47 protein-coding genes and 1 tRNA gene (2 of these 48 running past the window's edge) are annotated in these 57,671 nt (G+C 49.0%); 22 read left to right on the top strand and 26 right to left on the bottom strand.

The window, feature by feature from the left end; genetic code table 11:
* Together B3A20_RS09490 and B3A20_RS09485 are read right to left on the bottom strand one after the other, a co-directional pair.
* Positions 1 to 303, bottom strand: the start of a protein-coding gene (locus B3A20_RS09490) for a PD-(D/E)XK nuclease family transposase (RefSeq protein ID WP_290764001.1). 717 nt of this gene lie to the left of the window's left edge; the window shows 303 of its 1,020 coding nt (coding positions 1-303); it begins with the start codon at positions 301 to 303; its stop codon lies off the left edge, out of view.
* A gap of 260 nt (positions 304 to 563) precedes the next feature.
* Positions 564 to 1,151 (bottom strand): fibrobacter succinogenes major paralogous domain-containing protein, encoded by a 588-nt coding sequence (locus B3A20_RS09485; protein WP_290764000.1) that lies wholly within the window; start codon positions 1,149 to 1,151, stop codon positions 564 to 566.
* A gap of 391 nt (positions 1,152 to 1,542) precedes the next feature.
* On the opposite strand from B3A20_RS09485, the gene B3A20_RS09480 reads away from it, so the two are divergent.
* The 3 genes from B3A20_RS09480 to B3A20_RS09470 all read left to right on the top strand — a co-directional run bounded on the left by B3A20_RS09480 (position 1,543) and on the right by B3A20_RS09470 (position 7,196).
* Positions 1,543 to 4,158 (top strand): ABC transporter, encoded by a 2,616-nt coding sequence (locus B3A20_RS09480; RefSeq protein ID WP_290763996.1) that lies wholly within the window; start codon positions 1,543 to 1,545, stop codon positions 4,156 to 4,158.
* A gap of 69 nt (positions 4,159 to 4,227) precedes the next feature.
* Positions 4,228 to 5,466, top strand: a complete 1,239-nt coding sequence (locus B3A20_RS09475) for a glycoside hydrolase family 18 protein (RefSeq protein WP_290763994.1) — start codon at positions 4,228 to 4,230, stop codon at positions 5,464 to 5,466.
* A gap of 86 nt (positions 5,467 to 5,552) precedes the next feature.
* Positions 5,553 to 7,196 carry a glycosyl hydrolase family 8 gene (locus B3A20_RS09470; protein WP_290763992.1) on the top strand — a complete coding sequence of 548 codons (1,644 nt, stop codon included), beginning with the start codon at positions 5,553 to 5,555 and terminating at the stop codon, positions 7,194 to 7,196.
* Between the two features lie 81 nt (positions 7,197 to 7,277).
* Here the strand turns inward: B3A20_RS09470 and B3A20_RS09465 are convergent, their stop codons facing one another.
* Positions 7,278 to 8,741, bottom strand: a complete 1,464-nt coding sequence (locus B3A20_RS09465) for a glycosyl hydrolase 53 family protein (protein ID WP_290763990.1) — start codon at positions 8,739 to 8,741, stop codon at positions 7,278 to 7,280.
* 159 nt (positions 8,742 to 8,900) lie between these two features.
* Between B3A20_RS09465 and B3A20_RS09460 the strand changes: the two genes are divergently transcribed.
* The 5 genes from B3A20_RS09460 (at position 8,901) to gatA (ending at position 14,123) form a co-directional block, all read left to right on the top strand.
* Entirely contained in the window at positions 8,901 to 10,343 is a 1,443-nt protein-coding gene (locus tag B3A20_RS09460) for a class I SAM-dependent methyltransferase (protein WP_290763987.1), read from the top strand.
* A 15-nt stretch (positions 10,344 to 10,358) separates the two neighbouring features.
* On the top strand, positions 10,359 to 11,036 hold the full coding sequence (ung, locus tag B3A20_RS09455; RefSeq protein ID WP_290763984.1) for a uracil-DNA glycosylase: 678 nt from the start codon (positions 10,359 to 10,361) through the stop codon (positions 11,034 to 11,036).
* A gap of 120 nt (positions 11,037 to 11,156) precedes the next feature.
* A complete protein-coding gene (locus B3A20_RS09450; protein WP_290763982.1) occupies positions 11,157 to 12,293 on the top strand; it encodes a cation diffusion facilitator family transporter in 1,137 nt (378 codons plus the stop codon).
* An 85-nt stretch (positions 12,294 to 12,378) separates the two neighbouring features.
* Positions 12,379 to 12,705 (top strand): DUF4321 domain-containing protein, encoded by a 327-nt coding sequence (locus tag B3A20_RS09445; protein ID WP_290763979.1) that lies wholly within the window; start codon positions 12,379 to 12,381, stop codon positions 12,703 to 12,705.
* Positions 12,705 to 14,123, top strand: coding sequence for an Asp-tRNA(Asn)/Glu-tRNA(Gln) amidotransferase subunit GatA (gene gatA, locus B3A20_RS09440; protein ID WP_290763977.1), 1,419 nt, complete (start codon positions 12,705 to 12,707; stop codon positions 14,121 to 14,123). The genes B3A20_RS09445 and gatA overlap by 1 nt, the downstream gene beginning before the upstream one ends.
* Positions 14,124 to 14,337: 214 nt before the next feature.
* Here gatA and B3A20_RS09435 read toward each other — a convergent pair whose 3' ends face one another.
* The 11 genes from B3A20_RS09435 to ispE form a co-directional block, all read right to left on the bottom strand.
* Positions 14,338 to 15,423 (bottom strand): expansin-like protein, encoded by a 1,086-nt coding sequence (locus tag B3A20_RS09435; protein WP_290763975.1) that lies wholly within the window; start codon positions 15,421 to 15,423, stop codon positions 14,338 to 14,340.
* A gap of 175 nt (positions 15,424 to 15,598) precedes the next feature.
* Positions 15,599 to 17,056: an IMP dehydrogenase gene (gene guaB / locus B3A20_RS09430; protein WP_290763972.1), complete on the bottom strand. Its 1,458-nt coding sequence runs from the start codon at positions 17,054 to 17,056 to the stop codon at positions 15,599 to 15,601.
* A gap of 333 nt (positions 17,057 to 17,389) precedes the next feature.
* Positions 17,390 to 18,331 (bottom strand): toll/interleukin-1 receptor domain-containing protein, encoded by a 942-nt coding sequence (locus tag B3A20_RS09425; RefSeq protein WP_290763970.1) that lies wholly within the window; start codon positions 18,329 to 18,331, stop codon positions 17,390 to 17,392.
* Between the two features lie 251 nt (positions 18,332 to 18,582).
* Positions 18,583 to 19,686, bottom strand: a complete 1,104-nt coding sequence (locus B3A20_RS09420; protein ID WP_290763966.1) for a glycoside hydrolase family 11 protein — start codon at positions 19,684 to 19,686, stop codon at positions 18,583 to 18,585.
* A 43-nt stretch (positions 19,687 to 19,729) separates the two neighbouring features.
* Complete coding sequence (locus tag B3A20_RS09415; RefSeq protein ID WP_290763963.1) at positions 19,730 to 21,493, bottom strand: hypothetical protein; 1,764 nt, start codon at positions 21,491 to 21,493, stop codon at positions 19,730 to 19,732.
* A gap of 160 nt (positions 21,494 to 21,653) precedes the next feature.
* Complete coding sequence (gene pth / locus B3A20_RS09410; RefSeq protein ID WP_290763959.1) at positions 21,654 to 22,208, bottom strand: aminoacyl-tRNA hydrolase; 555 nt, start codon at positions 22,206 to 22,208, stop codon at positions 21,654 to 21,656.
* Positions 22,209 to 22,327: 119 nt separating this feature from the next.
* Entirely contained in the window at positions 22,328 to 22,543 is a 216-nt protein-coding gene (locus tag B3A20_RS09405; RefSeq protein WP_290763956.1) for a BrnA antitoxin family protein, read from the bottom strand.
* A complete protein-coding gene (locus B3A20_RS09400) occupies positions 22,540 to 22,854 on the bottom strand; it encodes a BrnT family toxin (protein ID WP_290763953.1) in 315 nt (104 codons plus the stop codon). Before B3A20_RS09400 ends, B3A20_RS09405 begins: the two co-directional genes overlap by 4 nt.
* 253 nt (positions 22,855 to 23,107) lie before the next feature.
* Positions 23,108 to 23,731: a 50S ribosomal protein L25 gene (locus B3A20_RS09395; RefSeq protein WP_290763950.1), complete on the bottom strand. Its 624-nt coding sequence runs from the start codon at positions 23,729 to 23,731 to the stop codon at positions 23,108 to 23,110.
* Positions 23,732 to 23,761: 30 nt separating this feature from the next.
* Positions 23,762 to 23,833, bottom strand: a tRNA-Gln gene (locus B3A20_RS09390).
* Positions 23,834 to 24,064: 231 nt separating this feature from the next.
* The gene (gene ispE / locus B3A20_RS09385; RefSeq protein WP_290763947.1) at positions 24,065 to 24,973 is read right to left on the bottom strand and encodes a 4-(cytidine 5'-diphospho)-2-C-methyl-D-erythritol kinase; all 909 of its coding nucleotides are present in this window, start codon (positions 24,971 to 24,973) and stop codon (positions 24,065 to 24,067) included.
* A gap of 174 nt (positions 24,974 to 25,147) precedes the next feature.
* Between ispE and B3A20_RS09380 the strand changes: the two genes are divergently transcribed.
* The 5 genes from B3A20_RS09380 to B3A20_RS09360 all read left to right on the top strand — a co-directional run bounded on the left by B3A20_RS09380 (position 25,148) and on the right by B3A20_RS09360 (position 31,440).
* A complete protein-coding gene (locus B3A20_RS09380; protein WP_290763945.1) occupies positions 25,148 to 25,936 on the top strand; it encodes an outer membrane lipoprotein-sorting protein in 789 nt (262 codons plus the stop codon).
* Between the two features lie 7 nt (positions 25,937 to 25,943).
* Positions 25,944 to 28,373 carry an efflux RND transporter permease subunit gene (locus tag B3A20_RS09375; protein ID WP_290763943.1) on the top strand — a complete coding sequence of 810 codons (2,430 nt, stop codon included), beginning with the start codon at positions 25,944 to 25,946 and terminating at the stop codon, positions 28,371 to 28,373.
* 23 nt (positions 28,374 to 28,396) lie between these two features.
* A complete protein-coding gene (locus B3A20_RS09370) occupies positions 28,397 to 29,791 on the top strand; it encodes a DUF1302 family protein (RefSeq protein ID WP_290763941.1) in 1,395 nt (464 codons plus the stop codon).
* A 33-nt stretch (positions 29,792 to 29,824) separates the two neighbouring features.
* Positions 29,825 to 30,811, top strand: a complete 987-nt coding sequence (locus B3A20_RS09365) for a hypothetical protein (RefSeq protein ID WP_290763938.1) — start codon at positions 29,825 to 29,827, stop codon at positions 30,809 to 30,811.
* A 308-nt stretch (positions 30,812 to 31,119) separates the two neighbouring features.
* Positions 31,120 to 31,440 carry a hypothetical protein gene (locus B3A20_RS09360; protein WP_290763935.1) on the top strand — a complete coding sequence of 107 codons (321 nt, stop codon included), beginning with the start codon at positions 31,120 to 31,122 and terminating at the stop codon, positions 31,438 to 31,440.
* A 3-nt stretch (positions 31,441 to 31,443) separates the two neighbouring features.
* On the opposite strand, the gene B3A20_RS09355 is transcribed toward B3A20_RS09360, so the two are convergent.
* Positions 31,444 to 34,596, bottom strand: a complete 3,153-nt coding sequence (locus B3A20_RS09355) for an FtsK/SpoIIIE family DNA translocase (protein WP_296013785.1) — start codon at positions 34,594 to 34,596, stop codon at positions 31,444 to 31,446.
* Between the two features lie 102 nt (positions 34,597 to 34,698).
* On the opposite strand from B3A20_RS09355, the gene B3A20_RS09350 reads away from it, so the two are divergent.
* The gene (locus B3A20_RS09350; RefSeq protein WP_290763931.1) at positions 34,699 to 37,728 is read left to right on the top strand and encodes a CHASE2 domain-containing protein; all 3,030 of its coding nucleotides are present in this window, start codon (positions 34,699 to 34,701) and stop codon (positions 37,726 to 37,728) included.
* Positions 37,729 to 37,856: 128 nt separating this feature from the next.
* On the opposite strand, the gene panC is transcribed toward B3A20_RS09350, so the two are convergent.
* From panC to folK, 3 genes are read right to left on the bottom strand one after another with little or no spacing between them, the layout of a single operon-like run.
* Positions 37,857 to 38,708 (bottom strand): pantoate--beta-alanine ligase, encoded by an 852-nt coding sequence (gene panC, locus B3A20_RS09345; RefSeq protein WP_290763929.1) that lies wholly within the window; start codon positions 38,706 to 38,708, stop codon positions 37,857 to 37,859.
* Positions 38,709 to 38,710: 2 nt separating this feature from the next.
* The gene (locus B3A20_RS09340) at positions 38,711 to 39,361 is read right to left on the bottom strand and encodes a deoxynucleoside kinase (protein WP_290763926.1); all 651 of its coding nucleotides are present in this window, start codon (positions 39,359 to 39,361) and stop codon (positions 38,711 to 38,713) included.
* On the bottom strand, positions 39,361 to 39,870 hold the full coding sequence (gene folK / locus B3A20_RS09335; protein ID WP_290763924.1) for a 2-amino-4-hydroxy-6-hydroxymethyldihydropteridine diphosphokinase: 510 nt from the start codon (positions 39,868 to 39,870) through the stop codon (positions 39,361 to 39,363). Before folK ends, B3A20_RS09340 begins: the two co-directional genes overlap by 1 nt.
* Positions 39,871 to 40,190: 320 nt before the next feature.
* On the opposite strand from folK, the gene rho reads away from it, so the two are divergent.
* The 3 genes from rho (at position 40,191) to B3A20_RS09320 (ending at position 44,652) form a co-directional block, all read left to right on the top strand.
* Positions 40,191 to 42,257 carry a transcription termination factor Rho gene (gene rho, locus B3A20_RS09330; protein WP_349680073.1) on the top strand — a complete coding sequence of 689 codons (2,067 nt, stop codon included), beginning with the start codon at positions 40,191 to 40,193 and terminating at the stop codon, positions 42,255 to 42,257.
* 214 nt (positions 42,258 to 42,471) lie between these two features.
* Positions 42,472 to 43,278: a pyrroline-5-carboxylate reductase gene (gene proC / locus B3A20_RS09325; protein WP_014547045.1), complete on the top strand. Its 807-nt coding sequence runs from the start codon at positions 42,472 to 42,474 to the stop codon at positions 43,276 to 43,278.
* Between the two features lie 3 nt (positions 43,279 to 43,281).
* Complete coding sequence (locus B3A20_RS09320) at positions 43,282 to 44,652, top strand: sigma-54 interaction domain-containing protein (RefSeq protein WP_290763920.1); 1,371 nt, start codon at positions 43,282 to 43,284, stop codon at positions 44,650 to 44,652.
* Here the strand turns inward: B3A20_RS09320 and B3A20_RS09315 are convergent.
* The 4 genes from B3A20_RS09315 to B3A20_RS09300 all read right to left on the bottom strand — a co-directional run bounded on the left by B3A20_RS09315 (position 44,633) and on the right by B3A20_RS09300 (position 47,981).
* Positions 44,633 to 45,586, bottom strand: a complete 954-nt coding sequence (locus B3A20_RS09315; RefSeq protein ID WP_290763917.1) for a TraB/GumN family protein — start codon at positions 45,584 to 45,586, stop codon at positions 44,633 to 44,635. The two genes, B3A20_RS09320 and B3A20_RS09315, sit on opposite strands and share 20 nt — an antisense overlap.
* The gene (locus B3A20_RS09310) at positions 45,571 to 46,323 is read right to left on the bottom strand and encodes an ABC transporter ATP-binding protein (protein ID WP_290763913.1); all 753 of its coding nucleotides are present in this window, start codon (positions 46,321 to 46,323) and stop codon (positions 45,571 to 45,573) included. The genes B3A20_RS09315 and B3A20_RS09310 overlap by 16 nt, the downstream gene beginning before the upstream one ends.
* 9 nt (positions 46,324 to 46,332) lie before the next feature.
* Positions 46,333 to 47,304, bottom strand: coding sequence for a FecCD family ABC transporter permease (locus B3A20_RS09305; RefSeq protein WP_290763910.1), 972 nt, complete (start codon positions 47,302 to 47,304; stop codon positions 46,333 to 46,335).
* A gap of 104 nt (positions 47,305 to 47,408) precedes the next feature.
* Positions 47,409 to 47,981, bottom strand: coding sequence for a hypothetical protein (locus B3A20_RS09300; protein WP_290763908.1), 573 nt, complete (start codon positions 47,979 to 47,981; stop codon positions 47,409 to 47,411).
* 96 nt (positions 47,982 to 48,077) lie between these two features.
* Here B3A20_RS09300 and nspC point away from each other — a divergent pair, with 96 nt between their 5' ends.
* Together nspC and tsaE are read left to right on the top strand one after the other, a co-directional pair.
* Positions 48,078 to 49,205, top strand: a complete 1,128-nt coding sequence (gene nspC / locus B3A20_RS09295; RefSeq protein WP_290763905.1) for a carboxynorspermidine decarboxylase — start codon at positions 48,078 to 48,080, stop codon at positions 49,203 to 49,205.
* A 116-nt stretch (positions 49,206 to 49,321) separates the two neighbouring features.
* Complete coding sequence (tsaE, locus tag B3A20_RS09290; protein ID WP_290763901.1) at positions 49,322 to 49,738, top strand: tRNA (adenosine(37)-N6)-threonylcarbamoyltransferase complex ATPase subunit type 1 TsaE; 417 nt, start codon at positions 49,322 to 49,324, stop codon at positions 49,736 to 49,738.
* A 158-nt stretch (positions 49,739 to 49,896) separates the two neighbouring features.
* Here tsaE and B3A20_RS09285 read toward each other — a convergent pair whose 3' ends face one another.
* Genes B3A20_RS09285 through B3A20_RS09275 form a run of 3 tightly spaced genes read right to left on the bottom strand, consistent with a single transcriptional unit; the run spans position 49,897 to position 52,246 of the window.
* Positions 49,897 to 50,586, bottom strand: coding sequence for a hypothetical protein (locus B3A20_RS09285; RefSeq protein ID WP_290763899.1), 690 nt, complete (start codon positions 50,584 to 50,586; stop codon positions 49,897 to 49,899).
* 9 nt (positions 50,587 to 50,595) lie between these two features.
* Entirely contained in the window at positions 50,596 to 51,042 is a 447-nt protein-coding gene (locus B3A20_RS09280; protein WP_290763897.1) for a SufE family protein, read from the bottom strand.
* A gap of 7 nt (positions 51,043 to 51,049) precedes the next feature.
* The gene (locus B3A20_RS09275; protein WP_349680072.1) at positions 51,050 to 52,246 is read right to left on the bottom strand and encodes an NAD(P)/FAD-dependent oxidoreductase; all 1,197 of its coding nucleotides are present in this window, start codon (positions 52,244 to 52,246) and stop codon (positions 51,050 to 51,052) included.
* Positions 52,247 to 52,370: 124 nt separating this feature from the next.
* On the opposite strand from B3A20_RS09275, the gene B3A20_RS09270 reads away from it, so the two are divergent.
* Positions 52,371 to 53,684, top strand: a complete 1,314-nt coding sequence (locus tag B3A20_RS09270; RefSeq protein WP_290763891.1) for a pentapeptide repeat-containing protein — start codon at positions 52,371 to 52,373, stop codon at positions 53,682 to 53,684.
* Between the two features lie 138 nt (positions 53,685 to 53,822).
* Here B3A20_RS09270 and radA read toward each other — a convergent pair whose 3' ends face one another.
* On the bottom strand, positions 53,823 to 55,214 hold the full coding sequence (gene radA, locus B3A20_RS09265) for a DNA repair protein RadA (RefSeq protein ID WP_290763887.1): 1,392 nt from the start codon (positions 55,212 to 55,214) through the stop codon (positions 53,823 to 53,825).
* Positions 55,215 to 55,365: 151 nt separating this feature from the next.
* Here radA and B3A20_RS09260 point away from each other — a divergent pair, with 151 nt between their 5' ends.
* Both B3A20_RS09260 and B3A20_RS09255 read left to right on the top strand, forming a co-directional pair.
* Positions 55,366 to 56,766 carry a GGDEF domain-containing protein gene (locus B3A20_RS09260; protein ID WP_290763884.1) on the top strand — a complete coding sequence of 467 codons (1,401 nt, stop codon included), beginning with the start codon at positions 55,366 to 55,368 and terminating at the stop codon, positions 56,764 to 56,766.
* Positions 56,767 to 56,870: 104 nt separating this feature from the next.
* Positions 56,871 to 57,671: the beginning of a sodium-dependent transporter gene (locus B3A20_RS09255; protein WP_290763881.1), read on the top strand. The gene runs 885 nt beyond the window's last position; only the first 801 of its 1,686 coding nucleotides appear in the window; it begins with the start codon at positions 56,871 to 56,873; its stop codon lies off the right edge, out of view.

Raw genomic sequence — 57,671 nt, 5'->3', positions numbered from 1 at the left:
TACGGTCCGGTCGATAAAGAATCCATGGTCTGCCTTTTGCATTTCGATGTTGAGAAACCGATTGGAACCGGTCGTAGCAAAAGCGTCTAGGGAAATTTTCCGTTCTTTGGGAACCATGAAACGGATCGCTTCGTCGAATGAGTATTTTAAATCTTTTATTCGGTCATCTCCTTTGAGGTGAAGAATTCCGTCAACAAAGTCCTTGATAGCGTCCTTGCTGGCGAACAAGTTCTTGAAACCTGTATCGGTTCTCGGGTCGATGTATGTTTTGCCTTTCAAAGTTTCTGGAATAGATTGATTCATAAATGTCCCTCCGGTAAGTTTAGAGGCTTAATCTACAACAGAAATTTTTAGAAAAGCGATACTTTGCAAATTTTGCAATCAATTGGTTGCAAAAGCCTTTATTTTGTCAACAGTTGTTTGCAAAGAAAAAACGCTACGGTCTAGGTCCACCTACTACCGCCATCGACGATTGTAGGCCTAGGGGACTCCTACGGAGTCCCTCGCTGTTCGGCTCACCTATACGGAAATGCAAGCATTTCCGTGCAGGATTCGCCTCACTGCTAGTCCTTTAGACAACGAACACTAAACCCGTTGACCATATTGTAGTTGCCTAGGTACGCACTGCCAGTGATGTTGTACAAGCTCATGTTGTACGCGAAGATGCTATCGGCCTCAGTAGAACTCCAGAAGTACGCGCAGCCGCCCACGCTATAGAAACCTCCATTGTAGCCCCTGTAGCCAGCAGGCAACGCCAAGAACGAGAAAGCATCCGTGCCGTCGTCATTATTATACCACCCGGACGTGGACTTGAGAACCTTGCCAGCAGTTGATCGTCCGCCGACTGCGTTGAACAAAGTTTCCCATTCGGCCTTGCTCGGCAGGTGCCAACCGCTCGGGCATACCCCCTGGATGTTTCCTGACGGCAGAGAGCATGTATTGCCATAGCCACAGTCGCTCTCCGATCTGCCGACCGCAGCTGCCCAGGTGTAAAGCCGACCGTACTTTGTGCAGTTGGTTTCCTCGTTGTTATAGCAGAAGCTAGAGTCCGTTTTGAAGTTGAGATTTTCCGCCATCCACGTCTGGGCGCCGATGGAGACAGTCTTGTACGTTTGACCATCGCGGGAGTCGGTCATGGTTCCAGTCGTCACTTCGGCAGGCTCAGTGACCTTACTCGATGAGGATTCTACTTTTTTGAACTGCTTGACTTCGGTGTAACGCTGGACGACGATGATGGAACACTGCTTGAAGAGGACTTCGCGGAACTGCTACTTGATTTTACAGAGCTGCCTGAAGAAGACTCCGCGAAGCTGCTGCTCGATTTTACGGAATTATCCCCATCATTCGAATTATTCCTGACGTTGATGAATCATCGCCGCAAGCGATAAGAAATAATGCGAGTAAAAAGAGATTAGCAATTTAATGACAGACGCTTTTCAACAAACATTTTAGAATGATTTTCTTTATTACAAAGATAACCTTTTCGCACTAGGAAACCTCTAAAATTTGCTTTGGGCGACCATATTAATTATCTTTTAAACGATGCTTGATTACATTTCGATTCGCGGTTGCAGACTCCATAATTTAAAGAATGTCAACGCCCAGTTTCCGCTGGGGAAAATTACGGTTGTGTGCGGGCCGTCGGGTTGCGGAAAATCGACGCTCGTGATGGACACGCTCCATGGCGAAAGCAAGCGACGCTATCTCGAAACGCTCTCGCCGTTCGCCGCAGATTTGCTCGGAGGCAAGCGAACAATTCCGATCGACAGTGCCGAAGGACTTCCGGCGAGTTTAGCGATTGCCGCCACGCGTGGCGAAGCTCCTGCAAAAGCAACAGCACTTTCAATCGCCGAATGCGACAACGCCTTGCGAACATTATTTGCTGCATTCGCAAAGCCTGCCTGCCCCATTTGCGGAGCTCCGATGGTGAGCCAGAGCCGGGAAGAAATTATCCGCGAAATCGCAGGGATGCCCGTTGGGACAAAGCTACAGTTCTTAGCGAAGATTGAAACGGAGAAGGAAATTCCCGGTCATCCCCGTCAAGCGAGGACAGGCGCCGAGAATGACAAAAAGAAAGCGCAGGGCAAGAGTCGCATAACGTTAGATAAGCTTTCTGCGGTGTTTTTGGCGCAAGGTTTTACACGCGCGATTGCCGATGGCACTATGTATTCGCTTGCAGACTTGCTCCCTGGCGAAAAGGTTTTGACGCCCAAAGAATTTTTCATCATCGTCGATAGAATTATCGTCCGCGAAAACACACGCACACGAATTGCCGAAGCGGTTGACGGCACATTAAAGCTTACACATTCTGCAATCACGCTTGACATTGCGGGCGAGCAAAAGTTTTACAGTACAAAGCCATGCTGCCCGAACGCAGGCGATGAGCTGCACGAATCGCAAAAGTCAAACGAAACCGTCGCCAGCCTGGACGCACGCGCGTTCTCGCCATACAGCCGCACCAGCGTCTGCGAATACTGCGACGGCACGGGAATCGTTCAGGAAAGTTCCGATAAAGATGTTTCCACAATAAGGGATAAAGTCAACGCAAAAGGGAACGAGAAAAGCCACCGCAAAGGTCGCGCCGAATCCGATGTTGAAAGCGACGAGGACGAAAACGCAGAATGCCCGCATTGCCATGGGTTCCGACTCAAGAAAACGTACCTGAACGCAACGATTAACGGCGTTAGTTACAAGCAAATTCTCACTACGAATTTTGCAGAATTGCCCGCGCTTCTGCACCAAATTTTTGACGATAAAATCGGGCAGAATTTAAAGGCGACATTCAATTCGTTGCTTGACCGCATCGAGGCCATCAACGATTTGGGCATAGGCTACCTCACGCCAGGGCGCACGGGTCAAACGCTTTCGGGCGGAGAGTTGCAAAGACTCAAGCTTGCAAGCCTCAGCACCGGGCACTTGAACGGTCTTTTGATAGCGCTTGACGAACCCGCCAGCGGTTTGCATTCTACAGATGTCGCAGCCCTTTGGAAAGTCCTCGAAAAAATTCGCAAACGCGGTAACACGCTCGTACTTATCGAACACAATCCGCAAATCATCGGCCGAGCCGATTACATCATCGAAATGGGCCCCGGCGCAGGCGAAAAAGGCGGCGAGATTCTGTTCCAAGGCAACCGCGACGAAGTGCTAGAAAATCCGGAATCGCCCACGGGAAGGTGGATCAAAGCAGTAGGAAGTAGGAAGCCGGAAGTAGGAAGAAATGTAGGTTGTCATTGCGAGGAACAATGCAAAAGTACAAAGACGAGAGACGAGAGAGGAGATTCCCGCTCGGCGGCAATCCAGAACACCAAAGAAAACCCAGCAATCCTCGTCGAAAATTTCGCGAAGTTCGACATGGCTCCAGTGAACGCCGCCTTCCCGCTCAATAAATTCAGCGTGATTACGGGCCAAAGCGGCAGCGGAAAATCAACACTCCTTTTTGAAAACATCGCCAAACGCGCCAAAGCAGAAGAATTCAAGAGTCTCGGCATCGACGCACTTTCCATCCTCACGACCGGAGACTTTCACGGGAGCAGACGCAGCACAGTTTCAAGTGCCATCGGTCTCACTACACTGCTCCGCGACTTGTTCGCAAAGCTCCCCGAAAGCAAGGTGCGCGGCTATACAGCATCCAAATTCACGACGCACGCCCCCGGCGGCCGCTGCGAAAACTGCAAAGGCGAAGGCGTCATTTACGATCCGCTCGGCTACGAAGAATCCGAATGCCCCGTTTGCCTTGGCAAACGCTTCCGCGACGAAGTTTTGGAAGTCCGCTTCAAGTCGCTTTCCATCGCGGACATCTTGGACATGGAAATCGGCAGTGCGTACAAGCTATTCACGAACATGAAGCCGTTCGCCGAAAAGCTCAAACCGCTCGTGGATACAGGCCTCGAATATTTGCGTCTCGGACAAACTACAGCCCACCTCTCCGGCGGCGAACGCGCGAGACTCAGGCTTTCCATTACCCTTGCAAGAGCGAAAGCGCCCAACACGCTATTCCTCTTTGACGAACCCGCTCGCGGACTCCATCAAAAGGACATTCAGCAGTTGCTCGGCCTCATTCACGGGCTTTGCAACGCAGGCCACACAGTCATCGCCATAGAACACGCACAAGACTTTGTTGACGCCGCGGATTACGTGGTGGAATTGAAGCGTAAATAGCAGGCAGTAGGAAGTAGGCAGTAGGAAGTTAATTGATAATATTAGGAGTTATCTATTTGGAGTTTAAAGATGAAGAATAAAATTTCACATGCTTTTGCAACATTCATCGCGGTTTCGCTTTTTTCTCTCGCCGGGATTTGCCATGCTCAAGCCACCCCATTATTTATCGGTTACTACCCTGACTGGGGCAAATGGCACAAGCCCGCTTACACTGTAGATAAAGTTCCGTACAACAAATTAACACACGTGCTGTGGAGTTTCATTACGCCAAACACGGACGGCTCTTTGCGTGGCGATGCCGCAGACGACCCGAGCGCTTTAGACGAAATGGTAAAGCTCGCCCACGCTGCCGGCACAAAAGTCATCGTCTCGCTCGGCGGTGGCGGACAAAGCGAAAACTTCGTCCCTGTTGCATCGAACGATGCACTCCGTCAAAAATTCGTCGCAAACCTCGTGCAATTCGTCGCCGACCACAATCTCGATGGCCTAGACATGGACTGGGAATGGGAATACAATCCCGTGCCCGAAGCGGACACAATCGCTTACAGCAAATTACTCACGGAGCTCCGCGAAGCCCTCCCCAAAGACAAAAGCCTTTCGGCAGCACTCCCCTGCTCGCCCTATTACGGAAAATGGTTCAATGCCGAAGTCCTCATCAAGAATTTAGACTGGTTTGGGTTCATGACCTACGACATCACAGGCGACTGGGACGAAAAAGCCATGTTCGATTCGCCGCTCTACCCACACGAAGACTACACCACATGGTCATGGGAAGAAACTCGCGACTACTGGAAAAAACGCGGCGTGCCCACCGAAAAGATGGTGTTCGGCATTCCCTCGTTCGGCTTTGAATTCCAGGGCGCAACTGGCCCCGGCACAGACTTTACCAAAGGCTCCGCCAAGCAAGTACCGTACAAGGACATTGTAGCAAACAGCGCCTGGGAATTCCATTTCGACAGCATATCCGTGGAGCCCTACGGTGTATCTTCAACCGGATACGTCACCTTCGAAGACCCACATTCATCCGCAGTCAAATCACGTTGGGTCAAAGAGAACGGTTACGCAGGTATCATGGTCTGGGAAGTTTCGCATGACTACATCGAAGGCGTCGGAAATCCAATTCTCGACAGCATTGCCGTTGTGTTACGCGAAGAAACAACAGGAATCCGCGACATTCATAAGAAGCGCATCACAAATTCCCGGCAGGAGACTTCGAGACTAAATAATCAAAAAGTTTTTTTTGACGCTCTCGGTAAAAAAATAGATAACAAAACCGACAACATCCATATACATACTTTTATTCCCTAATTTAAGCCATTTTTGTTGTAATCCTTTACATAGGCTTTTTCCCAAAATGACTTAACATTTTTCCCTAAAAGTTTAGTTTTTCAGCTATGAAAACACTAAACCTTTCCTCTTTTTCTCTCTCCTTGCTGTTCAGTGCCGCGATGGCCACTGCAGCTGATACCGCAGGTAATTTCTTTGACGAAAACGGAGCCTATTACGGCCCGGACTGCGATGAAAAAAACTATTCCGGTGCTTATTACACGGGTAATTATGAGAGCCCGTTCAAGACAATCTTGGGTAAGACCGATGCAGAAATTCAGGAAAAGATGGATGACCTCTGGAATCACTACTTTAAGGGTGATGATAATTCCAAGGTTTATTATGACAGGGGTAACGAAGCCTACATCAAGGATATCAACAACAACGACGTCCGCTCCGAAGGCATGTCCTACGGTATGATGATTGCCGTGCAGACTGGCCACAAGGAAGAATTCGACAAACTCTGGAACTGGGCGAAGAACCACATGTGGCACAAGGGCGGTGGCTGGGACGGCTACTTTGCATGGCAGCGTAATGACAGCGGTTCTGGTGGCGATGATAACTGCGCGCCGGATGGCGAAATGTACTTTATGATGTCCTTGCTTTTTGCAGCCAACCGCTGGAACGACAGCAAGTACATGGAAGATGCCCAGTACATCTTGAAAAAGATGTGGGACAACGGCCAGCATAGCCTTTTCAATCCGCAGCACTACGTGATTACGTTCCAGCCGCAGGGTAACGAAAACAACTTCTCTGACCCGTCTTACGACTTGCCGGCATACGTCGATCTTTTCGCCCGTTGGTCCACCTCCAATCAGGACAAGTGGTCTAAGGCCGCGAAGGCAACGCGCGATCATTTGTACAAGTCCTCTAACACGAAGTCCGGCTTGTTCAGCGACTATAACAACTTTGACGGAACCCCGCACGGCGTAAGCTACAATGGTAACGCCGAAAAGTACATGTACGACGCCATGCGCTGCGCTATGAACTTCGGTATGGACTACTACCTGTTCGGTGTGGATTCTGCTCGTCAAGAAGAAATGGCCCGCCGCATTATCGATTTCTTTGAAAAGGATGGCTACAAGCACGCCCGCTTTAACTGGGATGGCTCTAATCCACAGGAACAGTATACGCAGGGCGAAGCCGGTGCAAATGCCGTTGCGGCCATGGCTTTGATTAACGATTCCAAATACGATGCCGCCGTCAAGAAAAACTTGGAGTTGGCATGGGATACTAAGTTCATGACAGGTCAGTACCGCTACTACGATGGCCTGGTGCATTACCTTGCCATGCTCCACTTGAGCGGCACCTTCAAGATTTGGAAGCCGAAGCCAGAAGTCACCGAAAAGGAAGTCTGCGCCAACGAACACAATGGCGTAAAGATTGAAAAAGATACGACGTTCTATTCGTTTGAATCTTGCAAGCTCTACAAGGTGAATGCGAAGCCCGATGCCAAGCAGAATCCGGCAAATGATTCAACAGACGCCATCGTTTCCAACATCAGATTTACAAACAACATAAAAGTTTGGTCTACCAATAGCACCATCGTCATAGAAAACGCTGTAGTCGGCACCAAGTTCGCCGTGACAGACCTAAATGGCCGCGTACTCAAGTCCGCAAAGACAACCACCCCCATGCAAGAAGTCCGCATCAACAGCAGAGGCAACTTCCTCGTCATCGTTAACGGAAAGACCTACAGAGTTGTAAAGTAATCTACGATTTCCAATATTACAAAAAGGCGTGCTCGCAAAAGCACGTCTTTTTTTAACTCAATTAAAAACAGGAATAAAATTCTAGAAGAACTCCATGAAAGCGTCTTTGTTGGCGTAAAGGTCTTTACCGCGCCAGTCAAAAAGCCCTGCGCCCCACGCGCCGCCGATAGTCGGTTCCCAGAAGAATGTTCCAATCCAGCGATTCATTTCACGGACAGATTCACGAGTCTTTTGGCGAGACTTATCAAAATTATAATGGTTATCGGCATCACCGCCATTGTATTCTGCAACGATAAATTCAAATTTAGAATACTTTGTTGTAATCGTATTGAACAAATTACTCCACTTGTCGGGAGTGCCGTCACCATATGCTGTGTAAGCGGAGAACCCCATCACGTCAGCGGGGATTTTATACTCGTCAAAGATGACGCCCATCCACCATTTTACAGTTTCGGCCTGGCGGATGCGTTCAATGTGGAGCACCGTTTTCGTAGACGGAGAGACCTCCTTGACGGCCTTGATGCCCGCATTGAAATACTTGGCGGCATTCGCCTTGCCCGCAGCGGTCCCCATGTCGCCATTGACGGAAGTTGCCGCCTTATCGACGCCATTACCCCAGCAGTCCGTTTTACTGTTTGGCTTATGTATCAAGATGCCTGGCGTTGTTTCATTGCCAACCTGCACCATGTCCGGCGTTGCCCCCGCATTCTTGAGAGCAAGCATCAAGTCCTTGGTGTATGCGTAAACGGAATCCGCCATTGCATTGGCATTATTCACGTTACGCCAGCGTTCGGGGATAATCTGCTTGCCAGGATCCGCCCAGACATCGCTGTAATGGATATCCACGAGGAGACCCATGCCTGCCGCCTTGACTTTCTTGGCAAAAGCAACAACATGGTCTTTGTCACCATACGCTTCGGAATCGTGACCACAACCGCTTGCCGCATAGCCGTACTTTGCCTTGGGCGACACAAACGTGCGCAAGCGAATGGAGTTAAATCCGTGATTTTTCAGGATTGTGAAGATGTCGCTTTCTTTGCCATCAACATCGTAAAACTTCGTATTATTTCGTTCGTATTCCTGGACTTCTGAAATATCGGCGCCATTGTAGAAATCAATTTTTATAGGTTGTGCAGAAGATGAACTAGGTGTTTCCGAAGAACTGATCGCTTGCGATGACGAGGATTCTGCCACCGATGACTGAGCTTCGGACGAGGAGGAACTCTGCAACGTTTCAGACGACGTCGGTTCTACTGCAGACGATGTCGCCACGGCTGAAGACGATTCCGTCCCTGCCGACAAAGAAGTTTCCGAGGACGAGGAACCACCTACATCTTGGCCTGAAGATGATAAATTTTCAAAAGATGACGACGATTCTTGAGCCGAGGACTCCGGCACGCTCGATGAAGATTCTAACGATTCCTGCGCAGACGAAGAACTTAAAGCATAAACAGGTGACAAAGCCGTATCGTCACCACAAGATTGCATTAGCAAAGCAACAGAAGCGCAAGACACGCACGCCGCAAGATTTTTCAAAAACTTCATACCAACCCAATCCCTTCTAAAAGGTGATTCCTGCTCGGAGGCAGGAATGACATTTTCACGCTATACATTCACAGGAATGACTCTATAAAAATACATTTTAATCGCCATTCCTCAAAATTTTAAATTGTAAAATTCCCGCATAAAAATTAAATTTCTAGCATGTTCAACGCGGATTTACTCACTTCGGCTAAAGTTCAGGATTTCATCAAGCTTGCAACCAAGAAAAAATGGGATGCATTGCAAGTTTCGACGCAACTTGCCAAGGAATTCAGCAACGAAGAACGAGCCGCCATTATGGATTATATGGCGCTTGTGCCGAAATTCCGCGAAAAATTCGGAATCGAGAGTACCGCGTTCCTCCTTTGCGACAAACTAGCGCTGGAACAGAGCACCGCGCAAGATATCGGACGCTGGAAAGCCACGCTTTGGGAATGCGCACGCCTAGCAAACGACTCCGCAGACAAAAACACCAGCGAAAATAGCAACCGCAGAGGTTCCGCCCCCGTCGTACACGACCTTTGCTGCGGCATGGGAGGCGATTCCTTCTTTTTGCCGAAGGAACTGACTGCAATTGGCGTTGACCTCGACGAAAACCGACTTGCAATGTACCGCTACAACAGCTGCGTGATGCGAGGCGTTTCACCAGAAGCCAGCAACGCACATACCATCCTCGCCGATGTCCGCGAAGTCGCCCTGCAAAACGATTCCAGGAGCACGACGCTCGACCGCCCCAAAGCAGACTACTTCACGATTGACCCGGCCCGCCGCGCCATCGAAGGCGAAAACCAGCGCGACCTGCGCAATCTCACGCCCACATTCGAAGAAGTTGTCGAAATCGCAAAGCACTACAAAGGCGGCATGGCTAAAATTCCGCCTGGCTACCCCATTTGCGAAATTCCGCGAGGCACAGAAATCCTGTACATTGGCTCCCGCACGGACTGCCGCGAATGTTTGGTGCTGTTCGGCGAACTCGCCCAAAATCCAGACCACGTCCGCGCCGTGATGGTCGATAAATCAGGGAACGAAATTGCCGACTGGACGTTCGCCCGCGACGAGAAACGCGAAGTCCGCAACGAGAGCGAACAATCGCAATACGACCACAACTACGAACTTGAAGGGCGCGACCGCGTTTACCGCACATCAAGCAGCGAATCCGACTTGCCTCTTGGCGGGATTTCAAAGTTCATCGCAGAACCCGCGCCGGTGTTGCTCCGCAGCCACCTCTTTGGAGTGGTCGCCCTCGCCCACGACGAAACCACGCATCTGATTTCGCCGGGCATCGCTTACGTGACGAGCGAAAAACCGCTCCACACCCCCGCTTTCGCCAACTACGAGATTTTGGAATCGTCCGAGATTTCGACAGGCGCCGTCCGCGCGATGCTCAAATCGCACGACATCGGAAAACTCACGCTCAAGCTGCGAGGCGTCAAAGTCGACCCCGACCAAGAAATCAAGCGCCTCAAGCCCAAAGGCAAAAACAGCGCAACACTATTCTACACACGCCTCGACGGCGAGAAAATAGCGATACTCGCGAATCCTGTAAAGGAGATGCCCGCCTCCGCGGGCATGACAAGCGGCGGAGCCGCCCCTAAAAACCTATAACCTACAACCTATACTATGTCCGTTAAACTTGAAGAATCTTGGCTGAAACTGCTCGCCGACCAGTTCGAACAGCCGTATTTTAAGCAAATCAAGGCGAAACTCTTGCAGGAACACGCGGAGCATCACGTGGTGTATCCTCCTGGACCGCAGATTTTTGCAGCCCTCGACTATTGCCCCGTCAATAAAGTCAAGGCAGTCATCATTGGACAAGACCCGTACCACAATCCGGGTCAGGCTCACGGGCTTTGCTTCTCGGTGCCGTTTGGAATTGAGCCGCCGCCATCCCTCGTGAACATTTTCCAGGAACTGCACGACGACCTCGGCATCACACCGCCACCACATGGCAATTTGGAAGGCTGGGCCCACCAGGGAATTTTGCTTTTGAACGCTTCGCTCACGGTGCGCGCCCACATGGCGGCAAGTCACGCAGGCATTGGCTGGCAACAATTCACGGACACGATTATCCAGCGCCTTTCGCAGGTTCGCGAAAACCTCGTCTTTTTGCTTTGGGGCAGTTTTGCCATCAAAAAGCAAGTGCTCATCGCGCCCAATCGCGGCCATCTGATTCTTACCGCTCCGCACCCGAGCCCGCTCTCGGCTTATCGCGGATTCTTCGGCTGCAAGCACTTCAGCAAGGCTAATAACTATCTTATCAGCAAAGGGCTCGAACCCATCGACTGGAGCATTAAATAGACGAGAGACGACAAATGCGAAAGCCGAGAGTCGCGACAAAACTTGTTTTGGCATGACCGAGGTTAGCATTTGGGATTAGAGCAAAGCGATAATCCAAAGAAAAATTAGTAGGAGAATCATATGGCAAAGAACTGCAATGAAGAAAAGCACAACGAAGAAAACCGCAACAAGGTCATCGTCAAAACTAGCATTGTCGGGATTGTCACCAACGTCATTCTCGCGAGCGTCAAGGCGGTTATCGGCCTTATGGCAAATTCCATCGCCGTCGTTCTCGACGCCGTAAACAACCTCTCAGACGCACTCTCGTCCATCATCACGATTGTCGGTAACAAGCTCTCGCGAAAATTGCCCAACGAAAAGCACCCGCTCGGTTACGGCCGCATTGAGTACCTGACCGCCATGGTCATCGCCTCCATCGTGATTTACGCGGGCATCACCTCTTGCGTGGAATCGGTCAAAAAAATCATCCACCCCGAAGATGCCGACTACTCCACCGTTTCACTAGTCATCATCGCCATCGCCGTTGTCGTAAAAATCGTCCTCGGGCGTTACGTAAAATCGCAAGGCGAGCGCGTGAATTCCGGTTCACTCATCGCCTCCGGCTCCGATGCGCTCTTTGACGCCATCCTCTCCCTTTCCGTTTTGGCCTCGGCACTCATCTTCATTTTCACGGGTCTCTCGCTCGAAGCATACGTCGGCGTTCTGATTTCCATTTTCATTATCAAGGCCGGCTTTGAAATGTTGAAGGACACCGTGAGCGACTTGCTCGGCAAGCAAAACGACAGCGAACTCACCAAGCAAATCAAGGAACTCATCCGCAGCGAAGAAGGCATCCATGGTGCATACGACCTCGTCATCAACGATTACGGCCCAGAAAAGAAACTCGCCTCTGTACACGTGGAACTTCCCGACACCATGACTGTTGCCGACCTGGACTCCCTCACCCGCAAAATCGAAAAGAAGGTCTACCGCGAAACAGGCGTCATCCTCACCGCCATCGGCGTCTACTCTTACAACACACAAAACGACGAATCCGCCAAAATCCGCGACACGATTTTAGACAAAGTCAAGTCACACGATTGGGCGCTCCAGATGCACGGTTTTTATGTAGATATCGAAACCAAAGAAATGCGTTTTGACGTGGTCATCAAATTCGGCGTGAACGCCCAAGAAGCCCTTGAAACAATCAAGAGAGAAGTGGCTGAGCTTTACCCCGACTTCACGATACAGGTTTCACCCGATATTGATTTGGGTTAATGAGATTATAGACGAGAGATAAAAATCCCCTAGTAACTAGTAACTAATAACTAGTAACTCATTTCCAAAATACTATATTTGCGGCATGACTCACAAGAACTCACTAGGACGTCTCTTATTCTTCATTTTTGTTGGCCTTATTTTAGGTGGCATCTTGAGCGAAGCTCTCGGAGCTTTATTTGGCGAACTTGGAGTTCTCTTGAACGCAGGTGGCTACGATAACATTGTACACCACTTCTTTACAGAAGGGCCCGAGTTCAGTATCGGTTTTTCTGGCGATACACCGCAGCCCGTCGTCATTGATTTGTACTTTGTCAAATTTGCACTTGGTTTTGGCTTCAAAGGGAATGCCTTAGGTGCAGTTGGCATGGGTTTAGCTATTTACATCATGAAATGGTCCGGAGAAAGATAATGCAGACTATTCAGGAACTTCAGGCTCAACTTGCTAACGGCAGCACCACTGCCGAAAAGCTCGCACAAGCTTCCCTCGAAAAAATTGAATCTACAAAGAATTTGAACGCCTATATCTCGGTGCTGAACGACCGCGCTCTCGAACGCGCTAAGGAAAGCGACAAGCGCCGCGCCGAAGGCAAGTCTCTGGGCGACCTCGATGGTATCCCAGTCGCCGTGAAGGATAACATGTGCTTGACCGGCACACGCACAACGGCAGCCTCCAAGATTCTCGATAACTTTGTTGCCCCCTACACTGCAACAGCACTCGAAAAGCTCGAAGCCGCAGGCGCCATCATCGTCGGCAAGACGAACATGGACGAATTCGCCATGGGTTCCAGCAACGAAACCTCTTACTACGGCCCGGTCAAGAATCCGCTCGACGAATCCCGCGTTCCGGGTGGTTCCTCGGGTGGTTCCGCAGTCGCCGTCGCCTCTGGCACGGTTCCCTGCGCTCTCGGTTCCGACACGGGTGGATCTATCCGCCAGCCGGCAGCCTGCACGGGTGTCGTCGGTTTAAAGCCGACCTACGGCCGCGTTTCCCGTTACGGTCTCCTCGCCTACGCAAGCTCACTCGACCAGATTGGTCCGTTCGGCTCCACCGTTCGTGACTGCGCAACGCTCCTCGGCGCCATCTGCGGCATTGACCCGCACGACAACACCACGAGCACTCGCCCGACCGAAGACTTTACCGCAAAGCTCGGCACCGGCGTTAAGGGCAAGGTCATTGGCGTTCCGAAGGAATACTTTGCCGAAGGTCTCGATGCAGAATGCAAGGCCGCCATCGAAAACATGCTGAAGAAGATGGAAGCTGAAGGCGCCACGATCAAGGAAGTGAGCCTCCCGCACATCAGCTACGCAGTTTCGAGCTATTACATTATTGCAACGGCAGAAGCAAGCTCCAACCTCAGCCGCTACGATGGCGTGCGTTACGGCTACCGCAGTCCCGAAGCCAAGAAGCTCTTCGACCTTTACGCCAAGTCCCGCAGCGAAGGATTCGGCAAAGAAGTGCAGCGCCGCATCCTCCTCGGAAGCTACGTACTCAGCGCCGGTTTCTACGATGCTTACTACGTGCAAGCCCAGAAAGTCCGCCGCCTCATTACGGACGACTTCACCGAAGCGTTCAAGACTTGCGACGTGATTGCGAGCCCGACAATGCCGGGTCTCCCGCTCAAGTGCGGCATGAACGAATCCGATCCGATGGCTGTTTACCTCTCCGACATCTATACCGTCAGCTTGAACCTCGCCGGCCTCCCGGGCGTGAGCGTTCCGTGCGGTATGGCAGGCGGACTCCCGGTTGGCCTCCAGTGGATTGGCAAGCCGTTCCAGGAAGCAGACTTGCTCGCCGTTGCCGAAGCAACCGAAAAGCTTGCCAAGTGAGTGTCGCGCAGTCAAGTTTACTTGACTGCATGACCGAACGCAGCAGCGGACGCCATAGGCGTCAAAGTTGAACAAGTAAAAAAAGCGCGGCTTTAAAAGCCGCGACTCTCATTAATTCTTGCTGAACGCAAAAAAACGACGCCCATCAAGGCGCCGTTTTTTGTATGGATCCTATCGGCCCGTTGGGCCTCCAGGATGACATTAAAAGATTCCATTATTTACGGTGTTCGTACAGATAAAGGTTCGCTTCCGGCACAGTCAAATCAGAACCTTTTAAAATCCATTCGTCATCGGTACCGCTACGATAAGTGACGACTACACTGTAACTTTTTCCTGATTGCAGAACTTCCTTCGGAACAGTCCAGAAGTTTTCCGTTCCGACAACCATTTCAAGCGTGTAGTCTTCGTCGCTATCCATTCCCTGAATAGCAATTTTCTTGACCATATCCTTGGGATTGCGCACCTGGATAATGCTCCAATACGTGCTTGCACCTTCTTTGACCCAAATGGATGTGGAATCGCCCCACACGCCTTCAACACCTTCGCAGCTCACAAATTCCCATTCGCCGTAATAGCGGCCGACAAGATTTCCCATGATATCGCTAGCGGGCGCACCGCCCAAATCCACGCCGCAGTTTACATCCGGGCAACGGTCCGTAATGCGTACCGTCACTTCTTTCCAGCCATCCGGCGTTTTTGCCTTCACATGAACGCAGCCGCCACAAGCCATGCCGCCATCCCACGGGCCTTTATCATCCCCCGGCGAGACATTCACATGGATTGCCGCATAATACTGAATATTCGTCTGTCCGTAATTGCAGGCGCCACCGAGACTCGTCTCTTTCGCAGTGATGCTCCCGTAAGTTGTCACGGAACCCTTGCCGCCATTTTCAACAAGCGTCGGGTCTGCCGCCGTATAGCTATCGCAGTTCGTGCAAACACCGCTATCCGATGATTCCGCGGGCTTTTCGGAAGAAGAGGATTGCACTGGTTTCTCGGAACTGGAACTTGATGATTGCGCGACCTTTTCAGAAGAAGATTCCGCAAGCTTTTCCGAGCTTGAACTTTCGGACTTCACCGAGCTGGAACTTGCAGAAATTTTCGCAGAGCTGCTCAATGGCTTCGCGGATTCTTGAGAAGACGAAGATTCCGCCAACATCTCGGAAGAAGATAAATCCTCGCCCATAGCAACCGGCGCACCATCAGTCGAATCGCCACATGCCACAAAAGCAAACGGCAACGCAATCGAACCTGCGAGCACCGCCGCCAACAACCAACTCGAACGCGACCTTTTATTCATAAAAAACGCTACCTTGCAGTCATGCCCGTCGATCCCGTCACTTCGTTCCAGGATGACAGAGCATCTCCTTTTCACCAATATAAATCAAAAGACCCGCAACATCAAGTTACGGGTCTCTTAAATAAACATTTCCAAAAAGGCGCGCATTCCCGATTAAGTCTCGGGCATTTAGCGATTAGTCGCCTGTGCGGTAGTTCGGGGCTTCCTTCGTGATGGTCACATCGTGCGGATGAGATTCACGGAGGCCAGCGCCCGTGATACGGACAAACGTAGCCTTCTTGTAAAGTTCTTCGAGGTTAGCTGCACCGGCATAACCCATAGCAGAGTGGATACCGCCAATGAGCTGGTAAACGGTGTCGCGGAGCGGTCCCTTGTACGGAACACGACCTTCAATGCCTTCCGGAACAAACTTGCGCGGTTCCTGAACACCACCCTGGAAGTAACGGTCGGCAGAACCTGCCTTCATGGCGCCGAGAGAGCCCATGCCGCGGTAGCTCTTGTAGCTACGGCCATCAGCGAGGATGACTTCGCCCGGAGCTTCTTCGGTACCGGCAAAGAGAGAGCCCACCATCACAGCGTGACCGCCAGCAGCGAGAGCTTTCACGATGTCGCCAGAGAACTTGAGGCCACCGTCAGCGATAATCTTCACGCCGACCTTGCGGGCCATCTTGCCGCATTCCACAACAGCGGAGAACTGCGGGTAACCCACACCAGCCACGATACGGGTGGTGCAAATGGAACCAGGACCGATACCCACCTTGACGATGTTGGCGCCGCACTTGGCGAGTTCTTCGACAGCTTCCGGCGTGCAAACGTTACCGGCGCAAATCGTGAGCTTCGGATATTTCTTGCGAACGGTCTTCACCATGTTGCGCACTCCGATGTGGTGGCCGTGAGCCGTATCGATAATCAACAGGTCAACGCCTGCGTCCACGAGGGCAGCCACGCGTTCAAGAGTATTTGCAGATGTGCTGACAGCAGCACCCACGAGCAACTGGCCGTTCTTGTCAAGGCTTGCGTTCGGGTTGTTTTCGCGCTTCAAGATGTCCGTCATCGTGATGAGGCCCTTCAAAGCACCAGAAGCGTCCACGAGCGGGAGCTTTTCAATGCGCTTTTCGGCGAGGATTTCCTTCGCCTTGGCAAGGCTCACCTTCGGGCTTGCCGTCACAGGATCCTTGGTCATGACCGTGCTGATTTTCACGTTCATGTCGCTAACGGTGCGGAGGTCGCGGCTCGTGAGCATACCGACGAGCTTACCCTTCGAAAGGATCGGGAAACCGCTCACCTTGTTGCGAGCACGCTGTTCAAAAGCAGCAGACACCGGTTCATCGGCATCAAGCGTCACCGGATTGGTCACAATACCGGACTGCCAGCGCTTGACCTTGCGAACTTCTTCGGCCTGGTCTTCAATGGACATATTCTTGTGGATAATGCCGAGGCCACCCTGCAAAGCAAGGGAAATAGCCAAGGGAGCCGTCGTAACGGTATCCATTGCAGCACTGATGATAGGAATGTTCAGCTTGATATTCGGAGCGAGCTGGGTGCTCACGTCCGTCTGGGCCGGAAGAACAGAAGATTCAGCGGGAACGAGTAAGACGTCATCAAACGTCAAAGCTTCTGGCAAAAGTTTCATAAAGTACCTCTTTTGCGCATTGAATATAGTAATTTTCCCGCGCAAATCCTAGCTCTAAACCGCTAGAAATGTGTAAAAAAGTGGTTATTCGTTAGCGTTTTAAAAAGGGGGAAGCCTCCCCCTCTCTACAGCCCCGGCTGTATGTGTCACCCTGAGCGAAGTGCAAAGCACGAAGTCGAACGGGTCTCCAGCCGGGTCTTCCGCTACCCCCTCGAACGGGCCCTCAAACGCCGGCCCGTAACGCCCCGGCTTTCAACGAAGTAACATAATTTGCAAAAATGAATTACTCAAACAAGAATTTTGAAAGTTTATTTCTAAGATAAACAGGAAAGATTAAATAGATCCACCAGCCTTTTCTTTTATAAAGTTAGGAATTGACCATGGTTTTCTCTTATGATCTTTCAGACATTCAACACACCATTCGGTGATTCGTTCCGTTTTCATATGAACATACTTTCCCGGACTAGGCTCATTAATCCATTCAAGCTGCCGAACTAATACAAGAGGTTCTTCAAAGCCTTTTTCTAGAGAAAATTCATATGCAGCCTCAAATGTAGGAAACGCACATAAATAATCATCTCCGTTTGTTATTCCAGGAGCTCCAGCATGAGGATGCCCCCACACTCGGTATTCTAAAACATCATCATAAAAGAACCCACCACCTGACGAAGCATTACGTCCATAATGCCCAACTTTTTTCGGATCAACAGCAATTGGATATAATGATTTGCCGGAACCTAAAGAAGCAAGCACTAGTTGTAAAGCTGTGGCTGGATCAGGGATATCATTTGATTTACTCTTGGAGTCTCCAAATGAAATAGGAGGGGGGACAGACAAGGTTCCGTTAATGGTAGCAACAAGTTTAGCAAAATTTGATTCAAAATTGTCTTTTGAATACAAATCAATATAACTACTACCAAGAAGCCAAGAAGGAGCCGAACATTTCCAGTTTTCACTCATAAGTACTGGAATGAATTTTCGTCTTTCTATGCCCGTTGTTATTTCAGCAGTTATAATATCACCTTCATAACCCACACCTCCAATACGGGAATCTGATTTAGACTTATATTTTGGAGTACATATTACCAAAGTAAAATCAGATTCCCGAATAGATTGTTCCATAAATAATGGAAGTTGGTCACCAGGATGAACAGCCCATTGATCAATTATAGATTCAACGCCATTATTCCTTAGGCGCTCTGCAAGCCCCCGAACTAACGCATTAAAGTTATCTGAATCCCACGCATAGGAAATAAAAACCTTTGGGAAATGCATAAACACTCCTTTTTATTCGAATCTTTTAGTTTGACATCTCACCCTATTCGCAAAATAGGTCGTTTTCAGATTTACGAGTACCTTTATCCGCTAATGTAGTTCAAATAAACAGATGTCTTACAAAGACAAATATAGCAAATTACTTTATCTGTAAGCTATATTTTTTAATAGTTTTTTAGCCTACCTACCCCCATCCTGAGCAAATACCGGACATGTTCCGGGGTAACAACGAGGCTTATTGAAGCGATGTATTAGCGCTCGACAGCAATCGTCTTGGCAAAGGTCCCACGCTTGACCAGATAAACGGACGAACGAGCAAACTTGTTTGCTACAGCCTGCTTAAGCGACAAACCACTCTTCAGTTCAACCTTGCCGAGGAAATTCCCTTGCATATCGAACACTTGATAAATCCCCGCCTTGTCAAAGCACTGTACCGTAAACGGAATCGCATCGGTCCCCGAACTCGAAGAACCGCCAACACTGCTCGAAGATTTCGCTACCTTCTCCGATGACGAACTCGGCACCATTTTTGACGAACTCGACGCCACAGAACTTGAACTTAAAGCAACAGAACTGGACGACGGAACTTCGTCGCCTTTGACATAAACCTTTATATGCGGAAAATCGGCCGTACCGGAAACGCCGTTACTCATGCTCCCCGCTTCGCCAAGCACCTTGGCTTCGTAGAGCTTACCCATTTCCATGCCCAGCTTTTCCCACTGTCTCATGTGAGCGCTAATATTAATGACTCCGCAATCACGGGCATTTTCACGAATGCTGAAATACTGCAAAAAAGTCGTATTGCCCTGTGTCTTGATGGCCGGCCCCGTATGTTCACCCCAATAAACGGAGTATTTGGCACCATCGATTGTGTAATCGCCCATCTTATGGCTAGCGACCCAATCGCCAGGCCTCCACCCCGTCAGCCAGTTATCGACAACATAATATTCGACCAGTTTGCTCGGGGATTTCGAAACTTCTTCCATCCAACCGTAGACACCGACATAGGAGTAATCGGCACCATTGATATTCTGCTTCACGAGCTTGAATTCTGCAAGCATATCGCCGCCAAGTTCGTTATACTTCTTGTCGCTATCGAACGAAAGCCCCGCACGGCAAAGGTAGTCTCCAGCATTCTGGAAAGAACATGCCATGGATCCGTCTTCATAAATTGTAAGCGAACCCGAAGTAGCCCTATCGTACCAAAGCTCGTAACCGACACCGTTGAACGAGCTCACTTCGTTTCCATTCACTTTTTTGCTTGCACCAGTATGTTTGGCCGAGCTGCAGAAATCCTGCGCAAAAGCAGCCACCGAAAGTCCCATACCGAAAGCGATAATGACCATTTTATTCATTATGCGTTTCTCCACCAAAAGTTTAATTTCAATATAATAACTTTTAGGGTTCTTTCACGCAGCGGACACTGTTCTTGCGGCTTTTAAGTTCACTACGTGAACCCAATGAAAAATACTGTGCTTGCAGATAGTCCATTGGAGAATATTCAGCCACAAACGCAATGGCAAACAAATCGTCTTCCGTAGATTCACTGGATGTCCACCACATTTTAAAGGAATGCGCCCCATCAATGAGATGCATTTGATGCCCGTCCGTTGATGGGATCCTCCAACCACCTAATTTTTCCCACAAATTATGCCAATCCTCAAAAGTCGGGAGCCTCCACCCCTCTGGACACTGCACATCTGCCCACGCAAATGTAGTGTTCCCCAAATCATCAATCATCCAATAAAGGCCAGCCGCCTTGCTATAGGCATAGCGTTTGCCATCACGTTCATCTTCAAGCGTATCGGTAAACACTTCCCACTTATTCGACTTGCAGACATAGCCATATTTATCCGTATCTTCAAGCGAGCCTTCATTTTCATTTGTACACAACCCAACCTGTTTTTCGACATCCAGAGCATAACGCCACGAGCCTAAATCGCAAACAATCAAAGAAGAATTCACACCCCCCGGCGTTATAAAATAATCCGCGCTATCGCATTTGATTCCATAAGAATTAGCCTCCAGACTATTCGCAACACGCCAATAGTACTCTGAATTGGTCACCGTACCCACCAAGAAATCCTGCGCACACGTATAATATTCGTCATAACGCGTTTTTCCAACAGTCCCTAGATGTTCCTTATCGCACTTTTCAAGACCAAACTCACTACGCCAAAAATTTTCAACAACCTCTTCAAATTCGGGAATCATACCATGGTACGCAACCGAGCTCATGTCAAAACTGGTGCCATAAATACTTTTCCAACGATTGAAACTAGAGCGGAAGCGATTCAAATCTGGTGATAAATAAATATCTCCCGAAATTCTAACAACCCCACTATTAAATGCCGTTTGGGCCATTTTATAGATTATGGTATCATTAACAATTTTACCATCCTTAGCAAAAAAATCTGAAAAAGCATAGATTGTCGCTTTATATATATTAAAAATGACGGTCAACCCCATCAAAGCTTGGTCACCCAAACTATCTCCAAAAAGGCTCCAGTCTTCGGCAAAGTAAGCATCGTTGCTTTTTTCCATCGTAATATGGAAGATTTCAAAGAGTTCTTTTTCGGCTTGCTTTTTAGCCTCTGCAAACGAAAGTTTATCATCACGAACAAGTTTTCGGACGCGATCAAATTCCAAATGAGTCAACAGATTTATGTTTACCGAATCACGAGAATCCAAATCAGTAATAGCATATAAAGTATATTCTTTTTCTTCCGGCATACTGTTATAGTAGCTCAGAACATCCCCCGTTACCGAAATCTGAACATACCTAGACTTTAGCGAATCAACCTCAACAGAATAGCGACTAAATCCGCCATCCACTATTCCTGTAAAAGTTTCCCCAATCGGTTCCAAAGTAGATTCATCCAATGCCGTCAACTGAACAACGGAACCATCGACAAAAGGCGTTCTTTGAGCAAAGCCATGAATTGTTCGAACAGCAGTCTTTTGGCTACTACTCGATGCGTCAAGAGAAAATTCACCAGGTTCTGCACTGCTCGACAAGCTGCTAGAACTGATTTCGTTTTGAGCATCCGGACCAATGGAATTACCATTATTATCGCCAGCACAAGCTGTCAACAAAACAGCCACCAGAAACAACGCGCCCAAATAGCAGTAAGCCTCATCCTTGCAACAAAACAATTTCATACTCTTTGTCCCCTTAACATTTGTCTTAAATATATAATTTAAGGGTAAAAAAAGAACCTCGACGAGCTCATCGCAAGTCGAGGTCATTACGATTTTGTTGCATCCGTTGCATATAGCGGGCGGTTTCGCAGTAAACAGTTGTTAGTGGTTGGGAAAGGAATCACTTCCCGTTATAACGTTCCATACACTTTTCGATGCCAAGCTTAAAGTAGCATTCCACCAGCGCAGGGACTTTAGCAATCGCCTCGTCGAATTTCGGACGGTCTTCGGGCGAGAACTTCGCCAAGACCCAGTTGGAAAGGTCAAATTTCGGAGGGCACTTGCCCACGCCAAAGCGGATGCGCGGGAACTTGTCGCCCACATGTTCAATGATGTTGCGGAGCCCGTTCTGACCGCCGTGGCTGCCATCCTTGCGGCAACGGATACGGCCTACATCCAAATTAATATCATCGCTAAAAACGAGCAAATGATCAACCTTGACCTTGTACCACGTCATAAGCGCCTGAACCGCTTCGCCGGAGAGGTTCATATAAGTCTGCGGCTTCACGAGGAGGCATTCTTCGCCTGCAATGTTCACCTTCATGGTGAGCGCCTTGTGTTCCGATTTCCAGTCCTTGCTAGAATCGGCAAGCTTTTCGACCGCCATAAAGCCAGCGTTATGATGAGTATTCGAGTACTGAGTACCAGGATTTCCAAGACCTACGATAAGATACATATTCAAACTACTTATAGCAATTCATTGTTTTTTGGGGGTAAATATAGATATTCATGCAACCAGCATGAATAAAATCCCTGCAGTTTTAACCATGTCCGCAGGGATTGTATAAAAATTGATTATTTCCAATGCATGGTCAATTTGCGTTTGCTCTGGGCGCAATCAGTCAAATACGAATCAATAAGAGTCTGGTAGGGAATACCAACCTTTTTTGCCATGTTCTTAAAATATTCAACAGTACTCGAATTTAGGCGAATCGTAATCTGCTTTTTCAATGCTGTGGCATAAGGATTTTTTACAGCTTTCATGCTCGCGAAATCATATTCCTTTTTCATAATCCATCTCCTTTTCGTTCATTCCAATAGTATTGGAATTCTTTTTTCGTCGCCTTACGAGCACTGATAATTCGATTAACAATAATCTCAGCATCAAGCAGACTTCGCTCCGTATAGACTACAACAAGAGTCCTGAGTTTTTCCGACAAGCCTATCAGAATAGATCTGTCCTCATTTTTAGAATGTTCTACATCAAAGAATACTCTAGCATGTTCATCTTCAAAGCACGATTTGGCTTCTTCAAACGAAATACCATGTTTCTTTTGGTTGAGTTCATTCTTATGCTTATCCCACTCAAATTCTACGTCCATGCAGAACCTCGTGGTGTAATTACAATATAATTATAGTTACTGAGAAAAGCAACTAAACGAGCAATCATGTTTTACTTTTTGCGGGAACGCCCCCGTATAGCGATAGAGAACATTTCTCTACCGTTATATATACACCCGCGAACAAATCGTTTGGACTAGTTTTTCAACGTAAAATTTTAAACATAAGCATAAAAAAAGACCCGCCCCGCATTGGGGACAGGTCTCAAATTCGCTATTCAGCTTGTTGCCAGAATTAGTTGGCAGCCGGAGCAGCGGCAGCGGCGTCAGCAGCCGGAGCAGCAGCATCAGCATCCTTCTTCTTGGACTTAGAAGAAATCGTAAAGATAACGGTGCGCGGGCCAGAAGCAAGCGTAACGTTTTCCGGGAGCTTGAAATCCTTAGCGTAGAAGGTCACGTTCGTTTCGAAGTTGGAGATATCCAATTCGAGAACAGACGGGATGCTTGCCGGCTTAGCAGCGAGCATGAGATAACGAGCTTCCTGAGAGAAGAGACCGCCCTGAGTCTTCACGCCAACCGGGAGACCGGAAAGCTTGACCGGGATGCGAACCTTAACGAATTCGTCATCAGCGATCTTGATGAAGTCAACGTGCGTGATCTTCTGGGTGAGAGCGTCCTTCTGGACACTGTAGACGAGAGCCGGATTGCCAGCCTTGCCATCGATTTCGAGGTCAAGAAGCGTGTAACGCTTGCCCGGAGCAAGAACCTTGCGCAAGTCGATTTCGCTGACTGCAATGTTCTTAGCTTCGATACCCTTACCATAATAGACGGCCGGAATCTGACCAGCCTTACGCAAACGGGCGTTAGCACGGTTTGCACCTAGCACTCTCGAGGTAGCTTTGAGCGTTGTGAGTTCCATTGTGTTATCTCCATTAGATAAAAAAATTCATTGGGGTAGCTGGACTCGAACCAACGAATAACGGAATCAAAATCCGTTGTCTTACCACTTGACGATACCCCAATGGTGCGACAAAGATAGTAAAAAAGTTCCTTTTGTCAAAGACAAACGTGCATAAATTTCAAAAAAACAAGCAATTTCCAGGACTTAAACCGTAAAATTGAGTTACTAGTTAATAGTTAGTAGTTACTAGAGATTGCTATATAAACAATTTTAGTAACCAAGAACTACAAGATGCGGTAAAGCCTGCCTAGTAACTAGTAACTCCGAACTAATAACTGCGGCGAAGTCGCTCTACCTATGCCAGAACTTGGTCACGGTCTGGTAGCGAGAAATCGACTTCAAAGCAGCGGCAGCCTTTTCAGCAAGCTCCCGAGTCTTGAAAATTCCAAAAACAGAGGCCCCTGAACCGGACATCAAGGCGACATCGGCTCCTAGTTCAATGAATTTCTGCTTCATCTCGGCGACAAGCGGGTGCGTCGGAAACACGGAAATCTCAAAAGCGTTGAAGCAAAGGTTCGGATTGACCATCTGTTCAAACAATTCCTCGTCCGAAGGCAGTTCAACAATAGGTTCTCCGCACCTCGGGTACTGCAGCGCATTCCAAGAGGCCTTGTACTGCTCCCAGCGGTCCGGGCCAGACTTCGGAACACCCACATAAGCGTCCTTCGTCGGCACAGAATCCAGCGGAGTCGCAATGAGGAGTGCGGCCCCCTCCGGGAGTTCGAGCGGTTTTACGAACGTCAAACGCTCGCCTATACCCTCGGCAAAAGCAGTTCCACCTCGAACGAGGAACGGCACGTCGGCGCCAAGCCGAGCGCCGATAGATTCCAAAACCTCAAACGGATAGTCCAAATTCCACAGGCGGTTGAGCAAACGGAGCGTCGCCGCGGCATCGGCACTGCCACCGCCAAGACCGGCCCCCAGCGGCATAACCTTCGTAAGATGGATGTCCGCACCAAGAGCGCAATTGGCATATTCCTTGAGAGCTTTCGCCGCCTTGAACACCAGATCCGATTCCAGCGGATAGTTCTGCGGCTCGTTATACGTCAAATGGATTTCGCCATTTTCGCGGAGCGTCGCTTCGACGGTATCGCCCGCATCAACCGTCTGGAAGACCGTTCCCAAATCGTGGTAACCGTCTTCGCGCTTGCGGATGACATCGAGAAACAAATTGATTTTTGCTGGAGCGTATTCAAGCATAGCAGTAAACAGTAGTTAGTGATTAGTGGTTAGGACAATTTGCAGAGGTAAACTTAGAAAAGTTAGCTAGCTTGCTATTCCTAGTTGGAATAAAAAAAATGGACTTACTCGGGAAAAAAATTTTTCATCCACCCAAAACCGTAATATATTTATAACATTCAGAAGGGGAATTTCATGAAGAATTTTGTTTTCAAAGCACTCATTTCAAGTGCGTTGTTGATTTCTACAAGTTTCGCACAGACGGCAAACGAAATTGCCAAAAAAGTCCACGATTTGCCTAACGGCAAAACATCTTCCAGCATCATTTCTATCACGCTGGTGGACAAGAACGGCAAAAACCGCAACCGCGAAATCGTGTCTTACACCATGAAAGAGGGAACAACCGACAAGACGGTACTCGTTTTCAAGACACCGCGAGATGTCGCAGGTATCAGTTACCTCTCCTACGACTACCCCGACAAGGCCGACGGCTCCACCGTCGATAGCGACAGCTGGATTTACCTCCCCGCCATGAAAAAGGTACGTCGCGTTTCGGGTTCCAGCAAAGATGACGACTTCCAGGGAACCGATTTCACGTACGACGATCTCGGCAACCGCAGCCTTTCCAAGGACAATTTCGCTATTCTCGGTTCAGAAAAAGTGAACGGAGTCGATTGCTGGATTCTAGAAGCCAAAGCGAAGGATTCCAAAGCAAAAGTAAGCCGCCGCGTCACCTGGGTTGACAAGAAAACCTACGTCACCTACAAAGGCGAATATTACGACAAGCAGAACCGTCTCCAAAAAACGCTCATTTGCGAAAACATCAAGCAAATCAAGGGCTACTGGACAACGCAGAAAATGACCATGACCAACGTCCAAACAAACCACAAAACAATCTACGAAATCAAGGACCTAAAATACGACGAAGCCGTAAACAAGAGTTTTTTTACGGTAAGCTCCTTGGAACGTGAACTCGTCAAATGATGTCTCTATGAAAGTAACTGCAATCAATCATTTTTTCGGGAAAGTCGGACAAGCACAGATTCGTTTCCGTTGGGCAATACTCGCCGTCTTTACCGTCATCACCTTGATTTGCTGCATGGGTTTAACCCACTTTTCTTTTTCTCTCGGAGACGAAGGATGGTTTGGCGGTTCAGACGAAATCACGATCAACAAAAAGAAATACGAAGAAGTTTTCGGCAACCTGAATGGAGTCGGAGTCCTTATTATTAAACAGAGCGACGGAGACTTGTTCAACGAAGATATGCTGAAAGTGATTGACCGCCTCGGCAACCGTTTGCGAGACGAAATTCCGTTTGCAGACCGCCTGACTTCAATTATCGAAGTAGATATCCCCGTCGGAAACGAGGAAGGTTTCGAAGTCAAGAAGCCTTTTAAAGACTGCATACCTTCTGATTCGGCGGAACTCGCCAAGGCACGTGCACTGGTGATGCGCGGGAGCGAACAGACGAACGCCCTTATCAATTCGCTTGTAAGCGACAATGGCAAAGAATCGTGGATTTTACTGTCGCTGTTGCCGTTCGAAGGCAAAACCCTCGACGAAGAATTCAACGGCGATAAGGACGAAGTTACCTTGGCCATCGGCTACAAGCTTATGGAAATTATCGAAAGCGAGGAATTCCAAAGTAGCGGTTATAAACTTTACGGAAGCGGAGTTCCTTACGAAGACGCAAAAGAGGAACGCTACGACGTTCCCGAATACGGTAAATGCGTCATGCTCGGTTTTGTCGTGATGCTTATATTCCTTGCCCTATTCTTGCGCAATATTTTCGGCGTTATCGTGCCAGCCTTTGCTACCCTTGGTGCGATCGCTTCGGTACTCGGGGCAATGTCCTTCTTTGGAATCAAGGCAGATTCAACCCTCATTTCGCTCCCCATCGTTCTTGGCATGGCCCTTGCCGTCGGCTATTCGGTGCATTACATCAACATGTTCAAGCTGTTTTTCCGCCGCACGGGCAAACGCAAAGAGTCCGTAGTCATGTGTGTCGAGGAATGCGGATGGTCCGTGCTGTTCACCGTCATAACGACCATGGCGTCATTCGTGAGTTTCTTGTTCGTCGATATGAAGCCGCTCTCGTGGATGGGCAAAACGGCAGCCCTTATCGTGTTCGCCATTTATATTTACGTATCGGTGCTGATTCCGATTTTGCTCTCGTTCGGCAAAGATTCCGCTCCAGATACTGCAAACGAAATGGGAGCAACCAAGCTCGACATGCATTTCTCTCGTTGGGCTGGATTTGTTCAAAAAAAGAGATGGCCCATCATCATTACCTCGATTCTTGTTCTTGCCGCTTTTATCCCGGGGATATTTAAAATCACCGCACGAGTAGACTACGACGCCATATCGGGTGATAAAATGCCTTACATTCAAAAGCAAAAAGAGATGCTCGCAGCGAAGCTCGGGAACCGTTACAGCTACTCCGTTATGATTCAATTCGATGAGGAAGGAGCTTTCAAGGATCCTCAAAACATGAATGCGTTATTGGATTTCGAAAAGTTCTTAGGAACGCTCTCGCTCACCAAATGGTCTGGCGGTAAAGCACGAGTCTCTTCGGTCACAAGCATCCTGAAAGAAATGAACAGCGCCTTAAACGAAGGGAAAGAAGAATTTTATAAAGTTCCCGAAGATGAATACGTGCTGGCACAGCTCATGGAGCTTTCATCCATTGAAATGCGCGAAGACTTCAATGATTTTATGGACGAAGATTTCAAGATTACGACCGTTAACGTAGACATGAGCCGCTACGCCACCGAAGAAGCCCGCGATAACGTAGCCGCCATACAGACGAAGTTATCGGAGCTATTCCCCAAAGCCCATAGCAGCTTACTTGGCGACATGATCCAATACGCCGAGATGAGCAATCGAACCGTCTTTGGCGGTATCAAGTCCATCGGATTTTCAATCATCATTATCGCCATCATGCTTATCGCGGCATTCGCAAGCATACGAACTGGACTCATCAGCATGATTCCAAACATAGCTCCGGTCATCCTTGTTGGCGGAGTCATGGGATACATGGATTACGCTCTTGACTTTGGTACCGTGACTGTGATGCCAATGATTCTAGGCATCGCCGTTGACGACACCATCCACCTGACGACGCACCTTAAAATGGGACTTGAGAAGTACGGAACTTACGGTACCGCGATGGAATCTTGTTTCCGTGAAATCGGCAAGTCCATGTTCCTTACAACACTGATTCTTTGCGCCATGTTCACTGTTTACCTGTTTAGTCCCATGCGTTTTTTGTTCATCGTTGGAGTTTTAGTCATTTTCGGCCTTGCCGGAGCCCTGCTTGCGGATTACACCATTTCCCCAGCATTGTTAAATGTGGTCAAGCCATTCGGCAAAGAAAAACAAACATCATTACGAATTCCAGAGGAACAAAGCAATTCATAAAACTATTTATCGGAGTCATACTTATGAGTTTTAAAATGTTTAAAGAGCTCTCCATTTATGGACTTATCTTTGGTTCATCAATTTTCGCGCAGGAAATCAATTTTACAGGAAGTTTCACTTCTCAAGTAGGAATTGGTTTGCCGCACACGCACGAAAACAAAGGTGACTTTTTGCTCGGCCAGAATATTTTCGATGGCACGATAAAATCTTACATTGACGAAGCAACCGTTGTCGTGAACGCGCAATTGGTTCATGACGCTTTAGGCTCCCAATCTGCAAACGGATATTCCGCATTAATCTCTGACGACGGCTCGTTTGCGCTCAAGCTGAAAGAAGTTTACATCGACTGGAAAGGCGAAATGCTCGCCCTCAGAGTCGGTCGGCAAATAGTCTCTTGGGGAAAAGCAGACGACATCCAAATAACAGATGTCATTTGCCCTAAAGACGAAGCCAGCTTTGTCGCAAGCGATTACAACGAATCCAGACTTGGGATTGATGCCGTACGTCTTTCACTTTTGACAGAAAAAATCCAAGCGGACGTGTATTACATTCCGTTCTTCACGCCTAGCATTCTGCCGCTTGCAAAAGGCAACCCGCTCAAAGCAAAAGTTTTCCCAGCAAACGTAGATGGGATTAGAATTTACGCACCGGAGGACTACCGCGATTTAGAGCATCCAAGCAAACATGTTTCCAACAGCGAATTCGCTTTTAGGGCAAGTGCCTACACCTCTTTTGCAGACATGTCGTTGTATTACTTTTACGGCTGGGACGACACCCCATTTTTCAAGTACAACCCTCACATGGTCATATACAATTCTGCGGATTCCAAAGACAACTCAAGTATTTACGATGACATCTTTGAAATTGATATTTCCGGCAAGTACAAACGCATGATGATGATTGGCCTTGATGCCGCTATTCCCGTAGGGGAATTCGTCATCCGTCTTGAAGAAGCATACTTCCCGAAACGGCATTTTCAAACAACGGCGGAATATCAAATGCAACGCCAATTCAGCGGAAAAAACGTGAAATCCAGTTTGCAAAAACACCAGCTCATAAGCTTAGCGGGGCTAGACTGGACACCAAGTGGAGGCTGGACGATTACGGCTCAATATGTTGCAGACATTGTATTTGACCACGACAAAGCGATTGACCGCAAGAATTTCGAACACCAAGCGACACTCAGCATCGAAAAATCAGTACTCAACGAAACGTTAACGCTCATGGCTTCGGGTGCACTTGATTTGCGAGCTTTTTCTAGTGCAGCAGAACTCGAAATCGATTATAAGCTAAACGATGCCATTACCTTAAGTGCAATAGGCGACTTATACTATGGAGGAACCGACCGCAAAAAAGGATTGTTTGGCGAGTACCGCAACTTAAGCAGCATTACGTTCAAAGGAAAAATTTCATTCTAAAAACGGATCCCAAAGTATTTTACGGAGGTTTTTATGAAAAAGAAATTTATACTCATTTTTATTGTACTTAGCAGCACGCTCTTTGCAGAAGAAACCTCCGCTTTAGAAAAAACATCCCACAGAAAGTCGCCATGGGAGCTTTCAGCGACAGCATCGGCGGCGTATTATCCCAAAACAGACCACAAATCGGGTTCTAGCCATTTTTCAGGAGTGAGCGGAGCTTATAACGGTATTGAAGGAATCGTTGAATTCGATGCCGCCTACACACTCCCCTTTTTACGCGGTTCCGATGAATTCACTGCAGAAAACCATGTGACATTCAACATCGGCTTAGAAATTTCACCTGTCACGATAGCACCAGTCGCCTCAGTGACGCTCTCCCCCATTGCATTTTTAGAGTTCGCCATTGGCGGCACAATAGGTACAGGCTGGAACATCGGCGACTTATTCCAAGGAATGGCGGAGTTCAACGAATCCAAACCCGCTTACAGAGACTTGACTCCATTTGCACACTGGTACTTGTATGGTTGGGCAAGCGCATGCCTTATGTTTGACTTGGCGGCTCTTTGGGAAGGCGACTGGCACCATGTCGTCGCCACCGCCACTTTCAAAGCGGGATACCAAAACATAACAGGAACCGATAAAGAGGTCTGGCTTTGGCAAGCATCCAAAGGTCTCGCGAGCGGCTGGGTCTATGAGCAGGAATATCTTTTAGGATACCAAATGCCACTGAAGCTCTCGATGATTGGCGTGGGCGCTACGCTTTGGGGCAATTTCCAATCTAGTGATTTCGGCGACTATTCGTCAAACTACAAAGGTGACTTTATGACCATCGACATTTGGCCCATGGCTGAAATCACGTTCAGCAAGACAGACAAGTTCTATATACTTTTAGATTTTCGCTCACGCCGAAGCTTTCATGAAAAATACAAGGACGTAGAATACGAGCCCCTAATGACCTACAGCGGCAGAGAATGGATATTCTACACGTTCGGATTCCAGTGGAAACATCTGTTTTAATTTTTCTTCAGTCTTTTTTACTAAATATAAAAATGCAATACAGAACCTAGAATGGAACTTAGAACCGCTTTGAACGATACTGAAATGACAACACCTCGCCCAAACTTGCAGCAGAAATTGCAGCACACATCGAAAAGATAAACTCGTTAATTAGACGCAACTGGACTCGACGCCGTTTTCGGTTTATTTTAATTAACGAATTCATTCCCAACTTCTTCACCTTCCCCATCAACTCGACAAGCGTTTATTTCAATCAAAATGTCATAAACGGCATTCAAGAACTTCTAGATGCAGGGAAATGGGTCATCTTGGACGAGGCCTTATGCGTAAACGGAAAGGAGCTTTCAAGAACATTAGGAATTCTTGCCTACATCGTCTCGACACTATTTATCCGCATCAAATACGGCAAAGAAAATTACCCCTTGCTACTTGCAGATAAAGAAAAACGACTGAACTACCGCTTCTACGAACTCAAGCTGGAGCCGGAATTGATTATTGATGTTCAAAAGCAGATAGAGCGATACCTTCTGGAAAACGGTATCAACAAAAAAATCATAGCCAAAGTCAAATTGCTCATTGAAGAACTTTTTATGCTTGTTTACGAGAAAAATGGGATTCGAATCGACTAGAAATCACCCGAATCTCCCGGAACGTTCGAGCTGCATGAGTTCGTCCATTCCGATAAGCATGGCACGCGGTTTCGAGTTGCCCTTGCTCGGGCCACACACGCCAAGGCCATACAGCTGGTCCACAATCTTCCCGGCTCGGCTGTACCCCACGCTAAAGTGACGTTGCACCGCCGAAGTCGAAAGGCCGTTCACGCTAATCGCCCATTGCGCGACTTCGAACAGGAGCTTATCGAGCTTTTCGTTTTTCATCGAACCGCCGCCTTCTTCATCGCCCTCTTCGCCACCCGAGACATCGAACGATTCCACCTGCGGGTAGAACACGTTCTGGTCGGAGCAGGCATCTGCCAAGCGTTCGGCTTCTTCGTCGCTGAGGAATGCACCGTGTACGCGCACCGGATCCGGGTCGTTCACAGCCTTGTAAAGCATGTCACCACGGCCCAAAAGCTTTTCGGCACCGGCATGGTCCATCACCGTGCGGGCGTCAATCTGGGATGCCACCTTGAAGCTGATTCGTGTCGGCAAGTTCGCCTTGATGATACCCGTAATGACCTTCACAGACGGACGCTGTGTCGCCAGCACCAAATGGATGCCCACGGCACGAGCCTTAGCCGCCAAACGCGCCACGGACTTTTCGATTTCCTTGCCCGCGACCATCATGAGGTCCGCCATTTCGTCGATAATCACGACGATAAATGCCATACGGTGACCGCGATCTTCTTCAGGGACTTCATCTGGCAATTCGCCTGCTTCGAACTTTGCGTTAAAGCCACCGATGTTACGCACCTTTGCAGATGCCAAAACTTCGGTACGGCGGTCCATCTCGTAGCAGAGCCACTGGAGCGCCTGAATTGCAATTTCGGGCTTCGTGATGACAGGCGCCAAAAGATGTGGAATGTTTTCGTACATCTTGAGTTCCACCGCCTTCGGGTCTACAAGAATCATGCGGAGTTCATCCGGAGTCTTGCTAAAGAGCATCGACGCCATGAGCGCGTTGATGCAAACAGACTTACCAGAACCCGTCTGACCGGCAATCAGCAAATGCGGAGCCTTAGCCAAGTCCATTGTAAACGATTCGCCAGTAATGTCCTTCCCTAGCGCAACGAGAATCTTGTCGTGCGCGGGCTTGAACTTTTCGCTCATGAACACATCGCGGCAAAACACCGTCTGGAACTTGCGATTCGGAATTTCCACACCGACAGCAGCCTTACCAGGAATCGGCGCTAAAATGCGAATGGACGAAACCTTCAGCGGAAGCGCCAAATCTTCTTGCAATGCCGAGAAGCGGCTCACCTTCACGCCCGGCCCCGGTTCCACTTCAAAACGGGTAATCATCGGGCCCGTTTCACAACCAATCACGCGGCCCTTCACCTTGAAGTTTTCAAGTTTTTCTTCAAGCATTTTGCCGATGGCATTCAACTCTTCTTCGGTGTAATCCGCGGTCTGCGCTTCGTGCGTATCGAGAATCTTTGCGATTTCAGGAATCTTGTATTCGTCGTAAGATGCCGTCGGAGCCACAGGAATCGGAGCAGAATGAACAGCCGGTTTAGATGCCGGGCGCGCATTTCCATTAGCATTCCCTGCACCACCCATCGTCGCACCGAAAGTCGGATCCTCACCCACTTCATCCGCACCAACCACAACCGGAGCAAACGTTTCATCATCTTCGACCGCAGGGCTTCCCGGGAAATCCTCTACGTAGGCGCCATCACCGCCCAAAAGCTCTTCGGCATGGATTGCCGCACGAGTTTCCACAGAATCCGAAAGCGTTGCGTCATGGACAATCGTATTGGCGCTTGTCGAAGATTTTGCGGTGTCCCCTGCAGATTTAGCTGTTTTCGCTGCTTTCGGCACTTCAACTCTTCCAACAACAGTCCTTTCCGCCGTTCGACGAACGGCGCCGCCGACATTTGCAGCATTGCCGCCCGCATTCGCAGCGCCATTTCCAATAACCGCATCCACAGTTTCAGAGCCCGCCGTACGGCGCACATCGCCCTTCACCTGCATACGGCCCTTATGCCCCTTTTCCCAGTCAATCAAATCGCGAGCACGGCGGAGCGCACCGATGCGTTCCTTGATTTCCAGAATCTGGAGTGCATTCATGTGGCGTTCGTTCAAGCGGAGTTCTTCTTCCAAACGACGGATTTCCGGATCTTCATAGACTCCATCATCGTCCGCACCACCCAAAGTTCCGCCAACAGGCTCATTTCCGACATTCCCAATTGACGCATTTTGCAAATCGAGCGGGCGCGCATTCCCTGCAGCATACTGAGGCAATCCAAACGATTCGCCCACCTGCGTCTGCATTTCCGAGCGGTTCACATCCAAATCGTCCGTGAGCCAGTTATGGCGTGCATTAAACGGTTCCACCTTCCCACGGCGACGCATTTTCGCAGAGTCCGGGACAAAAATCATCGTCTCGTCTTCCATCACCACGCCACGGCGGAGCGTCTTTTTCTCCTCGCCCTTTTTGCCCTTCTTATCGCTAACATCAGGGAAATCGAGCGTTTCGACCTCAATCGGAGCCATCGAACGTCGACGACTAAAAACCGCACACACATAGCGCATCGTCTGCGCCACAAACTTAAAGTGCCTCGGGCGCACCCCAAACGAAAGCACGAGAATCAAGGCTAGCGCCACTAAAAGCAAAACTAGTGGAGCCACATACGAAGCCTTTCCAAATACGGGTATCGCCAGGTTCTGCAAAAAGAACTCGCCCAACACGCCACCATTCATCGAAAGAGCATCGTTCGAAACGTTCTTAACCCCAAAATTCTTGAGGGACATCAAAAACGAAACGTTCACGACAAGCAGGCTTACCCCGACAGCAAAGCGCAACAATTTTGCACGCAGCGATGCCACCGCAATGAAAAGTCCCCAAAGGATAAGTGCCGCCGTAAAGATAACGACCGCCACGCGCCCAAACAGGAACGTCATAAAGTCCGGGAACATGACGCCAAAATAATCGCCAAGCCAATTTTCTTGCTTGCCCACAATCGAGAAAGTGACGCAACCCAGCAAAAGAATGACACCCGCAATCAGCACCAGGTAACCCACCATCATCGTTATAAAGTACGAATCCGGTTCCTGAATATCCTTTTTCGGTTCATCTTTTGGTTTCTTAGTTTTCTTAACAGTTTTTTTCTTTTGTACAGCCAAAAACACGCTCCTCAAATTACAACACTAAATATAGTCTAATAACAGCCACAACTTGAGCACAAAAAATGACACTCTTTACCCAATTATTATTTTTTTAAGGTTATGGCAAAAAAATATTCAAAAAATCAGAAAAAACTTTTTTTCGGGGTCGCATTTACGGCTATCGCCGTACTGCTCATTCTCTTCTTCGGAAACCCCAAGAAAAACTATATTGCAGAATCCGCAGAAAACATTTTCTATGACCAGTTTTTCAAAATGAATACAGAGGTCGAGGACTCCACCGGCCGCAAGGACGGAGTCATCATGGAAAGCAAGCCATACAACGACCCGAGCATCATCATCGCCGATATTGACGAAAAATCCCTGCAAAAACTAGGGCATTACTACGAATGGGACCGTTCCATCCACGCTAATGTCATCAAGAACTTGAGCGAAGGTGGAGCTGCCGCTATCGCATTCGATATTCTCTTCAAGGAAGCGGACTTTGGAAAACGCAGAGGTGCCAAATGCCATGACATCCTCACCACCCTTAACCCCGACACAAGCCATATCGCTCTTTTTTCGCAAATACAGTCGTATTATAATTATGATTCCCTGCTTGTCGAAGCCACACGCAACTCTGGCATTTGCATCGTCAGCTACCTGATGAACACCACGTCGTACTACAAGAACAAAAGCGACTGGTATCCGCTCAGTACATGGAACCGCGCCAAGGAAATCGGTTTTTCATCGACATTCCAGCTCAATCAGGCAGACAAGCCACAGAACATAGAATCACGTCAGATTTTAGACAACATATTTCCAGAACTTTCAAACGCAGGCGCCCACATCGGAGCCGTCAACGCCTACCCGGATAACGATGGTACCATCCGCCGCATCAACATGTTGTACAAGTTCCCTTACGTCAAAGACGACAAGCTCGCCCCACAGCGCATTTATTCAACGCTCTCGCTGATGACCATATTGCACTTGTTCCACAAAGATCCCAAAGATGTCACCATAAAAATGGGAAAATATATTGACATCGGAAAGCCCTTTGGCATTTATCGCGATTCCGCAGGCGAATACCAGACAACATATCCAAACTTTACATACCCCATGTTCACAGCGCTCCGCAAAAAAATGAAAGAAATCAAGGAAAGCGGAGTTGCAAAGGCAAGCCTCGTCGAAACCTCTTCAAAAACAACAGTAAAGCGGAATAACGAGGGACAAATCATCTTCGATATTTTTGTCGATGGCAAGCAGCATTTAAACGCAAAGCTATCGGACATACTTCGTCACCTCCCAGAGAGCATTTTCAACAGACTAGAGACCTCTGAATCCGTAAAACTCGACAGCGGATTCACGATAGCAAAAAGCGAAGACGACGAAGGCGTCTACACCATTACAAACGAAGATGACGAAATTTATATCACGCCTAGCATCCTGAGCACCATTCATTTTTATGAACCCACATACAGCAAAATCAAAATTGGCGAGCACAAGCATCTTTCGCGCCACTTAAACATCAGCTACAACAAGGCAAAAGACGAGTGGTCCGCTTCCATTGCTTTTTTCACAAATAACATATTACATGACATTTTAAAAGCCACAGACGAACAAATCAACAGCCTAAAACCCGGTGAAGAATTGCGATTCGGTCCGCACAAGCGCATTCCCATCAGCGAGAAGGGAGAATATCTCATCAAGTACAAAGGACGTTTCAACCGCGTCTCGCCGGAGACGAGAACGTTCAAGCACGTGTCTTACTATGACATTTTCAGCGATTCTACAAATCTCGACCAATACGCAGGAAAGACCGTTATTCTTGGCTCCTCCGTTTCTGCACTGTTTGATATTGTCAACGGTCCGCACGAAGAAAACATTCCCGCGATTCTCGTACACGCAAACATCATCAAGAATATCCTCGAAGACGACTACTTGACCGTTTTAGACGAACGCTACCAACGTTATGTCGTCATATTCCTTGCATTGATAAGCACGCTCATCGGGCTTTACTCCAGAAGCTTCCTGTCGTTCTTCTTTATGATTTCGCTTACCATCCTCTACACGATCCTTGCCTACATCTGTTTTAAGCACAACATTTATATCGGCGTATCCAAGCAACTTCTCGCCATCATTACCCCCAACACACTCGCAATGGTCATCCAGGCTTATTTCGAGAGCAAGGAAAAGAAGTTTATCGAGAGTTCGTTCAAGCAATACATTTCACCGGAACTGATTGACGAAATGGTGGCAGGCGGCATCACCCCGCAGCTCGGCGGCGAAGAATCTGTCATTTCAGCTTATTTTACCGACATTCAGGGCTTTTCGACATTCTCCGAAAAAATCGGCAGCGCAAGCAAACTCGTTGAATTATTAAACGATTACTTGAGCGCCATGACCGATGTACTTACGACCAAGAACAAAGGAACACTTGACAAATACGAGGGAGACGCCATTATCGCCTTCTTCGGCGCACCGATGAAATACGATGACCACGCAAAGCGCGCCTGCAACACGGCTCTTGACATGCAAACCGAGCTTTTGAGGCTCCGAAAGAAATGGCTCAGTGAAGGCGATAAATGGCCTGAAGTGGTCCACAACATGCACATGAGAATCGGTATCAACACAGGCAATATCGTGACCGGGAACATGGGTTCGACCATGCGCAAAAACTACACGATGATGGGTGACGAAGTGAACCTTGCCGCACGCCTCGAAAGCGCCGCCAAGCAGTACGGAGCTTACATCCACGTCAGCAAAAATACAATTGACCAGCTTGCTGAGCAGAAAATAGACAAACAGTACATTTACCGTTCGCTAGACATAATCCGTGTTGTCGGTAAGGACGATCCTGTCGAGACATTTGAACTGCTCGCCTACGCAAACGATAAAAACGCAAGCAAGCTGAAAAATCTCTGTACGCTATGGGAACAGGCGCGGGCCGCTTACCTTTCCATGGATTGGGATAAAGCCATCAAATTATTCACCCAGTGCCTTGATTTCGAGCCGCACTTACCCGAACGCGATCCGGGCAGCAAGACATGCCCAAGCAAAGTCTATATAAAGCGTTGCCTAGCCTATAAACAAAATCCGCCTGCAAGCGCAGGCGAAAAATGGGACGGAATCTTTACCGCTACGGAGAAGTAGTTGGCAGAACTTAGATAGAAAGCAATATTCTAAGTGAGATTATCGCTTCGCTCTAATCTCAACTGCTAGGCTCGGAAATAGGCTTGCAAGCAATCCTGCTTCACTCGCCTTACGCAGTTGTCTAAGTTCTAGTTCAACTCCATATTGTCTATGAGGCGAGTTTTACCGAAGAATGCAGCAGCAAGAATGACGACCTTATCTTCAACGGCAAGCACTCCTTCGCACTTTTGCAAGTTTTTCTGGTTTGCCACTTCGACATACTGCACAACGCCATGAGCGGCTTCCACAGACTTTACAACAAAGTCGCGAATCTTTGAAACGCAGCGTTCGCCAGATTCGTATGCAGCCTTCGCCGCCTTCAGGCCGTTGTAAATGCCGAGCGCCTGAGCACGTTCTTCTTCCGTCAAATATTCGTTACGGCTAGAACGAGCAAGGCCACTTTCTTCACGCACAATCTTCACGCGGTGAATCTTGATGTTGAAGTTCAGGTCCTTCACCATTCTTTCAATCAGGAACACCTGCTGGTAATCCTTTTCACCAAAGTAAGCGTCATTCGCTCCAGAAATGAGGAACAACTTAGAAACAACCGTCAAGACGCCACGGAAATGTCCCGGACGATAAGCGCCGCAGTACATGCCTTCGAGAGCTTCATCACGGACAAGCGTCATCGGGTCGCCATCAGGGTACATTTCAACAACAGACGGAGCAAAAACATAATCGGCGCCAATGGATTCTGCAAGCTTGGCATCGGCTTCCAAGCGTTTCGGATACTTGTCCAGATCTTCGTTCTTTCCGAACTGGATTGGGTTCAAGAACACGCTCACCACAGTCACATCGCACTCGCTCACGGATGCCTTGATAAGAGCGCCATGACCTTCATGGAGTGCCCCCATCGTTGGAACGAGACCGATTCTTTTCCCTTCCTTCGCAAGAGGAGCAAGCGTTTGACGTAGGGAATCAATAGACTTAATTATCTGCATGATTAGTTACCTTCTGGAACAAAGTAAGTCGTTTGACTTGGGCAGGACGCAATCGCGTTCAACACCATCTGCAAATGGCTTTCGTTATGGACAAAATCAATATTGTCTGTATTGATAATCAAGACAGGAGCGTCAGGATAATGCCAAAAATGATGGTCGTAACGGTCCTGCAAGTCGCTCAGGTAATTGCCGTCAATGGTCTTTTCCATCGCGCGGCCACGGCCCCTGATGCGTTTCAAAAGTGTCGAGACGCTTGCCTGCAAGTAGACAACGTAATCAGGCTTGCGGATATCGTGGTTCAGAGCGTTCGACACCTGGTCATACATTGTAAGTTCATTTTCGGTGAGGTTCTGCGAGGCAAAGATACGATCTTTGTCGAATGTGTAGTCACTCACCAGCAAATCGTGGAATAAATCGCTCTGCAACGCCGAATTCTGGAGTTGCTTAAATCGGTCGAGCAAAAAGAAAAGCTGCGTCTGAAATGCATACGCCGAACGGTTTTCGTAGAACTTCGGGAGAAACGGATTCTCAGCAAAATTCTCTTCGATAAACATTGCGTTCCAACGTTCACAAATGGCACGGGCAAGCGAGGTTTTTCCCACACCGATTACGCCTTCAATCGCCATAAAATGAATATTCTTATCAGCGAGCATCAGGGTTCCTCCCCTTCAATGATGCGAAACGGGATTTTTTCTTCTTTTGAGAGCAATTCCGTAAGCAAGTCCTTTACAGACTTGTTCGTCTTCGGGTCCACCCAGTCCGGTGCAATATCGTTTAACGGAACAAGCACAAACTGACGGCTATAAATTTGGGGATGCGGAATTGTCGGACGTCCAGAACAAACTTCGCGGCCAAAGAATAGCAAATCCAAGTCCACTTCCCTGGAGTTCCAATGTCCACGGTCCTTGCGCCCAAGAATTAGCTCGGAGCCTTTTAAATAGTACAGAAGCCTTGTCGGATCGCCATCGTATAAGAAGCTCACGACCTGGTTAAAATAAGGTCCCTGCCCCTCCGGTCCCACTGGCGGAGTCTCGTAAATCGGACTTTCAAGCCTGCCCCCGGTACTGATGCGGCGAAGCATGTCCCTCCCAGCTTTCAAATGAGCCGAGCGGTCAGGAAGATTACTTCCGAGTGCTATATATACTCTATTTAAGGAATCCACGGCACAAATATAGTCATTTTTTAGTTAATAGATACTAGTCACTGGTCGTTAGTCATTGGTCGTTAGTTACTAGCGATTCAAAAAAAAAATTTTCTAAGAACCAATAACTAGTGACTAAGAACTAAGAACTCGCAATATTTTTCACAAAAAAAAATTTTTTTTATGACATTTCACAAAATTTAATGTATCTTTTAACCCGTTCCGCAATTTCGGAACATAATATTAATCATCAATAAAGTTTGTGGGGCATTTAGCCCTAATTATCTTTTCATTATATAGTCTATTTCATTTTCTTGAAATATCAATTATAGGACGCTATCGTGCCCAGAACACCTAAGAATCATAATACAGAACAAAATACTCAAACACCGTCTTTAACGGATCTCGTTTACCCCGAAAGCACGGGCATCCCGGTTCCCGAATATCTGGGAACGCCCGACAAGCTTCCAGAAAACACCGACAACGCACCCCAGCCCAAGCGTCGCGGCAGAAAACCAGGGGTCAAGACAAAAGTTCATAAAGAAGCCGAATTCGAGCAGGACGTTCCTACAGATTCCGAGCAGACATTTCAAGAAAAGAGACAACCGGTTGACGGCATTGCCGCCGCTGAAAAGCGCCTCGCCGAACAATATGGCGTTTCAAACATAGACGCCATAGCAGAACCGATTTACACAGGCGAACAGAACTACAAGCCGGCTGAATCTACAGAAGCTATCGAAAACGCATCCATCGTTAATGAAAATTTCGGCGATGCCCAAGTCATCCCGAATGCAGAAGGACAAGTTCAAGGCGAAGCTCAGGCAGATTCAAACGCACCGCAAGGCGAAGCCCAGACTCAAGGCGATGCAGCCCAAGCCCCAAACGGCGAAGGTCAGGATGACCGCCGCTTCAACAACCAGAACGGCAAGTTCAATAAGTTCAACAAGAACAACAAGTTCAACAAGAACAACCGCAACCGCAATTTCCAGCAGCAAGAAGAATTTGTCGATGACTCTGCTACGCTCCCGGCACCAGGTTCCGAAGCCATTTTGAAGGCCAAAGAAAACTGGCTCAAGTTCCGCAAGCTCTCCATGAGCGAACTCCAGGAACTTGCCGTGCAAAAGGAAGTGGACTTCCGCAGAATGAGGAAGCAGTCCCTCAACTACATTTTGCAGAGTCTCGAAAACGAAGGCAACATCATTTATACGGAAGGCGTTCTCGAAGTGACACCGCAAGGCCACGGGTTCCTCCGCATGCCGGATCAGAACTACCAAACTAGCGCCGACGACGTTTACGTAAGCCAAAACCTTATCCGTAAATTCAACCTCAAGATAGGCGATACGATTGAAGGCCTTGTGCGCACGCCTCGCGAACAAGATAAGTACTTCTCCATGCGCCGCATTGACCGCGTAAACTTCGAAGAACCGGACAAAATGCGCCGCCGTGTGGCATTCGAATATTTAACGCCGATCCACCCAGAAGAAAAGATCCACCTCGAATGGAATGAAACGGAATACAGCACCCGTATCATGGACTTGTTCTCCCCGATCGGTAAGGGACAGCGCAGTATCATCCTCGCTCCTCCGCGTACCGGTAAGACCGTTCTCTTGCAGAACGTGACCCGCGCTATAGCAAAGAACCATCCTGAAATCATCCTCATCACGCTCCTCATCGACGAACGCCCGGAAGAAGTCACCGAAATGCGCGACATCATCACGGACATCAAGGAAAAGGCTGCAGAAAAGGGAATCGACATCAAGGCTGAAGTTGTAGCCTCGACATTCGATGAACCGCCTGAGCACCACACCCGAGTAGCCAACATGGTTTTGGAAAAGGCAAAGCGCCTTGTGGAAAGCCAGAAGGATGTCGTGATTTTGCTTGACTCCATCACGCGTTTCGCCCGTGCAAACAACGTTGTGATTCCGCACTCCGGCAAGATTTTGTCTGGTGGTGTGGATGCTAACGCCATGCAGTTCCCGAAGAAGTTCTTTGGTGCTGCCCGTAAGATTCAAGACAAGATTCGCACCGTCAAGAACGAAGATGGCTCAATTAGCGAAGAAGTCCAGAAGAACGGCTCCCTCACCATCATCGGTACCGCTTTGATTGAAACCGGCAGCCGCATGGACGAAGTAATTTTCGAAGAATTCAAGGGAACCGGTAACATGGAACTCGTGCTGGACCGCCGCATCGCTGAAAAGCGCATCTGGCCCGCCATTGACGTGTTCAAGTCCGGCACCCGCAAAGAAGAACGCTTGCTTACGCTCCTCGAACAGAATGCCGCCTGGAACTTCAGACGCGGTAGCCAGAACGAGACAGAAACAGGCATCATGGAGAACCTGCTCAAGCTCATGAGCAAGCTCAAGACAAACGCAGAACTCCTCGCCGTACTCTCGAAGCCTAAAGTCTAAGCATGTCACCCCGGCCTCCGTGCCGGGGTCAGCTTTTTATAGGCTTGTCATGCCGGACTTTGTTCCGGCATCTCCTTTTTTATCGCTTGTCATGCCCGCCTCCGAACGGGCATCTCCTTTTTACAAGCGAAAAATTTTTACGTTTACTATCGTAACGTCATTGCGAGTTGCAAAGCAACGAAGCAATCCATAAAGTTTAAAAAAAGGAATAAAAATGAACACTACGATTTTCTTTGCCGGTACTGGTAACATGGGCGGAGCCATCCTCCGCGGTCTTTTGAACGCAGGCACAGATGCCAAGAACATTTTCTTCTTTGACCCGAGCGACAAGGCTGCCGAAGCCGTGAGCGCCCTCGGTTGCGTCCGCGTCAAGAGCTTTGCCGAAGGCATCGAAAAGGCTAACGTCACCTTCCTCTGCGTCAAGCCGCAGATTTTCAAGCTCGTCGCCGCCGAATGGAAGGCTGCAGCATCCGCTCTCAAGAGCGAAAAGACGTTCATCAGCATCATGGCCGGTGTCGCCCGCAAGAGCCTCATCGAAGTGCTCGGTGAAAAGAACCAGGTGCTCCGCGTGATGCCGAACTTGCCGCTCACTGTTGGCAAGGGCTCCGTTGGCCTTGCCACCGACGGCGTCTCCGAAGAAACGCTCAAGCTCGCCGAAGAAATCTTTGGCAACATCGGCGTGACCTGCCGCGTTGCAGAATCCCTCATCGACGCCGTGACCGGACTTTCCGGCAGCGCCCCTGCTTACGTCTTTGAATTCATCGAAGGTCTTACCCGCGGCGGCGTAAAGGCTGGTCTTACCCGCGATGTCGCTTTGAAGCTCGCACTCGGCACCATCGAAGGCAGCGTCGAACTCGTCAAGCAGTCTGGCAAGAGCCCGAGCGACCTCTGCGCTATGGTTTGCTCTCCGGCAGGCACGACAATCGCAGGCATCGACGCCCTCGAAGAAGGCGCATTCCGCAGCACGCTTATCAAGGCTGTTGTCGCCGGCACGAACCGCAGCAAGGAACTGGGCAAGTAAAGCGTGCGCCCTTCCATCGACTTTTTCACAAAAGAAACTTCGACGTCCTCGTTCATCTTGGACGTCCTTTCTTCTGTGGATAACACCGTCGATGTCCACACACCCACAAGCGACGAGGCGCCCGAAATCGCAGAAGCTTTGCGCAACCCGCTCGCGCCCATCGTCATTTGGGACCTTGATTCTTTCACTGCAAAAAATGCAGAACTGCTTTCGAGACTTCGCGACTTTAGCCCAGATTCCATGATTCTCGCCTACGCGGAATCTCCCGAAAGCTACAGCGAAGTTTCAAGCAAACTCTACGACACGATTCTCTCTGTTGAGGCGCTTCGCCTCCACTTGATGAGCAAGATTGCGAGGCTCAAGGAAATCTACAACGCAAAGCGCATTTTCCGCGAAAGAATGTCGCACCTCGTCGGCAAAAGCGATGCCATGCAGCGCCTCCGCAAGAACGTGGAACGCGCCATTTTGCACACAGGCCCCGTCCTCATCCAAGGCGAATCGGGCGTTGGCAAGGACCTGGTCGCAAGAGCTATCGCCTGCGTTTACGACAAATTCGTTACGGTCAACTGCAGCGCCATTCCGGAATCACTTTTCGAAAGTGAACTTTTCGGCCACACGCGCGGAGCATTCACAGGCGCCCAAAACGAACGCATCGGTCTTTTCGAAGATGCAAACGGCGGCGCCATCTTCCTAGACGAAATCGGCGACATGCCGCTCCACGCTCAAGTCAAGCTTTTGCGCGTCATCCAAAATCACGAAATCCGCCCCATCGGTGCAAACAAGACGCGACACATCGACGTGCGCATCATCGCCGCTACCAACCGCGACCTCCGCGAAGAAATCCGCGAAAAGCGTTTTCGCGAAGACCTTTATTACCGCCTGAACGTGATTCCGATGCAACTTTCGCCGCTCCGCGACCGCAAAGAAGACATCGAGGATTTAGCAAATTACTTTATCCGCCAGTACTCGCCTGCAGGCGAGCCTTACACGCTCTCGCCCGAAGCCTTGCAAAAACTACAAGACCACAACTGGCCAGGCAACATCCGTGAACTCGAAAATGTCATCCAGCGGGCGCTCTGCTTCACCGACCCAGGCGTTTTACGCGCTGAAGACTTGCAAATTGACGAAAGTTCCGACAACGATTCCACTAGCCTCACCAGCGTCGATCGCGCCGCGATAAAAGCTTTCACAGCAAGCAATTACGAAGAATTTCGCGAATTGCAGCTCGACGAAGAACGAGAATTTTTGAAATCAACCATCCGAAATTGCGATGGATCCGTAAGCCTTGCCGCAGAACGGCTCCGCATGAACCGCACGGCCCTTTACAACCGACTCACACGACTCGGCTTAAACGTTAAAAACGTTCAATCTTAAAGCCACGCTTGCGAAGCGCATCAATCACGTTGTCTTTTTCAAGCGCCAAGTGCGCTACACCGACCACGACAAAAACGTTTCTATCTTCGCGCAAGAAAGTCGCAATGGATTCCGCCATTTTGGCATTGCGATTCACGTAAACACGTTGTTCAAAACCATCCTTAAACTTTTGATCGCTAGACAACGATTCTTCACTTTCATCTTCTTCATCATCTTTGTTCAACAAGCTGCGCAGCAACTCGTCATCACCCGTTTTCCAGGCATGAATCAAATTACTCACAAGCGTTTCAAAATCTGCAATTTCACGTAAAGTCGTCTTTAAGTAATACACACCCGCCGAATCCGATTCAGTCGTATCTGCAAGCGCGCCAATCTGTTCTTCAGCAGTCTCCAACCCGACAATGGCCTTGCCATCTGAAGCCGCTCTATCCAAAAGCACATAGTCAATCCCATATTCAGGATTCAATCCGGCCTGTTCAAACGCATATGCACTAAGCGTAGTTGCCACAAGCCAAGGGCGCATTTTTTCAAATACCACCATAGGAATATCCCAGGCAGTACAAAGGCTATCTAAAGACTTCCACATTTCTGGCGGCAGAATATCTCGAAGCAACCTATCTTCAAGCATTCCCTGAGAAACCGATTCCTTACCGATTTCCTTCACGACTTCTTCATCGTTCATGTTGAGTTCGACGGCAAGCTCGTCCGAACGAGCAAACGCAGAATCAATCACAGGAGCAAGCGGGTACAAAGTCGAATCCGCCAAATGAATACTCCCGAGCACCCACACCGAAGAATTCTCATCGGACACTTTCCAAAAGAAATGTTTCTGTTCCGAAGCACCAGCAGCACTCCGGTTACCCGCACACGCCGACAAGCAAAGCGCAACACAAAACACACCAATAGCGTAAAATAAAATCAAAGAGCGTCGCATATTTCCGTCCAGTCTAAAAGTCCATTTTTTCGAGCATCCGCAGCCGAAGCCACCTTTACCGTTCCGCCATTTACAACCATAATCTTATCGCAATAGCGTTCCGCGTATTCCACGGAATGCGTCGAAACAACAATGCCCATTTGGCGTTCCACAGCAATTTTCTTGAGCAACCGAAACAGCGCATGGCTACGCGGAATGTCCAAGAACGCATTCGGTTCATCAAGCAACAAAATTTTCACCTGTTGCGCCACAGCCTCTGCCAAAAACACACGGCTACGCTCGCCATCACTCAATTCTGCAATCGGACGATTTGCAAAACTGGCCACATCCAAAAGCGCCATCGAATTTTCGACAATGCGATTATCTTCTTCCGTACGGCTGTCAAAAATTCCAGAATACGGCGAACGTCCCAAACGCACAAATTCACTCACGCTCATTCGCGGGGGCACTGCACTCGACATTCGAACAAGCGAGATTTCCTGAGCGCGTTCACGAGGCGCCCATTCCGTAAGAGATTTTCCTTCAAGCGAAACCATTCCCGCCACCGGCGAAAGCAAACCTGCAAAAGTTTTCAAAAGAGAACTCTTGCCGCAACCATTCTCGCCCATCAACGCCACAACTGTTCCCGATGCAAGCGAAAAATCAAATGGGATTTTCATAGACGGGAGCGCTTTATCATAGCCGACAAGCAAATCCTTACATTCCAGCAAAATGTTCTGCGATTCAACATTCGTCATAAAAGCCCCCTAAAAACGCGCACCGGAACCGCGCACAAGTACCCACAAAATCACAGGTACGCCCACCAGCGAAAGCACAGCATTCAACGGCACCGAAGCCGGGAAGAGCCCGCCCAAAAGCGCAAGTGCCACACCACACAACGCCGCCCCGGGCAAAAGTACGCGATGGTTCGTCGTCTTGAAAAGCAGATAAGCTAAATGCGGCACGGCAATTCCGATGAACGCGACAGGTCCGCAAAACGCAGTCGTTGCACCCGCCAAAAGGCTCGCCCCGAGCAACACGCAAATCTTGGAACGCTTCACGTTCAACCCAAGCCCATGTGCAAAATCATCACCCAAAAGCGCCGCATTCAAATACCGCAACGAAACGCCAATCATCACCAATCCCGCAAGCACAGCCACTACAAAAATCCAGACATCACCGAGCGTCACGCGCCCAAAGCTACCCATGCCCCACGCCACATACACGCGCAGCGATTCCGAAGAGTTCCCTGCAATCAAGACGCTCACAATCGAATCGATAAAGTAGCCCGTCAAAAGTCCAACAATCAAAAGCACGCCCGTCTGCGCAAAACGCATCGCCGCAAACATCACGACAAGCGTCACAAGCAAAGCCCCAAGCGCCGCCGAACCCAGCACGCCGACACTACCAAAGCCAATACCCGCCAAAAGCGCAAGCGCCACACCAAGACTCGCGCCACTGCTAATGCCAAGTACAAACGGCCCCGCCAGCGGATTCCGGAACACCGTCTGCAGCGACAAGCCCGACACCGCAAGCGATGCCCCCGCCAAAATCGCGGCAATCATTCGCGGGATTCTCAAGTTCCACAAAATGTTCGACGAAACATCCGCACCCGGGCTAAACAGCGCCTGCACCACCGACGAAAACGGAATGTTCACCGCACCAAAGCAAAGCGTCGCCACGCACAGCAACACAATCAAAACAGCTAACGCTACAAATCCAATCAATAAACGACGCAAAACAAGCCTCCGATCAGACTTTTTTAATTTAAAAAAAGCCAAACAGAAAACTGTCTAGCCTTTTCTACTTTTCAACAAAATCTTATTGTATTTTCTTATAAAATTCAAAATTGCAATACCGCATTCGCACCAAAGCTGGCTTTCGCCAAATTCAGCGTAGGTACAACCATAAACTGAACAGACTTCCATCCTTCTTCCTGCATCCTTACTTTATAACGATCCAAAGCCTCTTTGTATTCATCACGTTTAATGGCATGTTCTTTGCGAACATTGTATTTATGAATGTTATAAATAAGAACAGGAATCCCCAAAAGGTAAAACGGAATAGAGATACCTATCGACACTCCACCAGCAAGCCTATTGCCAGCCTCATCCCACCCATCATTACTTGATTTATTCACCGCATAAATTGCAGTAACAAGAAAAAATGTACCCACACCAACAAGTCCTCCGCCAAATACAATACCTTCAATATTAGCTCCATACGAAGCGTCTTTATTTTCTCGTTCTATCAATTCCTTATAAATATCAACACTATCCAGCTCAACTAGATAAACATATTCACCTTCCGATGGAACACCCGTTTTAGGCATGTCTTGCACGCCAAGCTGTTCGTTGGCCAAAGCAAACGACAAACCAGCGACCAAAAGAAACAAGAAAAACATCTTATTATTCATTTTATGCCCACTTTTTAGAATCCAAAAAACAGAAAACAAATAAATCTGATTATATCATACAAAATATAACAACAAAAAAGTTCTATCTTTCTAACTATGCTCGACTATTCTCAAGTTCCAAATCCCTGTTTCGTACTTGACGAAACGCGTCTCCGCCGCAACATGGAAATCCTCGCCGATATCCAGAACAAGACCGGCGTCAAAATCATCTGCGCCCTCAAGGGTTACAGTTTCTGGCGTTCATTCCCGCTCATCGGCGAATACCTCGCCGGCGCCACCGCCTCTAGCCTCAACGAAGCACGCCTCGCCCGCGAAGAGATGAACAAGGAAGTCCACGTCTTTGCACCCGTCTACGAAGACGACGAAATCGACGCCATCCTCGATGCAGCGGACCATATCACGTTCAACAGCTTTTCGCAGTGGCAGCGTTTCAAGGACAAGACTCTCGCCCACGGCGTGAGTGCCGGCATCCGCGTGAACCCGGAATTTTCGACAGTCGAAACCGACATTTACAACCCCTGCGGCAAGTTCTCCCGTCTCGGCGTGACCGAAAAAGAATTCAAGCCCGAACTCCTCGACGGCATTGACGGGCTCCACTTCCATGCACTTTGCGAACAAGATGCCGACGCCCTAGAAGGCGTTCTCGCGGCATTTGAAAAGCATTTTGGCAAGTACCTCCCGCAAATGAAGTGGGTGAACTTCGGCGGTGGTCATCACATTACCCGTAAGGACTACCACCGCGATGAACTCGTGCGCATCCTCAAGGATTTCTCCGCACGTTACCCGCACTTGCAAGTCATCATGGAACCGGGCGAAGCCATCGGCTGGCAAACCGGTGAACTCGTCGCAAGCGTTGGCGACATCGTCCACAACGAAATGGATATCGCTATTCTGAACGTTTCCATCAGCGCCCACATGCCGGACTGCCTTGAAATGCCGTACCGTCCGAACATCATCGGTGCAGCATTCCCAGGCGAAAAAGTTTACACGTACAAGCTCACGGGCAATTCCTGCCTCGCCGGCGACCAGCTCGGTGATTTCTCGTTCGACGAACCGCTCAAGGTCGGCGACCGCATCATCTTCGAAGACATGATACACTACACGATGGTCAAGACCTCGTTCTTCAACGGAGTGCGTCACCCGAGCATCGGCAAGTTCGACGAAAACGGCAAGTTCCACCTGCTGCACAAATTCACGTACGAGCAGTTTAAGGAAAAATTGTAATCGACAACGCCACAGAAATTAGTTAGTAGTCATTAGTTATTAGTCGAATAAACGCGCCATAGGCGCCAAATATAAACTACAGACCAACGACCATTGACTAACAACTCCATTTCATTATGCTATTCCATTCCGAACAAGACACATACAATTGGGCGTTAGAATTTGCGAAGTCGCTGAAGGTCGGCGATAAGGTTGCCCTCTACGGGAATCTCGGCGCAGGCAAGACCGTCATTAGCCGCGGCATCTGCAAAGGGCTCGGCTTCGAAGGCACAGTCTGTTCTCCGACCTACACAATTCTCCACGAATACCCGAACAACCCGCCTATATTCCACTTCGACCTTTACCGTCTTGAAGGCGGCGCAGACCTCTACGAAGTCGGCATGGACCCGGACTATCTCGAAAGCGGCATCAGCCTCATCGAATGGCCCGAACGATTAGAAGAAAACGACGCAGGCATCACCCACGTCGTTAAAATTCAAATTATCTCGGAAACCGAACGCGAAATTACAGTTGAAAAGGTTTCTAGGGATTAGGCTTTAGGTGTTGACGCTTTCAGCGTCATCGGCTGCACTCGGTCATAAAAAATGCAAGCATTTTCTGCGACGCTCGTTTGGCACGATACTAGGATTTATAATCGCGGCTTCGCCGCCAAATTTAATACCTAATTTCCCTAACCCCTATAACCTACAACCTATTTGTTTTTTTTGCGCTTCTTGCGAGCAAGTTTCTTGTTCGCTTTTTCAATGGAATCAGCAACTGCTTTTGCACGGAGTTCTGCAGCAACCTGAGCCAAGGAATCTGCAATTGCCTTTTCCTTTGCAATAGAATCAGCACGAACAGCGGCCGCAGCAACGCTAGCCTTGACGGCGTCGCTATTGGCAATGTTGTTCCAATCCTTGCGGTCGCCCTGGCTCAAAAGCATCGGGCCCTTGTATTCACTCACAACTTTGTATGCAGCAACCGTATCACGAGCGGCCATAGCACCCATGGCATCGGCATACAAGTCCTTCTGCTGGTTGCGCAGATCTTCGATGGCTCCCAAGCGGTTCTGGCGGAGGATTTCCATAGAATCGCTCACAAAGCCCAAGTCCCACGTTTCGTTGTAGCAGGCTTCGGCATCCACATACTTTGTAGCGTCCGTTTCAGCGGCGACATACAAAGCATCGCACTTGGCAAAAGCATCAGCACTCTTTTGCTTAGCATACTGGTAGTAGTAATAACCACCCACGATTAAACCGGCGAGCACCAGCAAGAACACGCCATCTTGCCAGCCCATAATCGGCGCCTGCGGAAGTTTCGGTCTCCCGTTAACGGTTTCACCGGCTTCCAGTTTTTCTTCAGCCTCGTCAAACGGGCTTTTTCCATTCAAGAAACTAAACATAGAGTCGTCCTATTTTTTAGAAATTGCGTCAAAGACGCGTGCATATAAATAAATCTGTTTCAAAAGGCTTGCAAAACCGTTCGAGCGCGTCGGCGAAAGTCCGACATTGAGTCCAATCTGTTGGAAAAATGTCGGATCCACAGACAAAATATCGGCCGGAGTCATGTCGTTGAAAATCTGCAAGGCAAGTGCCCCAAGGCCACGGCTAATCAGCGGGTTCGTCGTGCCGCCTTCCACGTCCATCTCGAAATGAATCTTTCCGTTTTCGAACTTCGGCACAAGATACATGGTCGAGGCGCAGCCCTGAATAATGAACTTTTCGGCCTTGAGGGATGCATCCATGCCCTTGTGTTCACGGGCCAAATCCAAGAGGAACTTCCACTTGTCATCCGGATCTGTAAAAGAAGCAAACTTTGCTCTAATTTTTTCTTGACGATCAATTATACTTTCTGACATAACCTAATCAATGCAAAAAAGAACGCATTTTCCAAATTAAAGACGGGCAAGACCACAGCACTGCCCAGAAAATTCTAAAAAGAGTCTGCTTTTCGCGCGGGAGTTTCGAGAGGCTCTCAGCGGCCTTGTCAAATTGTTCATCCTTGACCTTCGCAAAATCGGACTTTGCCTTCGCAATCTGCAAATGAGTCTTTCCGAGAGCGGCCATCCAGCGATCCAAAACGGACGCTTCAACGCGATTCCGCGATGTTTCATCGGTCGCATTCAGCCATTCATGGACAGCTTCCGCCGTAATCTTTCCGCTCAAAAGCGCTTCTACAATACCTGAACGGCTCATTGGGTTCACGCAGCTAGCCGCATCACCCGCCTTAAAGAGACCACACTTGGCAAGCGGCCTGTTTGACTGCCCACAGGCAATCATTCCACCGTAGATAGCCTTGATTTTTGCATCTGGATAATGCGAGGAGATAAAGTGCTTGAGTTTTTCGCGCAACGGCATTCCCGGTTTGACATCTTTCGCAAGCACAAAACCGATATTCACTTCCTTGCCATCTCGCGGGAAAATCCAGCCATAACCGCCCGGGAACTCACTACCATAGAACAGGTCGATATGGTCGCGCTTATGCTCTATCCCTTCGGCCACAGCAAAAATGCCGGGTTCCAAATCCGTATCGCCCGATTCAATTCCTTCAAGGCACGGGATTCCACGAGTGAGGCGGCAACCTGGGCCACTGGCGTCAATAACTGCCTCCGCCGAAACCGCGAACGTTTCATCGCCCACCTGGACATTCAGATTCCAGCCATTTTCGGCCTTTTCAATGCTTTTGATGAGCGCATCAAAGTGACATTCCACGCCCGCAGCAACGCATGCATCGGCAATCGCATGGTGGAACTTCGAGCGGTCAAGCAATTGTCCGCAATCCTTGCTGTAAAATTCAGCCTTGTAACCCTTGGGCGACGTAAAATAGATGCCCGAAAGGCTTCCTCGCACCCAGGATTCGTCTATAGGCCACAACTCGTTCAAACGATGGGTCGATACAGCTTCGGCACAAAAGATGGGCTCTTTCCAAGGTTCTTTTTTGTCCAAAAGAAGGATTCGTCCGGCACTGCCTGTCATTTTTCCTAGCTGGAATGCAGCCATAAGACCGGCAGGACCCGCCCCGCAGATCACCACTTTGTAAGAATTTGAACGAAAACAAGTCATTTCAACGTAAAATTAGTATTTATTTGGTCAGTTTTTATTTTTCATTGTTAGTTTTGCAATTTTTTTAGTTATTTTAGGGCTATCCGTTATTTGATTTACTTTTTTTCATAAAGGGAATTTGACTATGAATATGAAGAACGTCTATAAATTTGGTCTCTGCCTCCTTGGTGCACTCGCGCTCAACGTGTCTGCACAGGACTTCAGAGGTAAAGAACTGAATACATCCTTCCGCGACAAGCGTATCGACAACTATCAGTTCCAGAAGGCAAGAGCTGTCAAGGGCGTTACGGACTTCCAGCGCTCTGCCGGTGAATCTCCGGACTTCGAAGGCGCAATCCTTCCCGAAGTCTCTTTCCGCAATGCCGTGATTAGCGGCGCCAACTTCGAAGGTGCAAACCTCAAGGGTGCAACGATTAGCGGCGCAGACATTCGTTCTGCAAGCTTCGAAGGTGCAAACCTCGAAGGCGCAAACCTCTACCGCGCAACGCTTCTCGATAGCAAATTCCCGAAGGCAAACCTCAAGGGCGCCCGTCTCGACGCCATGAAGGTTTCTGACGAATGCGATTTCAGCAAGGCCGACCTCACCCAGGCATCCGCTATGGATATGGACCTGACGCGCGCAGACTTCAGCAAGGCAAACCTCACCAACACGAACTTCTCCCGTTCCTTGATGGCTAACAGCGATCTCCGCAAGACCACCATGGAAAAGACGGACTTCACGGCTTGCAACCTCATCGCTGCAAACTTCTCCAGCGTAAAGCTCAACAACGTGAACTTCGCTAAGGCAGGTCTTTCTCAGGCAGACTTCGACGGTGCCGTTTTCAACAACGTGAACCTCCAGGAAGCAGACCTTTCCTTGACCACGTTCAACGACGTGGACCTCTCCAGGACCCAGCTCCAGAAGGCCAAGTTCGCTCAGTCCAAGGTCAAGAACATGACGTTCACCAACCAGGACTTGAACGGCGTTATCTTCGACAAGGGCGACGTTTCCAAGAGCACGTTCGACAAGGCTAAGCTCAACAAGGCATCCTTCTTCGATGCGAACGTGAGCAAGAACGTGTTCAACTACGCTGAACTCATGAAGGCCGTGTTCGACGGTGCCTACGTTTTCAAGGACATTTTCGACAACGCAGACCTCACCAAGGCTGTCTTCTCCAACTCCACCATCGAACGCTCCGCATTCAACAATGCTCAGCTCTCCGGTGCAAACTTCTCTGGTGCTAAGCTCATCAAGGTCACCTTCATCAACGCAAAGATGGAAGGGGTCAAGATTGACGCTGACACCAAGATGGAAGACGTGGACTTCTCTGGTGCAGACCTCACCGGTGCAAAGATCGAAAAGTTCACTGCCAAGAAGGTGATTTACAACGAAAGAACTAAGTTCCCCAGCGGTTTCGATCCACGTGCATACGGATTCAAGAGACCGGGCGAAAAATAAGTCCTATTGAATAACGGAATTTAGGGACGCTCATAAGAGCGCCCCTTTTTTTATTTTAGTCATTGGTCAATAGTCTTTAGTCAATAGTTATTAGTCGGCAACTCATCACTAACCACTGTTTACTAACCACTTCCTACCCTACTTCTTATCCATAAGCCAGCTTATAGCTTCGGACAATGAATGCACCCGCACAACCTTCATAGAGCCCATATTCTCCGAGAGTTTGCTACTTGCGGGCACAACAGCTTCCGTCATGCCCAAGCGACTCGCTTCTTTAAGCCTCTGGTCCAAGAGACTTACACCGCGCACCTCGCCAGACAGTCCTAGCTCGCCAATCGCAATCGTCTGCCGCGAAAGCGGGATTCCCAGGTGGTTACTCGCCACGGCAAGCGCAAGCGCCAAGTCCGAAGAGGCGTCGTTCACCTTCATGCCGCCGGCAATGCTTGCAAATACATCCGAGGCGCCAATAGTCACGCCGCCAAACTTTTCCAAAAGCGCAAGGATGATCGTCAGGCGCTTGGGGTCAATGCCCGCCGCCACCCGTTGCGGAACCGCAAAGTTCGTCTGGTTCACCAGGGCCTGCGTTTCGAACAGGAGCGCCCTTGAACCTTCCATGGTACAGCACACGGCGCTCCCGGGTGTCGGCGGGACGCCTTCTTGCAAAAAGACCTTGCTAGGGTTCAGTACAGGGTTCAGTCCGTGGCTCGTCATCTCGAAAACGCCGATTTCGTCGGTAGCGCCAAAGCGATTCTTGATGGTTCGCAAGAGTCTGTACTGATGATTCCGGTCGCCTTCGAAGTACACGACCGTATCGACCATGTGCTCCAAGATTCGCGGACCGGCAATCTGCCCGTCCTTCGTCACATGTCCAATCAGAATCGTGATGCAGCCGGTATTTTTGGCAAACACCATCAAGTCCAGCGTGCATTCGCGCAACTGCGTTGCACAGCCGGGAGTCCCCGCAAGGTCGCTCTTGTAAACCGTCTGGATAGAATCTATCACAAGCACCTGAGGCTTTACCTCTTTTGCCTGCTCCAAAATTTTCTCGAGATTCGTCTCGCAGAGGAGCATCATGTCGCTCCCCGAGACATTCAATCGTTCGCTGCGGAGCTTCACCTGACAAGCGCTCTCTTCGCCACTCACATACAGCGCCTTGACTCCCGCCGCATTCATAGTTGCAAGTGTCGTCAGCACGAGAGTCGATTTACCAATCCCCGGATCGCCGCCAATCAACACCAGGCTTCCCGGCGCAAAACCGCCCCCAAGCACACGGTCAAATTCCGAATTCGCCGTGCTCAAACGCCGCGTATCTTCCGTTGCGACATCCTTCAGCATCACAACCTTATGAACCGGACCGCCAAGACCACGCCCCACGCGCCCAGCACCTTCCGCGACCCGTTCAATAACATGTTCCTTAAGAGAGCTCCACGCCCCGCAAAACGGGCACTTGCCCGCCCACTTCGGAGTCGTATTGCCACATTCCGTACAGAGATACTCAATTTCTTTCTTGGATTTATTTACTGCTACCATGAGCACTAATATAATAAAACCACCATGTCAAAAGGTGTCATTTTTACAAAATAGTGTACAAAAAAGCAGATTCCTATCATTGTGCTATTTTTTACATCACTTACGATTCTTGTAAAAAAAAGAACTATTTTTTGAAGCGATGGAGCAATGTATGAAGAACCAGAAGAAACCTATTCATAGAAGCCTTATTCTAGGAAGCGCGGTCTTTATCACATTCATGTGCCTTTTGCTTTCTATCCAGGCTTACCTGACATACTCTCAGTCTCTTTACAAGCGTTACGATGACAAGCTCAGCAACATTCTGAACTATGCGGTCAACCGCATAGACATGGACGACCTTTACCAGAACGCCATAACGGGCCAAAAGACCGAAAAGTACAACGACGTGCAACAGTTGCTCAACGGCATGGTCGACGACTTCGAGCTGTTCTACCTCTACTCGCTTTTTGTGCGCAACGATTCCATATACAATATCTGCTCCGCCACAAGCAAGGCAGAACGTGAACGTGGCGAAGAAGACATGAAGTTATTGGAGCTGACCGACGCGTATGAACTTTCTGAAATTCGAAAATTCGCGAAGGCCATGACAAAGGATGAAATTTCATTCTTTGAAGAAGACTCCGACTGGGGGGCGGCCTACACGGCCTGCAAACCGTACGTCAACTCGCTTGGAGTGCATTTTGGCGTCATCTGCGCAGACATTTCCATTTCGGACCTCCACAAGACCGTCAACAATTACGTCATGTACAACGTTTTACTGACCCTCGGGCTTGGGCTCCTGTTTGCACTTATTTTGTTCATATGGTTACGCCGCAACGTGACGGGGCCGATTCTTGAACTTGAAAAGAGCGCCCGACATTTCGCCGAAAAGAGCCGTGGTAAAAAGACGCCCGACGAACTGATTTTCGCCGCTCCCGATATTCACACGCACAACGAAATCGAATCGCTTTCGAATGCAATCTCGCAGATGTCTAAGGACATGCGCACATACGTCCAGGGGCTTCTAGAAGCGGAGGCCATCGCACGGTCCGCAAAGGAACAGGCCGAAGACATGACCAACCTCGCATTCACGGATTCCCTGACCCATGTCAACAGCAAGGTCGCCTACGACAAAACGAAAGAAGCCTTGCAAGAACAAATTGCCAACAATACCGCAACATTTGCGATTGTGATGATCGATGTCAACAACCTTAAGGATGTCAACGACAACTTTGGTCACGATTGCGGAGACAAGTACATTTTGGGAGCTTGCCGCATTTTCTGCAACATCTACAGACAATCTCCCGTCTACAGAGTCGGAGGAGACGAATTCGTGGTCATTCTGCAAAACAGCGACTACAAGAACCGCGAAAAGCTTCTGAAAAATATCGAAAGGGAATTTCAAAAGACGGCAAACAATACCAAGCGCAAACCCTATGAACGCTACTCTGTCGCCTACGGCATGTCCGAATTCAAGGCTGGCGACAACGTTGACGACGTATTCAAGCGCGCAGACGAAAGCATGTACGCTAAGAAAGAGGAACTCAAAGGCAGGCAAAAAAAGAACGCCTAAGGTCATCCCCTTGCGTAATATTTTTCAAAGTTGCCATTTTTCGAAGAATAACTAAATTTAACACGATATTCACTGAGTTTCGGCTCAAATTTTAGGAAAAGAACATGGCAAATAATCGTGAAAGCTGGGGTTCCAAACTCGGGGTTATCCTCGCAGTCGCTGGTTCTGCAGTCGGTCTTGGCAATTTTCTTCGATTCCCTGTGCAGGCGGCTACTAATGGCGGCGGCGCATTCATCATCCCCTACCTCATTGCATTTGTGTTCCTCGGAATTCCGCTCGCCTGGATTGAATGGACGCTCGGCCGTTACGCCGGCTACCACAATTACGGCACCTCCCCGAGTACCTACCACGTGATTTTCCACAAAAAGAAGAAGTGGGCAAAGTACCTGGGTTCACTCGGACTCCTCCCGCCGATTTTCATCATTTTCTATTATGGATTTATCCAGTCCTGGATTTTGGCATTTGCATTCTACTCCGCAACGGGCACGTTGATGGACGTTGTCGCGCAGGGTCCTGCAAAGATGACGGAATTCTTTAGCGACTACATCATGCTCAAGACTTGCGTCGGCGGCATCCCGGTCGCCATCATCTTCTTCCTCATTACATTTATCGCGAACATGATAGTGCTTTCGTTCGGCGTGCGCAAGGGCATTGAACGCGCGAACAAGATTTGCATGCCGATCCTTTTGATTTTAGGCCTTGTGCTTGTGGTCCGCGTGCTCACGCTCCCAGGCATTGGCAAGGGACTTGCCTTCATGTGGAACCCAGATTTCTCGGAACTCGCTAGTCCGAAGGTCTGGATGGCCGCAGCTGGCCAGGTGTTCTTCACGATGAGTCTCGGTATGGCCATCATCTTCTGCTACGCAAGCTACCTCAAGCCGAAAGAAGACCTCGTGCTTTCTTCG

Origin of the sequence: Fibrobacter sp. UBA4297 (assembly GCF_002394865.1) — a bacterium.
GTDB lineage: Bacteria > Fibrobacterota > Fibrobacteria > Fibrobacterales > Fibrobacteraceae > Fibrobacter.
This window is presented reverse-complemented; position numbering and strand designations above follow the sequence as displayed.

Coding starts and splice junctions, on each gene's coding strand:
- B3A20_RS09480 (WP_290763996.1), top strand. CDS start 1,543: ATGCTTGATTACATTTCGATTCGCGGTTGCAGACTCCATAATTTAAAG.
- B3A20_RS09475 (WP_290763994.1), top strand. CDS start 4,228: ATGAAGAATAAAATTTCACATGCTTTTGCAACATTCATCGCGGTTTCG.
- B3A20_RS09470 (WP_290763992.1), top strand. CDS start 5,553: ATGAAAACACTAAACCTTTCCTCTTTTTCTCTCTCCTTGCTGTTCAGT.
- B3A20_RS09465 (WP_290763990.1), bottom strand. CDS start 8,741: ATGAAGTTTTTGAAAAATCTTGCGGCGTGCGTGTCTTGCGCTTCTGTT.
- B3A20_RS09460 (WP_290763987.1), top strand. CDS start 8,901: ATGTTCAACGCGGATTTACTCACTTCGGCTAAAGTTCAGGATTTCATC.
- ung (WP_290763984.1), top strand. CDS start 10,359: ATGTCCGTTAAACTTGAAGAATCTTGGCTGAAACTGCTCGCCGACCAG.
- B3A20_RS09450 (WP_290763982.1), top strand. CDS start 11,157: ATGGCAAAGAACTGCAATGAAGAAAAGCACAACGAAGAAAACCGCAAC.
- B3A20_RS09445 (WP_290763979.1), top strand. CDS start 12,379: ATGACTCACAAGAACTCACTAGGACGTCTCTTATTCTTCATTTTTGTT.
- gatA (WP_290763977.1), top strand. CDS start 12,705: ATGCAGACTATTCAGGAACTTCAGGCTCAACTTGCTAACGGCAGCACC.
- B3A20_RS09435 (WP_290763975.1), bottom strand. CDS start 15,423: ATGAATAAAAGGTCGCGTTCGAGTTGGTTGTTGGCGGCGGTGCTCGCA.
- guaB (WP_290763972.1), bottom strand. CDS start 17,056: ATGAAACTTTTGCCAGAAGCTTTGACGTTTGATGACGTCTTACTCGTT.
- B3A20_RS09425 (WP_290763970.1), bottom strand. CDS start 18,331: ATGCATTTCCCAAAGGTTTTTATTTCCTATGCGTGGGATTCAGATAAC.
- B3A20_RS09420 (WP_290763966.1), bottom strand. CDS start 19,686: ATGAATAAAATGGTCATTATCGCTTTCGGTATGGGACTTTCGGTGGCT.
- B3A20_RS09415 (WP_290763963.1), bottom strand. CDS start 21,493: ATGAAATTGTTTTGTTGCAAGGATGAGGCTTACTGCTATTTGGGCGCG.
- pth (WP_290763959.1), bottom strand. CDS start 22,208: ATGTATCTTATCGTAGGTCTTGGAAATCCTGGTACTCAGTACTCGAAT.
- B3A20_RS09405 (WP_290763956.1), bottom strand. CDS start 22,543: ATGAAAAAGGAATATGATTTCGCGAGCATGAAAGCTGTAAAAAATCCT.
- B3A20_RS09400 (WP_290763953.1), bottom strand. CDS start 22,854: ATGGACGTAGAATTTGAGTGGGATAAGCATAAGAATGAACTCAACCAA.
- B3A20_RS09395 (WP_290763950.1), bottom strand. CDS start 23,731: ATGGAACTCACAACGCTCAAAGCTACCTCGAGAGTGCTAGGTGCAAAC.
- ispE (WP_290763947.1), bottom strand. CDS start 24,973: ATGCTTGAATACGCTCCAGCAAAAATCAATTTGTTTCTCGATGTCATC.
- B3A20_RS09380 (WP_290763945.1), top strand. CDS start 25,148: ATGAAGAATTTTGTTTTCAAAGCACTCATTTCAAGTGCGTTGTTGATT.
- B3A20_RS09375 (WP_290763943.1), top strand. CDS start 25,944: ATGAAAGTAACTGCAATCAATCATTTTTTCGGGAAAGTCGGACAAGCA.
- B3A20_RS09370 (WP_290763941.1), top strand. CDS start 28,397: ATGAGTTTTAAAATGTTTAAAGAGCTCTCCATTTATGGACTTATCTTT.
- B3A20_RS09365 (WP_290763938.1), top strand. CDS start 29,825: ATGAAAAAGAAATTTATACTCATTTTTATTGTACTTAGCAGCACGCTC.
- B3A20_RS09350 (WP_290763931.1), top strand. CDS start 34,699: ATGGCAAAAAAATATTCAAAAAATCAGAAAAAACTTTTTTTCGGGGTC.
- panC (WP_290763929.1), bottom strand. CDS start 38,708: ATGCAGATAATTAAGTCTATTGATTCCCTACGTCAAACGCTTGCTCCT.
- B3A20_RS09340 (WP_290763926.1), bottom strand. CDS start 39,361: ATGCTCGCTGATAAGAATATTCATTTTATGGCGATTGAAGGCGTAATC.
- proC (WP_014547045.1), top strand. CDS start 42,472: ATGAACACTACGATTTTCTTTGCCGGTACTGGTAACATGGGCGGAGCC.
- B3A20_RS09315 (WP_290763917.1), bottom strand. CDS start 45,586: ATGCGACGCTCTTTGATTTTATTTTACGCTATTGGTGTGTTTTGTGTT.
- B3A20_RS09310 (WP_290763913.1), bottom strand. CDS start 46,323: ATGACGAATGTTGAATCGCAGAACATTTTGCTGGAATGTAAGGATTTG.
- B3A20_RS09300 (WP_290763908.1), bottom strand. CDS start 47,981: ATGAATAATAAGATGTTTTTCTTGTTTCTTTTGGTCGCTGGTTTGTCG.
- nspC (WP_290763905.1), top strand. CDS start 48,078: ATGCTCGACTATTCTCAAGTTCCAAATCCCTGTTTCGTACTTGACGAA.
- tsaE (WP_290763901.1), top strand. CDS start 49,322: ATGCTATTCCATTCCGAACAAGACACATACAATTGGGCGTTAGAATTT.
- B3A20_RS09285 (WP_290763899.1), bottom strand. CDS start 50,586: ATGTTTAGTTTCTTGAATGGAAAAAGCCCGTTTGACGAGGCTGAAGAA.
- B3A20_RS09280 (WP_290763897.1), bottom strand. CDS start 51,042: ATGTCAGAAAGTATAATTGATCGTCAAGAAAAAATTAGAGCAAAGTTT.
- B3A20_RS09275 (WP_349680072.1), bottom strand. CDS start 52,246: ATGACTTGTTTTCGTTCAAATTCTTACAAAGTGGTGATCTGCGGGGCG.
- B3A20_RS09270 (WP_290763891.1), top strand. CDS start 52,371: ATGAATATGAAGAACGTCTATAAATTTGGTCTCTGCCTCCTTGGTGCA.
- radA (WP_290763887.1), bottom strand. CDS start 55,214: ATGGTAGCAGTAAATAAATCCAAGAAAGAAATTGAGTATCTCTGTACG.
- B3A20_RS09260 (WP_290763884.1), top strand. CDS start 55,366: ATGAAGAACCAGAAGAAACCTATTCATAGAAGCCTTATTCTAGGAAGC.